The organism is Vibrio hepatarius (assembly GCF_018860525.1).
Lineage (GTDB): Bacteria > Pseudomonadota > Gammaproteobacteria > Enterobacterales > Vibrionaceae > Vibrio > Vibrio hepatarius_B.
The window spans coordinates 1-57,671 of the sequence record NZ_JAHKPM010000061.1 but is presented as its reverse complement, the minus strand read 5'-3'; the positions used below and the strand labels follow the sequence as shown (position 1 = coordinate 57,671).

46 protein-coding genes and 1 pseudogene are annotated in these 57,671 nt (G+C 41.7%); 31 read left to right on the top strand and 16 right to left on the bottom strand.

Features of this window, described 5'->3' with window-relative positions:
* Nucleotides 1-11: 11 nt before the first annotated feature.
* Both chrA and KO511_RS17840 read right to left on the bottom strand, forming a co-directional pair.
* Entirely contained in the window at nt 12-1,148 is a 1,137-nt protein-coding gene (chrA, locus tag KO511_RS17845) for a chromate efflux transporter (protein ID WP_215988758.1), read from the bottom strand.
* 116 nt (nt 1,149-1,264) lie between these two features.
* Nucleotides 1,265-2,347 carry a phosphatase PAP2 family protein gene (locus KO511_RS17840; RefSeq protein WP_215988757.1) on the bottom strand — a complete coding sequence of 361 codons (1,083 nt, stop codon included), beginning with the start codon at nt 2,345-2,347 and terminating at the stop codon, nt 1,265-1,267.
* A 247-nt stretch (nt 2,348-2,594) separates the two neighbouring features.
* Between KO511_RS17840 and KO511_RS17835 the strand changes: the two genes are divergently transcribed.
* The gene (locus KO511_RS17835; RefSeq protein WP_215988756.1) at nt 2,595-3,200 is read left to right on the top strand and encodes an outer membrane protein; all 606 of its coding nucleotides are present in this window, start codon (nt 2,595-2,597) and stop codon (nt 3,198-3,200) included.
* A 366-nt stretch (nt 3,201-3,566) separates the two neighbouring features.
* A complete protein-coding gene (locus tag KO511_RS17830) occupies nt 3,567-4,175 on the top strand; it encodes an outer membrane beta-barrel protein (RefSeq protein WP_215988755.1) in 609 nt (202 codons plus the stop codon).
* A gap of 31 nt (nt 4,176-4,206) precedes the next feature.
* Here the strand turns inward: KO511_RS17830 and KO511_RS17825 are convergent, their stop codons facing one another.
* The gene (locus KO511_RS17825) at nt 4,207-4,761 is read right to left on the bottom strand and encodes a gamma-glutamylcyclotransferase family protein (RefSeq protein ID WP_215988754.1); all 555 of its coding nucleotides are present in this window, start codon (nt 4,759-4,761) and stop codon (nt 4,207-4,209) included.
* Nucleotides 4,762-5,025: 264 nt separating this feature from the next.
* On the opposite strand from KO511_RS17825, the gene KO511_RS17820 reads away from it, so the two are divergent.
* Nucleotides 5,026-6,210 (top strand): NnrS family protein, encoded by a 1,185-nt coding sequence (locus KO511_RS17820; protein ID WP_215988753.1) that lies wholly within the window; start codon nt 5,026-5,028, stop codon nt 6,208-6,210.
* 86 nt (nt 6,211-6,296) lie between these two features.
* Here KO511_RS17820 and dapD read toward each other — a convergent pair whose 3' ends face one another.
* A complete protein-coding gene (dapD, locus tag KO511_RS17815; protein WP_215988752.1) occupies nt 6,297-7,328 on the bottom strand; it encodes a 2,3,4,5-tetrahydropyridine-2,6-dicarboxylate N-succinyltransferase in 1,032 nt (343 codons plus the stop codon).
* 297 nt (nt 7,329-7,625) lie between these two features.
* On the bottom strand, nt 7,626-8,234 hold the full coding sequence (locus KO511_RS17810; RefSeq protein WP_215988751.1) for a peroxiredoxin: 609 nt from the start codon (nt 8,232-8,234) through the stop codon (nt 7,626-7,628).
* Nucleotides 8,235-8,432: 198 nt separating this feature from the next.
* On the opposite strand from KO511_RS17810, the gene KO511_RS17805 reads away from it, so the two are divergent.
* The 3 genes from KO511_RS17805 to aceA all read left to right on the top strand — a co-directional run bounded on the left by KO511_RS17805 (nt 8,433) and on the right by aceA (nt 13,029).
* Complete coding sequence (locus tag KO511_RS17805; RefSeq protein ID WP_215988750.1) at nt 8,433-9,338, top strand: hydrogen peroxide-inducible genes activator; 906 nt, start codon at nt 8,433-8,435, stop codon at nt 9,336-9,338.
* A gap of 621 nt (nt 9,339-9,959) precedes the next feature.
* Nucleotides 9,960-11,606, top strand: coding sequence for a malate synthase A (gene aceB, locus KO511_RS17800; protein ID WP_215988749.1), 1,647 nt, complete (start codon nt 9,960-9,962; stop codon nt 11,604-11,606).
* Between the two features lie 112 nt (nt 11,607-11,718).
* A complete protein-coding gene (aceA, locus tag KO511_RS17795) occupies nt 11,719-13,029 on the top strand; it encodes an isocitrate lyase (protein ID WP_215988748.1) in 1,311 nt (436 codons plus the stop codon).
* A gap of 85 nt (nt 13,030-13,114) precedes the next feature.
* Here aceA and KO511_RS17790 read toward each other — a convergent pair whose 3' ends face one another.
* Nucleotides 13,115-13,555 carry a CBS domain-containing protein gene (locus KO511_RS17790; RefSeq protein ID WP_215988747.1) on the bottom strand — a complete coding sequence of 147 codons (441 nt, stop codon included), beginning with the start codon at nt 13,553-13,555 and terminating at the stop codon, nt 13,115-13,117.
* A 303-nt stretch (nt 13,556-13,858) separates the two neighbouring features.
* On the opposite strand from KO511_RS17790, the gene queA reads away from it, so the two are divergent.
* The 7 genes from queA (at nt 13,859) to mepA (ending at nt 20,892) form a co-directional block, all read left to right on the top strand.
* Nucleotides 13,859-14,911, top strand: coding sequence for a tRNA preQ1(34) S-adenosylmethionine ribosyltransferase-isomerase QueA (gene queA / locus KO511_RS17785; RefSeq protein ID WP_215988746.1), 1,053 nt, complete (start codon nt 13,859-13,861; stop codon nt 14,909-14,911).
* A gap of 141 nt (nt 14,912-15,052) precedes the next feature.
* Nucleotides 15,053-16,189, top strand: coding sequence for a tRNA guanosine(34) transglycosylase Tgt (tgt, locus tag KO511_RS17780; RefSeq protein ID WP_215988745.1), 1,137 nt, complete (start codon nt 15,053-15,055; stop codon nt 16,187-16,189).
* A gap of 163 nt (nt 16,190-16,352) precedes the next feature.
* Nucleotides 16,353-16,679, top strand: coding sequence for a preprotein translocase subunit YajC (yajC, locus tag KO511_RS17775; RefSeq protein ID WP_215988744.1), 327 nt, complete (start codon nt 16,353-16,355; stop codon nt 16,677-16,679).
* Nucleotides 16,680-16,699: 20 nt separating this feature from the next.
* Nucleotides 16,700-18,556, top strand: a complete 1,857-nt coding sequence (gene secD / locus KO511_RS17770; RefSeq protein ID WP_125320054.1) for a protein translocase subunit SecD — start codon at nt 16,700-16,702, stop codon at nt 18,554-18,556.
* A gap of 14 nt (nt 18,557-18,570) precedes the next feature.
* Nucleotides 18,571-19,521, top strand: a complete 951-nt coding sequence (gene secF / locus KO511_RS17765) for a protein translocase subunit SecF (RefSeq protein WP_215988743.1) — start codon at nt 18,571-18,573, stop codon at nt 19,519-19,521.
* A 126-nt stretch (nt 19,522-19,647) separates the two neighbouring features.
* On the top strand, nt 19,648-19,980 hold the full coding sequence (locus tag KO511_RS17760) for a DUF1904 domain-containing protein (protein WP_215988742.1): 333 nt from the start codon (nt 19,648-19,650) through the stop codon (nt 19,978-19,980).
* Nucleotides 19,981-20,055: 75 nt separating this feature from the next.
* On the top strand, nt 20,056-20,892 hold the full coding sequence (gene mepA / locus KO511_RS17755; protein ID WP_215988741.1) for a penicillin-insensitive murein endopeptidase: 837 nt from the start codon (nt 20,056-20,058) through the stop codon (nt 20,890-20,892).
* Nucleotides 20,893-20,943: 51 nt separating this feature from the next.
* Here the strand turns inward: mepA and KO511_RS17750 are convergent, their stop codons facing one another.
* From KO511_RS17750 to rdgC, 3 genes are all read right to left on the bottom strand, one after another.
* Entirely contained in the window at nt 20,944-21,198 is a 255-nt protein-coding gene (locus KO511_RS17750) for a YfhL family 4Fe-4S dicluster ferredoxin (RefSeq protein WP_215988740.1), read from the bottom strand.
* 2 nt (nt 21,199-21,200) lie between these two features.
* Entirely contained in the window at nt 21,201-22,601 is a 1,401-nt protein-coding gene (gene trhP, locus KO511_RS17745; protein WP_215988739.1) for a prephenate-dependent tRNA uridine(34) hydroxylase TrhP, read from the bottom strand.
* A gap of 167 nt (nt 22,602-22,768) precedes the next feature.
* A complete protein-coding gene (gene rdgC / locus KO511_RS17740) occupies nt 22,769-23,683 on the bottom strand; it encodes a recombination-associated protein RdgC (protein ID WP_215988738.1) in 915 nt (304 codons plus the stop codon).
* 211 nt (nt 23,684-23,894) lie between these two features.
* On the opposite strand from rdgC, the gene phoB reads away from it, so the two are divergent.
* Genes phoB through KO511_RS17725 form a run of 3 tightly spaced genes read left to right on the top strand, consistent with a single transcriptional unit; the run spans nt 23,895 to nt 26,874 of the window.
* On the top strand, nt 23,895-24,584 hold the full coding sequence (gene phoB, locus KO511_RS17735) for a phosphate regulon transcriptional regulator PhoB (protein WP_215988737.1): 690 nt from the start codon (nt 23,895-23,897) through the stop codon (nt 24,582-24,584).
* Between the two features lie 26 nt (nt 24,585-24,610).
* Nucleotides 24,611-25,909, top strand: a complete 1,299-nt coding sequence (gene phoR, locus KO511_RS17730; protein WP_215988736.1) for a phosphate regulon sensor histidine kinase PhoR — start codon at nt 24,611-24,613, stop codon at nt 25,907-25,909.
* On the top strand, nt 25,909-26,874 hold the full coding sequence (locus KO511_RS17725; protein WP_215988735.1) for a PstS family phosphate ABC transporter substrate-binding protein: 966 nt from the start codon (nt 25,909-25,911) through the stop codon (nt 26,872-26,874). Before phoR ends, KO511_RS17725 begins: the two co-directional genes overlap by 1 nt.
* 25 nt (nt 26,875-26,899) lie before the next feature.
* Here KO511_RS17725 and ppx read toward each other — a convergent pair whose 3' ends face one another.
* Entirely contained in the window at nt 26,900-28,399 is a 1,500-nt protein-coding gene (ppx, locus tag KO511_RS17720) for an exopolyphosphatase (protein ID WP_215988734.1), read from the bottom strand.
* Nucleotides 28,374-30,485 (bottom strand): polyphosphate kinase 1, encoded by a 2,112-nt coding sequence (ppk1, locus tag KO511_RS17715; RefSeq protein WP_215988733.1) that lies wholly within the window; start codon nt 30,483-30,485, stop codon nt 28,374-28,376. Before ppk1 ends, ppx begins: the two co-directional genes overlap by 26 nt.
* Nucleotides 30,486-30,677: 192 nt before the next feature.
* Between ppk1 and KO511_RS17710 the strand changes: the two genes are divergently transcribed.
* The 4 genes from KO511_RS17710 to phoU are packed head-to-tail and all read left to right on the top strand — an operon-like array spanning nt 30,678 to nt 36,081.
* The gene (locus KO511_RS17710; protein ID WP_215988732.1) at nt 30,678-32,867 is read left to right on the top strand and encodes an ABC transporter permease subunit; all 2,190 of its coding nucleotides are present in this window, start codon (nt 30,678-30,680) and stop codon (nt 32,865-32,867) included.
* Between the two features lie 23 nt (nt 32,868-32,890).
* Nucleotides 32,891-34,540: a phosphate ABC transporter permease PstA gene (gene pstA / locus KO511_RS17705; protein ID WP_215988731.1), complete on the top strand. Its 1,650-nt coding sequence runs from the start codon at nt 32,891-32,893 to the stop codon at nt 34,538-34,540.
* Nucleotides 34,541-34,542: 2 nt separating this feature from the next.
* The gene (gene pstB, locus KO511_RS17700; protein WP_215988730.1) at nt 34,543-35,361 is read left to right on the top strand and encodes a phosphate ABC transporter ATP-binding protein PstB; all 819 of its coding nucleotides are present in this window, start codon (nt 34,543-34,545) and stop codon (nt 35,359-35,361) included.
* A gap of 21 nt (nt 35,362-35,382) precedes the next feature.
* Nucleotides 35,383-36,081, top strand: coding sequence for a phosphate signaling complex protein PhoU (gene phoU / locus KO511_RS17695; RefSeq protein ID WP_215988729.1), 699 nt, complete (start codon nt 35,383-35,385; stop codon nt 36,079-36,081).
* A 27-nt stretch (nt 36,082-36,108) separates the two neighbouring features.
* Here the strand turns inward: phoU and ppk2 are convergent, their stop codons facing one another.
* From ppk2 to KO511_RS17675, 4 genes are all read right to left on the bottom strand, one after another.
* The gene (ppk2, locus tag KO511_RS17690; protein ID WP_215988728.1) at nt 36,109-36,891 is read right to left on the bottom strand and encodes a polyphosphate kinase 2; all 783 of its coding nucleotides are present in this window, start codon (nt 36,889-36,891) and stop codon (nt 36,109-36,111) included.
* A gap of 57 nt (nt 36,892-36,948) precedes the next feature.
* Nucleotides 36,949-37,695 (bottom strand): copper homeostasis protein CutC, encoded by a 747-nt coding sequence (locus tag KO511_RS17685; protein ID WP_215988727.1) that lies wholly within the window; start codon nt 37,693-37,695, stop codon nt 36,949-36,951.
* Nucleotides 37,696-37,879: 184 nt separating this feature from the next.
* Complete coding sequence (locus KO511_RS17680; protein WP_215988726.1) at nt 37,880-38,185, bottom strand: YebG family protein; 306 nt, start codon at nt 38,183-38,185, stop codon at nt 37,880-37,882.
* A gap of 102 nt (nt 38,186-38,287) precedes the next feature.
* Nucleotides 38,288-39,184, bottom strand: coding sequence for a LysR family transcriptional regulator (locus tag KO511_RS17675; protein WP_215988725.1), 897 nt, complete (start codon nt 39,182-39,184; stop codon nt 38,288-38,290).
* Between the two features lie 111 nt (nt 39,185-39,295).
* Between KO511_RS17675 and KO511_RS17670 the strand changes: the two genes are divergently transcribed.
* The 4 genes from KO511_RS17670 (at nt 39,296) to recD (ending at nt 49,653) form a co-directional block, all read left to right on the top strand.
* On the top strand, nt 39,296-40,264 hold the full coding sequence (locus KO511_RS17670) for a TDT family transporter (RefSeq protein WP_215988786.1): 969 nt from the start codon (nt 39,296-39,298) through the stop codon (nt 40,262-40,264).
* A gap of 94 nt (nt 40,265-40,358) precedes the next feature.
* Nucleotides 40,359-43,829, top strand: coding sequence for an exodeoxyribonuclease V subunit gamma (recC, locus tag KO511_RS17665; protein WP_215988724.1), 3,471 nt, complete (start codon nt 40,359-40,361; stop codon nt 43,827-43,829).
* Between the two features lie 123 nt (nt 43,830-43,952).
* Entirely contained in the window at nt 43,953-47,537 is a 3,585-nt protein-coding gene (recB, locus tag KO511_RS17660) for an exodeoxyribonuclease V subunit beta (RefSeq protein ID WP_252724437.1), read from the top strand.
* A 10-nt stretch (nt 47,538-47,547) separates the two neighbouring features.
* Entirely contained in the window at nt 47,548-49,653 is a 2,106-nt protein-coding gene (gene recD, locus KO511_RS17655) for an exodeoxyribonuclease V subunit alpha (protein WP_215988723.1), read from the top strand.
* Between the two features lie 31 nt (nt 49,654-49,684).
* Here the strand turns inward: recD and argA are convergent, their stop codons facing one another.
* The gene (argA, locus tag KO511_RS17650; protein ID WP_215988722.1) at nt 49,685-51,010 is read right to left on the bottom strand and encodes an amino-acid N-acetyltransferase; all 1,326 of its coding nucleotides are present in this window, start codon (nt 51,008-51,010) and stop codon (nt 49,685-49,687) included.
* A gap of 201 nt (nt 51,011-51,211) precedes the next feature.
* Between argA and mltA the strand changes: the two genes are divergently transcribed.
* The 7 genes and pseudogenes from mltA to KO511_RS17615 all read left to right on the top strand — a co-directional run.
* Nucleotides 51,212-52,312: a murein transglycosylase A gene (mltA, locus tag KO511_RS17645; RefSeq protein ID WP_215988721.1), complete on the top strand. Its 1,101-nt coding sequence runs from the start codon at nt 51,212-51,214 to the stop codon at nt 52,310-52,312.
* A gap of 86 nt (nt 52,313-52,398) precedes the next feature.
* Nucleotides 52,399-53,205, top strand: coding sequence for a tRNA cyclic N6-threonylcarbamoyladenosine(37) synthase TcdA (gene tcdA / locus KO511_RS17640; protein ID WP_215988720.1), 807 nt, complete (start codon nt 52,399-52,401; stop codon nt 53,203-53,205).
* A 23-nt stretch (nt 53,206-53,228) separates the two neighbouring features.
* Nucleotides 53,229-53,663, top strand: a complete 435-nt coding sequence (csdE, locus tag KO511_RS17635; RefSeq protein ID WP_215988719.1) for a cysteine desulfurase sulfur acceptor subunit CsdE — start codon at nt 53,229-53,231, stop codon at nt 53,661-53,663.
* A gap of 167 nt (nt 53,664-53,830) precedes the next feature.
* On the top strand, nt 53,831-54,955 hold the full coding sequence (locus tag KO511_RS17630; protein ID WP_215988718.1) for a bifunctional tRNA (adenosine(37)-C2)-methyltransferase TrmG/ribosomal RNA large subunit methyltransferase RlmN: 1,125 nt from the start codon (nt 53,831-53,833) through the stop codon (nt 54,953-54,955).
* Between the two features lie 321 nt (nt 54,956-55,276).
* Nucleotides 55,277-56,305: a cytoskeleton protein RodZ gene (gene rodZ, locus KO511_RS17625; RefSeq protein WP_215988717.1), complete on the top strand. Its 1,029-nt coding sequence runs from the start codon at nt 55,277-55,279 to the stop codon at nt 56,303-56,305.
* A gap of 8 nt (nt 56,306-56,313) precedes the next feature.
* Complete coding sequence (ispG, locus tag KO511_RS17620) at nt 56,314-57,432, top strand: flavodoxin-dependent (E)-4-hydroxy-3-methylbut-2-enyl-diphosphate synthase (protein WP_215988716.1); 1,119 nt, start codon at nt 56,314-56,316, stop codon at nt 57,430-57,432.
* 31 nt (nt 57,433-57,463) lie between these two features.
* Nucleotides 57,464-57,671, top strand: a pseudogene (locus tag KO511_RS17615) (ATP phosphoribosyltransferase regulatory subunit); the annotation flags it as partial.

Here is a 57,671-nt window from a genome sequence, read left to right as displayed (position 1 = left end):
GTGGCTCATTGTTAGACTCTAAGTATACCGATGAAAATAAAGCTACTGACTATCCATATGATAGGCAATTTTAATTCTTTGAGCAGATAGAAACCAATAAGAACAAATACTAAGTCGGAAGAGTTAATTACGGCACTAGTAAAAACGGGTTGATAGAGTGCCGCTAAAAGCAATCCGACGACGGCGGCATTAACTCCATTCAAAGCCCCAGACACTTTCGGAGTTTTGGCAAGGCATTGCCACTGTTTTAAAACACCAAGCAATAGCAGAAATCCGGGCAGAAAAACACCTAATGTCGCTACCAAGGCGCCAATAATAGGTGATTGTGGCATTAGCTGATAGCCAATGTAGGTTGCAAAAGTAAACATAGGTCCAGGCACAGCTTGCGCGGCGGCGTAGCCAGTAAGAAAAGCATCCTGAGATATCTGTTCCCCAACTATGCTCTGTAGTAACGGTAGCACTACATGCCCGCCACCAAAGACTAAACTCCCAGCTTGAAAAAAGTCAGTAAACAAGTTGAAAAGAGGAATGTCTGATGTCAGCAATGGTAGAGCGATGAGTAAAAAACAGAAGGTGGCTATAGGCCAAGCAGCCGGTTTAAAGTTATTACCTGAGCTTAATTCATTTGAACGCAAGTATTTGGCGCCAATAATCGCAGCAAGAATCAATACTATCACTTGCGCGAAAATACTTGGCACTATCAGTAGCGTCGCAGCGGTCACTAAGCATAAACTCACCGTTAGCCTCTGTTTACAGAAGCTTTTATACATTCCCCATGTGGCATCGGCAACCACGACGACGGCTAAAAGTTTCAAGCCATGCACAATACTCTGAAATAAAGGGCTTTGGTTCAACTGGCTGCTAAGCAGAGCAAGGCCTAGCATGAGGATTATAGAGGGTAGAGTAAAGCCTATAAACGCCATTATAGCGCCGAATAGTCCCCCTCTTTGGTATCCTATTGCAAAGCCTACTTGACTCGATCCTGGTCCAGGTAAAAACTGGCTTAATGCTACGAGCTGAGTGTATTCTTTGTCATCTAGCCAATTTAGTTTGCTAACAAAAGTATGGCGAAAATAGCCTATATGGGCAGCTGGGCCACCAAAGCTTATCCATCCGAGCCAGAAAAAGGTTTTAAAAATAGAAAACATGCTTTATTTGCCAACTTATTAATCGTTTACCTAACGCAAAAACATTACAGCAGAATGATGACAATTTAACGATCTTATCGTCATTAATAAAGATGAAATGGTGTAACTGTGAGGTATTATACCTTATTGGATTGGCCAAAGTGGTTTTGTATCCAGCCAATTCCTTTCCATAAACATACGGTAAATATGGCACTAAAATAACCGTCGACCGCATAATGCCATGCGAGGTGTACAGAGCCTATTTGAATAGTAATAGCATATAACCACATTACTAAGCCTAATCTTTTATTATAACGATAAGCAGCAAGAGCCATTAACACTGCGATGGAAACATGCATGCTCGGCATAGCTGAAATGCCTCCACCTATGGCCTGTTGTTGACTAATATGCATTTGCCATAGCGTATCTTGAACATCAAGTACCCATACTCGAAACCAGCCAAGTTGGGCTAATTCATGATTCTGTTCAATGAGTCTTTGCATCAGTGGTTGGTAGTAAATCTCACCTGAGTCGAGCAAATGTAGGTAACATGGGCCTGCTGCGGATAGAGCAATAGCGCCGAGCCCTCCAATCAATAGCCAGCTAGAAAGGAAAGTGAGCAGAAATTGAATTCTTAGCTGAATCAAATCTCGTCGGACGATAAAAAACAATATCGCCCCCCATTTTAATAAAAACCATAGATGATACAGAATGTTCAATATGCTGGTTGCTATCGCGCTACTAAAAATGTGGTGCGTAATTTGCCAGGGAAGATAGCCAAAATGTAGCCATTGATCGAGTTGGTGAAATAATCGATCATATTGAAAAGGGTTGATCTGTGGGATAAGGGGCTTAATAAAGGTGTAGCTGGAAAAGGTAAAGTTTAAAGCCAGTATTAAGAATATAAAACTCAAGGCTTTGTGTGAGGGATTGATACTACTTTTGATTGCTTTGACAAAGTGGTGTAATGGGTGAGGCGTTCTATTAAAAGCAAGAAATAGATAAAATCCTGTTGCCCAGATCAGAAAGGATATATAGCAAACTTGAATTAGCATATCAAGATAGATGAAAGGATCAAATTTTAACGACTGGTTATCGAGAACCACACTCGAAAGTAGGTACACCAGTAGGGTAGTGATCAGCACATAAACGTACAGGATACGATCCTGATAAAAGGCGATTTTAAGCTGCTGCCACTGTGACCGGTAAGGTATCTGCATTGCTGGCTGTATAACCTAATGAAATCATTGCTTCCTATAGTAATAGTAGTGTATTAAAAAAGAGAACTTTCAATATATTCAATTGGATATCATGTTCTCTAACACTAATTTGCTTATTATTCACTCAATTGATAACGCTTAATGTGATATAAATCAATGTGCACATTGTCAGTTGTTTTTTTATTCTTAATATCACTCTATTATTCATCGGTTTTTTGTGTAATGAATCAAATAATAGGTTATAAAAATGAAAAAAGCAGTCTTAGCCGCATTAGTCGCAGCGGCTTCGTTTCAAGCAGTTGGCTCAGAATATGTAAGTGATGGTTGGTATATTGGCCTTGATGTGATTGATACCGAGTTATCAGCAAAAAACTGGACAGAGGGGGCAGTTTCATCTAATTCCGTTTCAGATGTATCTTCAACTAGCCTTGCAGCTGCGGTGGGGTACGACTTTAATTTAGTTGAATATCTTTATTTAGGCGTCGAGTTAGAGTATGCGTATTACGGCTCATTCGATGTCGTGCTTGATGGGTCGATTCAATATCCAGTGCAAAAATTAGAGTTTACCGCATTAAATTTGAACTTAAAACCTAAATATTATATTGCAGATACTGCTGTATATCTGGGTGGTATATTCGGGATTGGTTTTGTTAACGGCAATAATGATTCTATGAATTCTGGAACTTATGGCTCTTCAGCTTCTGGAGATTCTGTTATCATGGGCGCTGAACTAGGCTACAATTTTACCAAGGAATTAAGCGTTAACCTTGGTTACAGAACGACAACGGCTAAATTCGATAATGTTGATTTTGATATGAAAACAATATTTGCAGGCCTTGACTACAAGTTCTAAAACCTGAATCAATCTCAGTCGTAAAGGGAGCTTAGGCTCTCTTTTGTTTTTCCATCAATCTATATGCCCACCACGCTGCACCTGTTAATTTTTGCATTGAGTCATAAATGTTTGCCTTGATGCCAATATAGCCGCCCCGTCATTCTTAACATATTTAGGCAAACGTCCTCTTGTGTAACCAATCTCTAGAATCAAAATGCACCTTAGACTAGCGTCTAATTACCTTTATTTTTGGTGATCAATTAACCATATAAATTAATAATCGTGATTTTTTGTATTTGATATTGCAACAATATGTACATTATTATTTGATTTGTTTATTATTGGCCGTTTTTTTAAAGCATAAGTCAAATAATAGGTGTAAAAATGAAAAAAGCAGTCTTAGCCGCATTTGTTGCAGCGGCTTCGTTTCAAGCAGTTGGTGTAGAGAATATAGGGGCACAACATGGCTACCTTGACGAAGGGTGGTATATTGGCGCTGATATTATTGATACTGATATGGTAACAGAAGGCGAATATTCGAAATCTAGTGAAGTATCATCAGTAAGTGCTGCTGTTTCTGTAGGGTATAACCTTAGATTATCAGACTCAGTAATACTCGGAATCGAGGGTGAGTATGCTGATTATGGTAAGTTTGATGTCGTATTTCCTGCAGAGCCAGATCTGAAAGGTAATATGGATATTCAATCATTAACTCTTTATTTAAAGCCTAAGTTATTTTTAGCAGACTCCCCCTTTTATGTGGGACCAATAGTTGGTTTTGGACGATACAAAGCTGATATTAACGTTCAATTTAGGGAAGGCTCAAAGATTGAATACAATTCAGTATCAGACAGCGAGACTGAATTTACTTATGGACTTGAAGCAGGGTATGCGTTTGACCGCCATGTATTTATTAATGCTGGCTACCGCACGGTAGATATAGATGGAACTGACCTTGATACCTTGTATGCAGGTATTGACTACAAGTTCTAATCATTAAATGTATGTTAATACTAAAGGGAGCTTAGGCTCCCTTTAGTATTTTATCTATCAAGCAATAATGATGTTGCTGCACGCCGGCTAAATGGGTATATTGTGGCGCATGGCGATCGTTGTGACGTGGACTGTGCCAACCTAAGGTATGTTCTATAAATTGCTTGGCGAAGGCCTCTGAAATATCTAAGCAGCCAGCGAGTACGGTATCCACATAGCTTTGCATAATAGGGACTTGCTCACAGGGTGGCTTGGCACCATCATTTATATATAACCAGACACTATTGTTTGCCATTATGGGTTGAGTACTGTCAACCTGAGAGAGTGGAACTTGGATGCGAGTATAACTGCGCTCGCGGGTATCAAACTCTTTTAGTTCACTTTGCTCAATTTTAATTAACACCCCATTGACCAGTCCTTGTCCTTTTTGTACTACCAAAGGCGATAGGATATAGCTTTTATCCAACTTTCCCCATGTGCGTTTAAACCCATGGATAACCGCAGGGTGCGCGAGGCCAGTTGCGCCCGTTAATTGCCTTGATGCTGAGTTAATTAAGCTGCCATAACCAAATATATAAGTCGTCACGTTCCTTCCTTTTTCTATCAACTCAGCCCTTTTCTTCTAACTTAATTTAGAGGCTATACATCAAAGATAACAGCTTTGTTTGGTGATTTTTTCTGTATTCATTATGAATCCAAAGTGTCATTATGACTTTTTTTTATTGGGTGTAAATGACATGAAAAAGTATGAATGCATAGATGAAATAAGGCTTTATAGGTTTGGAATAAATATTGCTCTGGGTACTGTTGTTAGTTGGTCTAGTAATCAGTTTTTGGAAGAGGATATGCGGTGATCAATATCAGTGATAAAAAAATAGAAGATGCCATTGTGCCCATTTTTCGTCTTGGCTTTCGGCCCTTTTTCCTCTTTGGCGCCAGCTATGCCGCGATTGCAATAACGCTGTGGGTGTGGATGTTTCAAGCAGGCCAGCCAGTCAGCTTACAGGTTCCCGCTCTTTGGTGGCATGTACACGAGATGTTGTTTGGTTTTTCTATGGCTATTGTTGTAGGATTTGTGTTGACTGCAGTGCAGAACTGGACAGGAATAAATGGTACCAAAAGTTATAGGCTGGCGCTGCTGGTCAGTTTGTGGTTTATTCCTAGAGTGTTGTTCTGGACAGAATCGCCAGTATGGCTTGTAGCAACTATAGAGACCTTATTTATAGCTCTAGCGGCTTATGAGATAGGATTTCGAGTGCTAAAAGCCAAAGGTTGGCGCAACGCATTCTTTATTCCTTTATTTGTATTGGCCCTATTGGCCAACTTGGCCAGTTATGCATCACTACAAGGCCTAGTTCCCTTCTCCTCTTCTGCTATCTGGCAGGCAATGTTGTGGTGGTTTACGATTCTGCTCTCCGTTATGGGCTCGAGAGTGATCCCATTTTTTACCGCTCGTCGGTTAAATCTTCCAAAGCCATCTTCAATCCTCTGGCTTGAGTGTTTGGCTATCTTGCCACTGCTGGTTTTGTTTAACCTTAGTTTTTTACCGACAGAGTTCGCGCATTTAGAACAAGTGATGATGTTTGTTTCTGGAGCGGCGCATGTGATTATCGTCTTGACATGGCAGCCTTGGAGAACCTACCGAGAACCTTTGTTATGGTCGCTGGATCTGGCTTACTTTTGCATTCCTATAAGTCTGATTCTGCGTGCAGGATTAAGTAATGCGTTTGCAGCGCATAATATGCTGCATTTATTTGCGATAGGTGCACTTGGTGGGTTAGTTCTCGCGATGATCACCCGTGTGACTATGGGACATACAGGGTACTCTATTTATCAAGGCCCTAATATGGGCATCGCATTTGCTATGCTGATCACGGCGGCTTTAGTGCGTAGTGTAGGAGTGACGTTTTGGCCTGAACAAATTATTTTGCTGGTCAACATCAGCGGTTTACTATGGATTTTAGCATTTACTTTATATGTACTTAAATTTGGTTTTATGTTGCTTAAGCCTAGAATTGATGGTCATCCAGGCTAATGTATTCAAGGTATGAATCGTGATCTCAAATAAAAAAGCTGATAGTTCTACATCAGCTTTTTATCGTTGTTAGCTTTAGCTAAAACTTAATTGTTGCTATGTAGCTCAGAGTTGAGCTCTACGGCCGTTTTGTTCGCCAGACACTCAATTTGCCCTGTGACTGAGTTACGGCGAAAGAGTAAATCAGAGACGCCTGCTAGCTCGCGCGCTTTAATTGTCTCTACTTCATTGCCTTGTGAATCGAGCATGAGAACTTTTGCGCCAGCGGTGACATACAAACCAGACTCGACCGTACAACGATCGCCCAGTGGGAAACCTAGGCCTGCGTTAGCACCGAGTAGTGAACTTTCGCCGATAGATACCACGACGGAACCTCCACCAGATAGCGTGCCCATAATTGAGGCGCCACCACCAATATCAGAACCATTGCCAACCACGACACCGGCAGAAATACGGCCTTCAACCATGCTCGTGCCTGTTGTGCCGGCATTGAAATTGATGAACCCTTCGTGCATAACTGTTGTGCCTTCACCCACATGTGCACCAAGACGAACGCGCGCAGTATCTGCAATACGAACACCTTCCGGTACTATGTAATCAACCATTTTGGGGAATTTATCAACACAATTAACAGACAAGTAGCGTCCTGCTAATCGAGCTTCTATTTGACGTTCAGCAAGTTCGGGAAGATCAATTGGCCCTTCATTTGTCCAAGCTATGTTGTGCAGTAGGCCAAAAATCCCATCGAGGACAGTACCATGGGGTAGTACAAGACGGTTAGAGATAAGCTGCAATTTAAGGAAGCCTTCAGCAACAGATGATGGCTTTTCGTCATTGGCAAGAATAACAAGTACCAGAGATTGGTTAGATTCAGAGGCTTTTTCTGCAAACGCTGCGTGGTTTGCATCGCCGCTATTTTCAAATGCTTTGGCAAGTTGTGCACTTTGGCTGGCAGATACTTCTATAGCTTGATTACCTTGCTGATAACCAGTGATTTCAGCCAGTGAATCAACAAGAGCATCGACGGGTGCTAGGACTGGGTGAGGAAAAAAGGCTTCAATGATTTTTCCATCACGGTTTTTTGTTGCTGTGCCAAAAGCGAGAGAAAAGTAGGCCATGTATTGAATCTCCATTGGGTCATCGTTGGTGAAGAAAAACAATCTTTCCTTCTTAAGCGGTATTGAGCTTATCATAAGGAGAGTATTTTCGACTTTAAAGTACCAAGTTAGATAAAGTCTTTAGGTCGATACTTTTTGTCTTTTTGTCGATACTATGTCTTTTTATATATACTGCTTTGCTCAACATTATTAGGGTAGAAATCATATAAAAAGAGTCCAAACAATGTTTGGACTCTTTAGGATAGTATTCTTTGCACCGATTTAGGCCATCTGTTTATATAGCCGGCATCAAACCTATTACTTGCTTAGGTCGCTAGCGTGCTCAGATAAGAATGCTGCAACACCTTTTGGCGATGCATCCATACCAGCTTTACCTTCTTCCCACTGTGCAGGGCAGACTTCACCGTGCTTTTGGTGGAAGTTTAGAGCGTCAACCATGCGAAGCATTTCGTCAATGTTACGGCCTAGCGGTAGATCGTTAACCACTTGGTGACGAACAATGCCTTCTTCGTCAATTAGGAAAGAACCACGGAATGCAACGCCTGCTTCTGGATGCTCAACATCGTAAGCTTTGCAGATTTCATGTTTAACGTCTGCAACTAGTGGGTATTTAACTTCACCGATACCACCATCTTCGATAGCAGTGTTACGCCATGCGTTATGAGAGAACTGAGAGTCGATAGAAATACCAATTACTTCAGCCCCTTTTTCTTGGAAGTCAGCTAGACGATTGTCGAATGCGATAAGCTCTGACGGGCAAACGAACGTGAAATCTAGTGGGTAGAAGAAAACAACCGCTTTCTTACCTTTAGTGAATTCTGCAAAGTTGAAGTTATCAACAATTTCACCGTTACCTAGAACAGCTGCCGCAGTAAAGTCAGGGGCTTGACGACCTACTAGTACCATTTTTTTGCTCCTAAAAAGTATGGTTAGTGCCAAACCATGCTGAGTAATGTTGGTTTGGTCCGTGTTTGTGCGAGACAAACTATAGTACAGATTGTAGTATTGAAAAAAGCGAAATAAATAGATTAAGTTAATCGATAAAAACGATAGGTTGAAATCTGTACTCAGCTCACTAGATAGAGATATTTTAAAAATAGAATTATGATTAAATGGCCTAATCTCAAACAATTACATTACCTGATCACTTTGCATGAAACTCGCCACTTTAGTGAGGCTGCGAAAAAGTGCTTTGTTAGCCAGTCAACTCTTAGCAAAGGAATTCAAAACCTTGAAGAATTAATCGGCTGCCCGCTTTATGAAAAGAAAGATAAAAAGGGGCCGCTTGTTTTTACCTTGGCTGGAGAGCAAGTGGTTAAGCAAGGTCGCGAGCTACTGGCGAAGGGGCAGGATTTGGTTGAACTCGGCCGTATTTGTCAGGGTGATGAGATGCAGGGACAATTGCGAGTAGGTTGTATACCGACCATAGCACCATTTTTGTTATGTGATTTGGTGCAAGAAGTGAATCAAAGTTTTCCTATGCTAAATTTACTTCTTCGAGAAGATACAACAAACAATTTACTTGCGGCGCTACGCCACGGGGAGTTGGATGTGTTAATCCTTGCTTTACCTGTTGATATAGGCGGGATGGAAAGTAAAATTGTGGGTAGCGATCCATTTAAAATGATTATTAGCCGTTATCAGGCCAATGTGATACGTACTCCTATTAAGTATGATGAACTGCCAGATGAATCCGTTTTTCTGCTTGAAAAAGAGCACTGTCTTACCGAGCATGCTGTATCAGCTTGTCAGCTAACAAGTAAAGAAAAGATCAATCCTTTCTCCGCAACAAGTCTACATACTCTTGTTCAAATGGTGGCTAATGGGATGGGCACTACTTTTATTCCCCAGATGGCAATCGATCATGGACTAATTGAGAATCAAAACCTCGTTGTTGTCGATCCGCCAGAGCAGCAAGCTCACCGCCATATTGGTTTAGTTTGGCGTCCCAGCTCTTCAAGAGTCAACACCTTCAATCAGCTAGCACAAGTCGTTTCTGAGCTACTTTAAGTGTAGTGATTATGATCTATTCTCTGTTGTAACCAGTTTTACTCACTGGTTTGTCTTTCTTTAATGGTTTTTTATTCTATTAGTGAACTTTGACTTGTAAAATTTCACAGCCACCTCTTGGCGAAGGTTTCATTAAATAGTGAAACTTCACAGTGTCAATTTTACAATCTCTTTCATCTTGTTTGTTTGAAGTGACTATATCCGCTGTGCTTATACATCAGAGTATAACGCCTAACTGCTTGTTGAAATAAATTAAACGCTTGTTTTAAAACTCTTCAGCTTGATTGTTTTTTGGTAATTTAATTACGAAATTAAATTTCAACAACAATGAAAAATCAATAACTTAAAGTCAAAAAGATAAAATATTGAATTTTGTTTTTTACGTTCTTAAAGCCTTTTTATTTAATCTTTGCTGTTATAGTTTAATTAGAGTTTTAGGATGACTTAATACTACCTAGTGACCAAGTGTTAGCTATGTTTGGAGTTAATCTTAGCCCAACTCAGGGTATAGATAATACCGTGGCTTTGTTGTTTTATAGTTACATATGTAATTTTTATTAACTGTCTTTGTATGAGTAAAAAATACCATACTTGGATTGTTAACCAAGGAAGGTAAAGGAAATGCTTTTGAATACTTCACCTGAAGAAAATACAGTTAAGCAAGCACAAGGAAAAGGTTTGAATAAAGGCGGCTTAGAGATAACCACTGACCTATCACTAGAGCATCAAGCGATTTTTTCTAATGAGTGTCAGAGCTTTTTGTCTCTCTTATGTGAGAAATTTGCTGGTCAAAATCAAGTATTACTGACCGCCCGTGAAGAATATCAGGCTTGCATTGATGCTGGATCTTTACCTGACTTCGATCCGGATACCCAAGAAATCAGAGACAGTGATTGGAAGGTTGGTGAAATTCCAAGCGATCTTCAGGATCGCCGTGTTGAAATAACTGGGCCAACAGATCGTAAAATGGTTATAAACGCACTTAATGCCAATGTAAAAGTGTTTATGGCGGATTTTGAAGATTCAATGTCTCCAGATTGGCAGCAGTTGCTTGATGGGCAGTTAAATTTGCGTGATGCGGTTAATGGTACTATTTCCTACACCAATCCAGAGACGGGCAAACAATACCGGTTAGCAAGTGATCCTGCGGTGCTTATTTGTCGAGTAAGAGGCATCCACCTTAAAGAAAAACATGTTACTTTTAATGGCAAACCTATCCCCGGCTCTTTATTCGACTTTGCGCTTTATTTCCATAATAACTATCAGACACTTATAAACAACAGTAGTGGCCCTTATTTCTATCTTCCTAAGCTTCAATCTTACCAAGAAGCTCAGTGGTGGAGCCAAGTCTTCCACTTTACAGAACAGTATTATGGTTTAGAAATTGGCACGATTAAAGCGACAGTTCTTATCGAAACAATTCCAGCCGTGTTTGCCATGGATGAAATTTTGTTTGCGCTTAAAGAGCATATTGTTGGCCTCAATTGTGGCCGTTGGGATTACATATTCAGTTATATCAAAACGCTAAAAAATCACCCGGATTGTGTCTTACCTGACCGGCAGAGTGTCACCATGGATCAGCCTTTTCTTAATGCTTATTCACGCCTACTTATTCGCACTTGTCACCGCCGAGGTGCATTTGCGATGGGAGGAATGGCGGCGTTTATTCCCGTAAAGGATCCTGATCAAAATCAGAAAGTGCTTGATAAAATCCAAACAGACAAATCACTTGAAGCTCGAAATGGGCATGATGGTACTTGGGTAGCTCACCCCGGATTAGCCGAAACGGCCATGAAGATTTTTAGTCATGCTTTGGGTGAGCGGAGTAATCAACTTGATGTGACTCGCGCCGGGGATGGGCCTATTTCAGCTCAAGACCTACTCAAACCTTGCCAAGGTGATAGAACTGAACAAGGAATGCGTCATAACATTCGAGTTGCATTGCAGTACATTGAAGCTTGGATTTCGGGTAATGGATGTGTGCCTATATATGGTCTGATGGAAGATGCGGCAACAGCAGAAATTTCAAGAGCATCTATTTGGCAGTGGATCAAACATGGTAAAACGTTAGATAACGGCCAAGTAGTTACTAAAGCATTGTTTGAGCGTTATTTAAGTGAAGAAATCAATGTAGTTAAATCAGAACTTGGTGATAAGCGTTATCAGTCTGGTCGTTTTTCGGAAGCGGCTGATTTAATGACAAAGCTGACGACCAGTGATGAGTTGAGTGACTTTCTCACTATACCAGGTTACGACTATCTCGATTAAATACGACCAACTTAGGTTAATCACCAACAACGTCAATATTCAGCAGTGGAAAAAAGGAAGTACCACTGAAATAACACTATTTATATTCGTTCATCAATAGAAGGAAATAACGATGACAAACTTAACTCGCCGCCAGCAAATTGAAGCACTTGAAAAAGACTGGGCAACTAATCCGCGTTGGAAAAATGTAAAGCGTCCTTATAGCGCCGAAGAAGTGGTGACTTTACGCGGCTCTATAGTTCCTGAAAATACTATCGCCCAGCGTGGTGCTGACAAACTTTGGTCTTTGGTCAATGGCGGTGCTAAGAAAGGTTATGTTAATTGTCTTGGAGCTTTGACAGGAGGCCAAGCCGTCCAGCAAGCAAAAGCAGGTATTGAAGCGATTTATTTATCCGGTTGGCAAGTGGCGGCGGATAACAATAGTGCGTCGACTATGTACCCAGATCAATCCTTATATCCGGTAGACTCAGTACCTTCGGTGGTAAAAAGGATAAACAACTCATTTCGTCGCGCAGACCAAATCCAGTGGTCAAGTGGTCAATCCTCAGTAGATGATGGTATTGATTATTTCCTACCTATTGTTGCTGATGCTGAAGCGGGTTTTGGGGGAGTGCTCAACGCTTATGAACTGATGAAATCCATGATAGATGCTGGAGCAGCCGGTGTACATTTTGAAGACCAACTTGCTTCAGTAAAAAAGTGCGGTCACATGGGGGGTAAGGTTTTGGTTCCGACTCAAGAAGCAGTTCAAAAACTGGTTGCTGCGCGCTTGGCAGCAGATGTTGCAGGAACTACGACCTTGGTTATCGCGCGTACAGACGCCAATGCGGCCGATCTTTTGACCTCAGACTGTGATCCTTATGATAAAGATTTCATTCAAGGTGAGCGAACTCAAGAAGGCTTTTATCGCGTGCGTGCTGGTATTGATCAAGCTATCTCTAGAGGCCTTGCTTATGCACCTTATGCTGATCTTATTTGGTGTGAAACGGCAAAACCTTGTTTAGAAGAAGCGCGAAAGTTTGCTAACGCTATTCATACTCAGTACCCTGAACAATTACTGGCTTATAATTGTTCTCCTTCATTTAACTGGGAAAAGAATCTCGATGCAGAGACGATTGCAAAGTTTCAGCAAGAGCTATCGGATATGGGGTACAAATACCAATTTATCACCTTAGCAGGGATTCATAATATGTGGTTTAACATGTTTGAACTCGCTCATGATTACGCCCAAGGCGAGGGAATGCGTCATTATGTTGAGAAAGTTCAGCGGCCCGAGTTTAAAGCTGCAGAAAAGGGATATACCTTTGTTGCGCATCAGCAAGAAGTTGGGACTGGCTACTTTGATAAAATGACTAACATTATTCAGGGAGGAAACTCCTCTGTGACAGCATTAACAGGCTCGACAGAAGAGGAGCAGTTTTAGCTAATGCTCCCAGCGAGCCTAGCCTGGTAGCCTTGGCTCGCTAGGGATCTTTTTATGACAGCCATATAACTGAGGTAGGTACTCCTTAGTCTACTTCTTCAGGCTCCATTTCATCTTGTAACTCCAACAAGTTGATGGCGATAGCCACAAAGTCAGTATCGGTAATGATACCAACGAGCTGGCCTTTTTCGACCACTGGAAGACAGCCCACTTTATGCTTTTGCATGTAGAGCGCGCTTTCTTTTAATCCAGCTTGAGGGGACACAGTCATTAACCCAGTTTTCATGACTTCATAGAGTGGGATATTTAGGGTAAAGGATTGATTTTCTGGTATGTTCTGTAGACTTGATTCTTGCGCGGCCAACACGTCACGATGCGATACAACTCCCAGTAGCTGTTTATGAGCATCGACAATGGGAATATGGCGAATATCTAGTGCTTCCATGGTATGTTTTGCGTCAGCAAGTTGGTGCGAACGTAACAAAGTGTGTGGGTTACGTGTCATCATATCTTCGACTTTTATCATGGTAGCCTCCTGAATTATTGTTTTACCTTCTTACTATAGTAACTTTTAGCTCTGGAGTATGAGAGCTAACAAGATTTTTGTTTTTCTCTTGGTCCTGCAAATGTGGCAAATTGTGTACAGCGGATCAGGTGAAGTTTACGGCTGTTAATTAAATCAACATAGATTACAAATATTCACACCTGAATCCTTGCTATTGAGTACGTCCAGCATATACTAGTCGGCTGCGAAAAACTCGTCGTCTGTTTGTGACAGAATCAGTTCGGCTTTAGTCACAATAAGAGAACCACGGCAAAGATTAGTAAGATGCAAGTATCCGATTTCCATTTTGATTTACCTGATGAGCTTATTGCTCGTTACCCTCAGCCAGAACGAACGGCTAGCCGCTTATTACAGTTAGATGGTAATACAGGGCTGATTTGTGATGGCATATTTACAGACGTTTTAGAACAGATTCAAGCTGGTGATTTAGTTGTATTCAATAATACGCGCGTTATACCAGCTCGTCTATTTGGCCGTAAAGAATCAGGCGGTAAGTTGGAAGTGTTGGTTGAGCGGATACTTGATGAGCAGCGAATACTCGCCCATGTTCGCTGTTCTAAATCTCCCAAGCCTGACTCGACTATTATGCTAGGCGAAAATGATGAATATTCTGCCAAGATGGTTATGCGGCACGAAGCATTGTTTGAGCTACAGTTTGAGTCGGACAAGGCGGTATTAGAGATCTTAGAGCATATTGGTCATATGCCTTTGCCACCTTATATTGACAGGCCTGATGAAGACTCGGATAAAGAGCGTTACCAAACGGTCTACAACCAAAGGCCGGGTGCTGTTGCTGCGCCAACAGCAGGGTTACATTTTGATGATGCCTTGCTGGATAAGATCCAAGCTAAAGGTGCAGAGCTAGCCTATGTCACACTTCATGTGGGCGCAGGAACCTTCCAGCCTGTTAAAGTCGATAATATTCATGATCACCATATGCATGCTGAATACGTTGAAGTTCCCCAGCAAGTGGTGGATGCTATCAATAAAACTAAGTCGCGTGGTGGTAGAATTATTGCCGTGGGGACGACCTCAGTGCGCTCATTAGAAAGTGCTGCTCAAGATGCGATGAAAAAGGATGCTGAGCTGGCTCCTTTCTTTGGTGATACGGAAATATTTATCTACCCAGGTTATGAATACCAGTTGGTCGATTGTTTGATCACTAACTTTCACCTACCAGAGTCCACTTTAATTATGTTGGTCAGTGCGTTTGCTGGTTTTGAAAATACAATGAATGCATATAGTCATGCTGTTGAGAAACAATATCGCTTTTTCTCTTATGGTGACTCTATGTTTATCAAAAAGAAAACAATGTAGCGGTAAAAAATTGAAGAGTGCTAGCGGTAAGCTAGGAAACCAACTCCAGATTGGTTTGTTGCTAACTAAAGCGACCACTCCCTAATGAGCGAAATGCTCGGCACTTTTCGTCAGGCTGTATCTCTGACAATTGGAGGCTTAGTGAAATTACAATTTGATCTGAAAAAGAAAGATGGCACAGCACGTCGAGGTCAATTGACCTTTGAGCGTGGAAGTGTTCAAACTCCTGCTTTTATGCCTGTTGGTACTTATGGCACGGTTAAAGGTATGACACCCGAAGAAGTTAAAGGCACAGGTGCTGAAATCCTACTTGGTAATACTTTCCACCTTTGGCTGCGCCCAGGTCAAGAAGTCATGAAAATGCATGGTGACCTGCATGACTTTATGAATTGGCATGGCCCTATTTTGACTGATTCAGGTGGTTTTCAGGTGTTTAGTTTGGGTGATATGCGCAAAATCACCGAACAAGGAGTGCATTTCCGTAGTCCGGTTAACGGAGATAAGGTTTTCATGGATGCTGAAAAATCAATGGAAATCCAGCAAGATCTAGGGTCTGATATTGTGATGATTTTTGATGAATGCACACCATACCCTGCTACGCATGGTGAAGCAAAGAAGTCGATGGAAATGTCTTTGCGTTGGGCCCAACGTTCACGCGATCACTTTGATAAACTAGAAAACCCCAATAGTTTATTTGGTATTGTTCAAGGTGGTGTCTACGAAGACTTACGCGATGTATCGGTGAAAGGCTTGACTGAGATTGGCTTTGATGGTTATGCCGTTGGTGGGCTAGCAGTAGGCGAGCCTAAAGAAGATATGCATCGTGTCTTAGAACACACCTGTCCACAGCTTCCAGAAGATAAACCTCGTTATCTTATGGGAGTGGGGAAACCAGAAGATTTAGTGGAAGGTGTTCGTCGTGGTATTGATATGTTTGATTGTGTTATGCCAACCCGTAACGCACGAAATGGGCACTTGTTTGTCACAGGTGGCGTGATCAAGATCCGCAATGCGAAGCATAAAACCGATACAACGCCACTCGATCCTGAATGTGACTGTTACACTTGTCAGAATTATTCGAAGGCGTATCTTCACCATTTGGATCGTTGTAATGAAATCTTAGGTGCTCGCCTAAATACAATACATAACTTACGTTATTACCAGCGTGTAATGGAAGGGATCCGCAGCGCAATCGATGAAGACAGATTTGATGAATTCGTCCAAGAATTTTATGCTCGTCGTGATCGAGAAGTACCACCATTGGCAAAAGAGCAATAAAAATTAGTGGCTTTTGGTATTTTGCCAAAGGCTTTTGTGGATTAAGTAGGCAAATTCAAGGTGATTTTGAGAGTCGGCTCGCTAATTGTCCAGTCGCCTCTTGAAACCTGAATACATAGGCCCAACTTGAATATTTAATAAAAGTGAATAGAGGACTGTTTTAATGTTTATTACTCCAGCTTACGCTGCAGATGGTGCACCCGCAGGCGGTGGCTTTGAAATGCTGATCATGCTTGGCATGTTCGCGGTTATTTTTTACTTCATGATTTACCGCCCACAATCAAAGCGCGTTAAAGAACATAAGAGTTTAATGGCATCTATGGGTAAAGGTGACGAAGTCCTCACCAGTGGCGGCTTAGTTGGTAAAATTACCAAGATTGCAGAAGATAATGACTATATTTCTGTTGAATTAAACGCCAACAACGAAATCGTTATTAAGAAAGATTTTGTGACAGCAGTGCTACCCAAAGGTACGCTTAAATCTCTATAAACAGCTAAAGGATCCTCGCTGTGCTTAACCGCTATCCATTATGGAAGTATTTGATGGTGGTGTTGACCATTGCCATTGCTGCTTTATATGCACTTCCCAATATCTATGGTGAAGATCCGGCAATTCAAATTACAGGGGCGCGAGGCGCCTCTGTTGATATGTCAACGCTGGACTCTATCACTCAAGTTCTTGATGAAAAGGGCTTATCTCAAAAATCCATTGCTTTAGAAGATGGATCCATTCTTGTTCGTTTTAATGATACTGATACTCAGCTTAGTGCTCGTGATGTTATTAACGAATCCTTGGGTAAAGACAAGATTGTTGCCTTAAACCTAGCTCCTGCGACACCTGATTGGCTTAATACTATTGGTGCTGCGCCGATGAAATTAGGTTTAGATCTCCGTGGCGGTGTTCATTTCCTGATGGAAGTGGATATGGAGGCAGCGATGGAAAAATTAGTCGGCCAACAGGAAGAAGCATTTCGTAGCGAGCTTCGTGAAGCCAAGATACGCTATCGAGCGATTCGCCCTTCAGATAAAGACTCGGTTGAGGTTTTACTTCGCAATGATGAACAGCTTGCTGATGCGAAACGTTTATTGACGCAAAACCACCCCGACATGACGTTTTTGGACTCAGATGCTGGTGGTCGTTTTACACTGACGGCGACGTTTACAGAGCCGCGTCTGGCTGAAATTCGAAACTATGCGGTGGAGCAGAACATTACCATTTTGCGCAATCGTGTCAATGAACTGGGTGTTGCTGAGCCTCTTGTTCAACGCCAGGGAGCGAGTCGGATTGTCGTTGAATTGCCGGGTGTTCAGGATACGGCTCGTGCAAAGGAAATTTTGGGGGCAACAGCTACTCTAGAATTTCGTGAAGTTGATGATAAAGCAGATTTATCGGCGGCAGCGAGTGGCAGGGCTCCAGCGGGTAGTGAAATCAAGCAAACTCGAGACGGCCGGCCTGTTGTCTTGAAGAAACGTGTAATTTTGGGCGGTTCGAGTATTACAGATGCCAGTTCAGGTGCTGATGAATACGGTCGCCCTCAGGTGAATATTTCACTTGATAGTGAGGGCGGCAGTAAGATGTCAGCGTTCTCTAAAAAGAACATTGGTAAGCTTATGGCGACCGTCTTTGCTGAATACAAAGACAGTGGTCGACGAACGCCGGAAGGCAAAGTGATTTTGAGTAAGCATGAAGAAGTCATCAACCAAGCAACGATTCAGTCTGCACTTGGACGTAATTTTCGTATCACCGGAATAGACTCTGCCGCTGAAGCTCATAATCTCGCGTTATTACTTCGAGCTGGTGCTCTTATCGCACCGATTTCTATTGTCGAGGAGCGTACTATCGGTCCATCAATGGGCCAACAGAACATCGACATGGGAGTGATGGCGTGTATCTGGGGTATGGTTGCTGTCATGCTATTTACGTTGCTTTATTATCGTAAGTTTGGCCTTATTGCCAACATGGCATTGATGGTAAACCTTGTGTTAATTATTGGTGTGATGTCGATGATACCTGGCGCAACTATGACCCTTCCGGGTATTGCTGGTATTGTACTGACTGTCGGTATGGCGGTAGATGCCAACGTTCTTATTTTTGAGCGAATACGTGAAGAACTCCGTGATGGACGTAACCCGCAGCAAGCTATTCATCAGGGCTACGCAAATGCATTTAGTACCATTGCTGATGCGAATATTACTACGCTGATCACTGCTATTATTCTCTTTGCTGTTGGTACGGGGGCGATCAAAGGTTTTGCCGTCACTCTATCTATCGGTATTTTAACCTCTATGTTTACTGCCATCATAGGAACGCGCTGCGTTGTCAATTTGATGTATGGCGGAAAGCGTATCAATAAATTGTCGATCTAAGGCTGGAGATAATTATGTTTCAGATTCTAAAAGTAGACAAAATGATCGACTTTATGCGTTGGTCTAAATTCGCTTTCTTGCTATCGCTCCTTATGATTGGTGCGTCGATATTTACCTTATCAACTCAGTGGTTGAACTGGGGGCTTGATTTTACTGGTGGTACTTTAATCGAAGTTGGCTTTGAGCAGCCTGCAGATTTAGAGGAGATCCGCAGTGCTCTTGAGACTAAAGGTTTTGGTGACGCAACGGTTCAGAACTTTGGTAGCTCACGTGATGTACTGGTTCGTTTGCGTCCACGTGAAGGCGTAGCTGGTGAGACTCTTGGTAATGAAATTCTCAGCGCGATAAAAACCGGCACAGGTGAAAGCGTTGAAATGCGCCGCATTGAGTTTGTTGGGCCAAATGTTGGTGATGAACTCACTGAAGCTGGTGGACTTGCTATTATCGCTTCTCTAATTTGTATCTTGATTTACGTATCAGTACGATTTGAGTGGCGGCTTGCTGCTGGTGCTGTGCTTGCGCTTACACACGATGTCATTATTACTCTTGGTGTCTTCTCCTTGATGCAAATCGAAGTTGACTTGACCATAGTGGCGGCACTTCTTACGGTTGTGGGGTATTCACTCAATGACACGATAGTCGTGTTTGACCGCATTCGAGAAAATTTCCGCAAGATGCGTAAAGGTGAACCCGCAGAAATTATGGATAACTCCATTACTCAAACTTTAAGTCGTACTCTTATTACTTCAGGTACTACTTTGTTTGTAGTGATAGCCTTATTTGTTCAAGGCGGTGCGATGATTCATGGTTTTGCAACCGCTCTTTTATTGGGTATTACTGTTGGTACATACTCTTCGATCTATGTTGCATCCGCATTGGCGCTTAAACTCGGTATTACCAAAGAGCATCTCATGCCACCTCAGGTGGAAAAAGAAGGTGCTGAGTTCGACGAAATACCTCAATAAAATACAAACCGCTGAACTCTCAGCGGTTTTTTATTCTGTTCTCTTTAAATCGTTCTACGAGAAATAATCGCGATATTAGTAATTAACTTGGTATTATGTCAAAAATACAATCATAGGAAGACATTGATGCCACATCTGCGCTTTCGTGCCATGGAACCACAAAGTATTCAAATCTTGTCAAAATCTTTAATTGACGATCTACTACCACACATGGATTGCCCTAGAGAAGACTTCACATTTGAGTATGTATACACAACCTTTTACCATGAAGGTCAGGTAAGCCAAGCATATCCATTTGTTGAAGTGCTGTGGTTTGATCGAGGTCAAGAAACACAGGATGCTGTAGCCACCATTATTACTAAACAAATTCGTCATATTATTGCTGAGGATGTCGATGTTGCGGTTATCTTTACGGCTCTTGATGCTACGGCCTACTATGATAATGGTGAACATTACTAACTGTCATGTGTTAAGCCTTGGGCCATAATACTCTCAAAGGTAAGCACATTTTGTGATTATCTGGGGGAGTGGAATATGAGATATAGCTGTGTACGGCGAGCATCTGTCGCATTGCTGTTGTGGTGTATCCCTTACTTAGCGCTGTCCAGTCCTTGGGAGCAGGTTAATGCTCCTTCAAAGCAGTCTTCTCAAGCAATCGGTAGTTATGCCAATGGGTGCTTGGCTGGTGCTACTGCACTGCCTCTACAGGGAGTGGGATATCAGGTGTTAAGAAGTCAACGCCAGAGATATTATGCTCATCCTAGTGCCGTCAGTTTTGTTCAGCGCTTGGGGGAACTTTCAGAGCAATACCTTAATACGCATATACTAGTCGGCGATCTCTCTTTGCCTCAGGGAGGGCGCTTTTCTTCTGGGCATACGAGCCATCAAACAGGGTTAGATATTGATATTTGGCTCAGGCTAACTCGTGAAAGGCTTCCAGATAAGCAGCTTCGTACACCAGTGCCAATCAGCGTCGTCAATATAGATCAGTATCAATTGTTAAAAGAAAATTGGGATGCTCGTCATTTTGAATTAATCAAAATGGCAGCTTATGACTCTGATGTTGAACGTATTTTTGTTCATCCTGTGATTAAAGAAAAGCTTTGTGCAGAAGAGGAACTAGGGCGGCGTGAGTGGTTAAGAAAAGTCCGGCCTTGGTGGGGACATCACTCTCACATGCATGTCAGACTTAAGTGCCCACAAAAGAGTGAGTATTGTAAGCCTCAAGCTGCGCCACCAGAGGGCGATGGTTGTGGTGCTGAATTAATAAGCTGGCGGCCTCAACCTAAGCCTCAAATATCAAGCAAAATGAACAAGAAAAAACGCAAAGTAATGCCTGTGCAATGCCAGAAAATGTTAGAAAATATTTAGACTAAGATACCGCTCTAATGAGCGATATCTTAGTGTTAAGTTCGACAGGGCCTAGGCTAAACCTTGGATGATGACAAACTTTTCTAACAGCTGTTCGTCTGTCTCGATATTATTTGGATCTATTATGATGCACTTTGTTATTGGGCATACTGACTGACATGTTGGTTTTTCATAGTGACCTTTACATTCAGTACATAGGTCAGGGTCGATCTCAAAGATAGAGTCACCCATACTAATCGCACCATTAGGACATTCTGGGTCACACATATCACAGTTAATGCATTTATCCGTGATCAACAATGCCATGGTTATTTGCCTGTAGGATTACGGGTATCCTGACCCTTATTAAGATTACGCATCAATAGACCGTATTCTAGATCCATATCTTGTGGCACAGGAATGAAAACAAAGTGACCATTGCCTTTTGCATCATCAACAGGTTGTGATTTACGGTTTTCCATGACTTCAAGCGTAAAAACAACATTTCCTCTTGGTGTCATCAGTTCAAGGCTATCACCTAACAGGAATTTATTCTTAACTTCTACTTCAACAAGATCTCCACGGCGTTTACCTGTAAATTCCCCCACAAATTGTTGAGCATCAGAGATTGAATAGCCATAGTCATAGTTCTGATAAGTATCGTGTGTGTGACGACGCAGGAAACCTTCGGTATAGCCGCGATGAGCCAAACCCTCTAAGGTTCCCATAAGATTTTGGTCAAACGGTTTTCCTGCAACGGCATCGTCAATAGCTTTACGATATACTTGAGCGGTACGAGCACAGTAGTAGAATGACTTAGTTCGCCCTTCAATTTTAAGTGAATGGACGCCCATTCTTGTTAGGCGCTCTACGTGTTGGACAGCACGTAGGTCTTTTGAATTCATGATATAGGTACCATGCTCATCTTCGAAAGCTGCCATCTTTTCTTCAGGTCGGTGGCTTTCTGAAAGTAGCACAACTTCATCTGTTGGCTGCCCAAGGCCTAGCGTGTTTTGTGGCCCTTCACTTTGCACCTCAATTGCTTGAGCTTGATTAGGATCGAATTGCTCCACGATTTGTCCTGATTCGTCTTCTTTGCCTTTTTCAACGTTATATTCCCAACGACAGGCATTAGTACAGGTTCCTTGATTAGGATCTCTCTTATTCATATAGCCAGAGAGTAAGCAACGGCCAGAATATGCCATACATAGTGCACCGTGAACGAATACTTCTAGTTCAGTTTCAGGGCAGTGTTGGCGGATTTCTTCAATTTCTTCTAAGGAGAGTTCACGTGAAACAATCACACGTTCAACGCCATTGGCTGCCCAAAACTTAACCGTCGCCCAGTTCACCGCGTTGGCCTGAACGGATAGGTGAATAGGTATTTCAGGGAAACTCTCACGAACCATCATGATTAAACCAGGATCTGACATGATGAGCGCATCTGGGCCCATTTCTACGACGGGTTTAAGATCGCGGATAAAAGTCTTTAGCTTAGAATTATGTGGCTGGATATTGCATACCACATAAAGTTTTTTGCCTAATGTGTGTGCTTCATCAATACCAATTTTTAGGTTTTCGTGATTGAATTCGTTGTTGCGCACACGCAGGCTATAACGAGGTTGGCCTGCATATACTGCGTCTGCGCCGTAGGCAAAGGCGTAACGCATGTTTTTTAAACTGCCCGCTGGTGACAGTAGCTCAGGTCTAAATGCTTTCTCAGTCGTCATGTCTAGTTCTCTTAGTCTGATCTCAAGTCAGGTCAATTCCACCTAATGGAATTGGGGCGAAAATTCTACGCTAAAACGTGAGATGTGACTAGGGGAAAGTCCATATTATAGTTACGGGAATTGTTGAGAGATTAGGTACTCGCAGATATCGAGTACCTAGATAGAGATTAGGCATTTGCTTGAGGTAAACCACCAAGAGATTCGTACAAGTTGGGTAGAAAAGCACTTAGTTCACTACACATTAGCGAGAAATCCGCATCGAAGCGTGCTGCTTGCTCTTCTCTTGGGATATCATCGTTGTGATCTTTTAATTCATCTGAAAATTTAAGGCGTTTGATACTCCCATCTTCAGCTAGAAGAAACTCGATACGCTCTTGCCACCATAAGGCAAGTTTAGTCACTACTTTATCTGCTTCAATATGGCTGAGGATTTCATCTGCCGTTAATTCTTGTTTTTTACAGCGAATGACGCCGCCCTCTTCAAGAACGGATTTAAGTTCGGCTTCATCAAGCATCTCCATACCTAAGGGGGTATCGCCAGTTTTGACCCATTCGGTCAACGTCGTCTCCACAGCTTTTTCTGGTATGGCAGGAACAACGGGTAAACTGCCCATGGTTTTGCGCAGAAGTGCTAATACATCTTCAGCTTTTTTATAGCTGCTAGCATCGATTAGAATGAAGCCTTCTTTGGGCAAAATCAGCACAAAAGTATGATTACTACGGCTAAAAGCTCGTGGCAGCAAGTCCATGACAATATCTTCTTTGAGATTGTCTTTTTCTTTTTTCTTGAGAGGCCTACCTTCCTGTGCTTCCAGCACATCGATTTTGGCACTGAGTGAGTCTTTGATCACAGATGCAGGCAACATTTTTTCTTCTTTTTTCGCGCAGATTAAGATGCGATCTTCGGAAACATGGGTCATCATATCTCCGTGTCTTCCCATCGCTGTTACCCAGCCAAATTTTTGCTTGTCCTGACTACCACAGGGCGTAAAACGAAATTCAGCAAGCTGTTTCTCCAGCTCGTCCGCTTGGAATTTGATATCTCGATTAAAACGGTAAACTAGACAGTTTTTAAACCACATATAATTTCTCTATAACTAGGGTCTGTTGATCTTAAGCTTTGGTTACCAATCATAAAGATTTTTACTCAGCTTGTCCCATTGCAATTGCTCATCATTGAGATGAAACTTATATTAAAATTTGTTTTCAATGGTCACAAAAGTGTCATAATTGATAGTGATAATGCCTTGGTCAATGCCCGATTAAATTAACTTACTTAAAGGTTATTCAATTATGTCGAGAAGGATTCTTGTTGTTGAAGATGAAGCCCCAATTCGCGAAATGCTATGCTTTGTCCTTGAACAGAAAGGTTATCATGCGGTTGAAGCAGAAGATTATGACAGTGCAGTAACCAAACTTTCTGAACCTTTTCCAGATTTAGTTCTCCTTGACTGGATGCTACCTGGCGGTAGTGGTATTAACTTTATCAAACATATGAAACGCGAAGAGCTGACTCGAAATATACCAGTGGTCATGCTGACAGCACGCGGAGAAGAGGAAGATAAGGTACGCGGTTTAGAAGTTGGGGCAGATGACTATATAACGAAACCCTTCTCTCCCAAAGAGCTTGTCGCACGCCTTAAAGCTGTTATTCGTCGTGTGACACCGACGGCTTTAGAAGATGTAATTGATGTCCAAGGACTTAAACTGGATCCTGTTTCTCATCGAGTTATAGCAAATGATCAGCCGCTAGAGATGGGACCTACAGAATTCAAAATGCTTCACTTTTTTATGACTCATCAAGAGCGAGTATATAGCCGTGAACAATTATTAAATAATGTTTGGGGCACCAATGTTTACGTCGAAGATAGAACAGTTGATGTGCATATTCGCCGTTTGAGGAAAGCGCTTGAAGGAGCTGGGCACGATAGGTTGGTTCAGACGGTCCGTGGTGCAGGCTATCGCTTTTCAACTAAAGCCTGATTTTACTTTGTCACTAGGAGAGGTAAGTGGTTGAACGGTTAACATGGCAAAAGCTAGCTCGAGAGCTGGTTTTTTTTTACACCCCTTGGGTGATCGTTGGATGGATTTTTGGTTATATGCCGTGGCTGCTTTTAGCCGCAACGGCATTACAGCTCGTATGGCATTTACACAATCAAATGCGCCTTTCTGCGTGGTTATGGGATGAAAAGCGGTTAACTCCGCCTTCTGGTAGTGGCCATTGGGAGTCATTATTTAATGGTATTTATCGTCTGCAGCAGCGACATCGTAGTAAAAGAAAAGAACTGAGTAGTTTGATCCGCCGTTTTCGTAATGGTGCAGAATCGCTACCTGATGCGGTGGTTGTTTTTCGCGGTGAGGGTAACATTGTATGGTGTAATAAATTAGCTCAGCACCTACTTGGGTTTCGCTGGCCAGATGATTCAGGTCAACCTATTTCTAATTTACTTCGAACCCCAGACTTTATTAAATACCTCAGTAAAAACGACTTTTCTCAGCCTTTAGAAATGTGTTCGCCACTCAATGTTGAACGTATGCTCGAGCTTCGTATAGTACCCTACACAGAAGGTGAACACTTGATGGTGGTTCGTGATGTCTCTCAGCTTAAGCAACTAGAGGGAATGAGGCGGAACTTTTTTGCTAATGTCTCTCATGAGCTTCGTACTCCAATGACAGTGTTACAGGGATACCTTGAAATGACAGAGGACCCAGATATGGTCGTTGGGCCTATGTGGACTAAGGCCCACGGCGTAATGACTGAGCAGCTTAATCGTATGAATGGCTTAGTTAATCAGCTATTGACTCTATCAAAAATTGAAGCTGCACCGATGCATGAGTTAGAAGAAGTGGTTAATGTACCTGCGATGCTTGAGGTGTTAGAAAAAGAAGCACAGAGTTTGAGTGGGGAGTTACAACATAAGCTTAACTTTGAGGTAGAAAGCGGGTTATTGGTGTTAGGCGATGAAGATCAGCTGCGAAGCGCTATTTCCAATCTTGTTTATAATGCAGTTAAGTACACACCTGCTGGAGCTGATGTCAAGGTTCGCTGGTATTTGACAGGGCAGGGTGCCTGCTTGGAGGTCGAGGACGGTGGTGAAGGTATTGAACCTCAGCATCTTCATCGATTGACAGAACGTTTTTATCGAGTTGATAAAGCCCGGTCAAGAGATACTGGAGGTAGCGGCCTTGGGCTTGCCATTGTTAAACATGCTCTAACACACCATGATTCTCATTTGGATATTCACTCTGAAGTGAGCGTAGGAAGTAAGTTTTCGTTTGTTTTACCGCCTCGTTTGGTGGTGAATTGATGAGGCTAATAATTACTTTTTTTCTTGTTCTGGTCTGTTTTGTTACGCATGGAAAAGAGTTGACGGAAGTTAATCTTGATGATTATAAAAAGGTTGCGAATCTAAGTGGAAGTTTATCTACGGTAGGATCGGATACTTTAGCTGGAGTGACGACTCTATGGGTGGAAGCGTTTAAATATTTGTACCCGAACGTTAACGGTGAAGTGCAAGCATCTGGTTCTTCAACCGCTCCGCCAGCTCTAACCGAAGGTACTGCTCAGTTCGGCCCTATGAGTCGTCCAATGCGCCAACGTGAAATAGAAGCTTTTGAACGTGAACATGGTTACAAACCCACAGAACTTCGTATCGCAATTGATGCGGTTGGGGTTTTTGTCCATAGAGACAATCCAATAGCTGGCCTTAGTTTTGAGCAGTTGGATCGTATTTTTTCTGCTACCTTACGCTGCGGAGGAACTAAGTCAGTATCAACTTGGGTGGACTTGGGGCTTGATTATCAATGGGCTAAACGCAGTATACAGCTTTTTGGTCGAAACTCTGTTTCTGGTACTTATGGCTACTTTAAGAAAAGCGCGCTTTGTGGTGGCGATTTTAAAAATAACGTCAACGAGCAGCCTGGCTCTGCCTCAGTCGTTCAGGCGGTTTCTTCCTCTATTAATACAGTTGGCTATTCTGGGGTAGGCTACCAGGTTTCCGGTGCTAAATTGATTCCAATCGCCAGACAAGGCCAAAACTATATTTATCCAAGTAAGGAAAATATTTTATCAGGTCAATACCCTCTATCTCGTTATCTTTATTTATATGTTAATAAAAACCCTTCACAGCCGTTACCACCCATAATGAGAGAGTTCATTCTATTTATATACTCTCAGCAAGGGCAGAACCTAGTTGAAAAAGGAGGTTATGTACCTGTGTCTATTGAAATAGCCCAACATGAATTGAATAAAGTTGGTGTGGTGAGACGTTAATTTAGGGTGAGTATGAAAATCAGCTTTAAAAGTGCAAATCCCAGCTAGCTTTACGCCAATATTTTTGCTCTCTGGTGAGGTCGGCGTTTAAGAGTTTGTTAGTCTCTAACCAAGTTTTGTCTTCTGAAATGAGGCTCCATTGAGGCCCATCGATAGAGAGTGTTAATGAGGGTAGTGAGTCATGGTTGCGTTGGCCGTGGAGTAAGATGGCAAGGCGTAAAATGCGGATCAAACTGATAACGTGCTTCTTTTTAAAAAGTGTTAGCTCTTCCATCTCGTGTAACTTGAGTGATTTACGTTGAAAACGCACTAGTGTGGCTAACACAGTTTGTTGTTCGCGGTTAAAACCTGGCATATATGTATGGCGAAGGATGTAGGCGGAATGACGATGAAACCCTTGTAGACTGATACTCAAGCCGACCTCATGCAGTAGTGCCCCCCACTCGAGTAAGTCGAAGAGTTCCGAGCGCTTTTTAATTCCGAGATTTTTATGTACTTGTTGTAAAAAATCAGAGGCTTGTTTTTTTATTTTATCGGCATGTTCTAAATCTACCGCGTGCTTACTGGCGAGGTTTTCCGTGGTCCTCATACGAATATCAGAGCGCTGGAAGCTATCTTCCATTTGAAATAGAAGACCTTCTCGCAGAGCGCCTTCAGAGACGTGCATTTCATCAACTCTAAGACTGGCTAAGATCGCAGTTAAGATGGCAACACCAGCTGGAAAAACGGATTGGCGTTCAGAGGTTAATCCAGTAAGGGAAATCTCTTTTATGTGATTCCACTGGCAAAGCGTATGGATCAATTTGTCGAGTCGCTTAGAGGTAATCAATCCATCTTCAAAACCCATTCCAATCAAAACATCTCGGATAGCTTTAATGGTACCTGAAGAGCCAAAAGCAATGTCCCAACTTTTTTTCTTATAATGGTAGGCGATAGACTCCATTTTCTGCTCAGCAGCGAGGATAGCTCTAGCAAAGTTTTTTGGTGACAGTTTCCCCTTAGTGAAATATTGCTGTGTATAGCTGACGCAACCCATTTGCTTACTGTTCACGAGTTTAGGTTCAAACCCTCGCCCTATGATTATTTCCGTGCTTCCGCCGCCTATATCTACCACAAGTTTCGAATCTGACTCTGGTTGGGTGTGTGCAACGCCAAGGTAAATTAGCCTGGCTTCTTCGACGCCAGGAATAATCTCAATAGGAAATGGTAGAACTTCTCTGGCACGAAGTAGAAATATATGAGCATTGCTTGCTTGACGTAATGTGTGCGTTGCTGCGATACGAACACTATCTTCTTCAAAGCCTTGTAGGCGTTCAGCGAACATAACAAGACAATCCATCCCTCTTTCGATAGCGTCATCATCAAGGTATTTTTGCCCTTTTAAGCCCGCACCCAATCTCACTCTTTGTCTATGGCGACTAATCAGTTGTAGACCTTGATCAACAACACGAGCGACCACCATATGGAAGCTATTAGAACCGAGGTCGATAGCGGCAATGTCACGAATTGGCGAAGACTTCGTCATGAATATTAGGTCGCTCTTTGCGTTTTTTAGTCTGTTTTTCTACTTCTTTAAGATAGTCGTATATCGCAATCTGTGAACGAATTTTCTTACGATTACCTCGTGGTACATATTTATTACTCATTTCTTTGTCTATTAAGCGTGCTTTTACAGTATCAGTAAAGTGGATATTGATGATATCAATAATTCTTCGCTTGAGTCGTGGGTCACGCACAGGAGTGGCAACTTCAATTCTATAATCTATATTTCGAGTCATCCAATCAGCAGAAGAAATATAGACTTTTGGTGAGCCATTATTATGGAAAATAAGCACCCTAGGGTGCTCAAGAAAGCGGTCTACGATACTAATAATACGGATATTCTCACTCACTCCTTTTATACCAGGGACGAGAGAGCACATCCCTCGAATAACCATTTTAATTTTGACACCAGCGTTACTCGCCTCATACAGCTTATTTATGAGGGGTTTATCAACTAGGTTGTTGATTTTCAATGTAATGGCTGCTCTTTTACCTGATTTTGCATTGGCAATTTCTTCATCAATGTTTAGATAAAGTTTTATTCGTGAGTTCCGAGGGGAAACAATCAAATGCTCAAATTTAACAGGACGATAAGGATTTTCGATGTAAGCAAATACATTTTGCACTTCATAGGTAATTTCTGGATCAGCGGTTAATAGTGAAAAATCTGTGTATATACGAGCGGTTTTTTCGTGGAAGTTGCCTGTCCCTATATGTGCATAACGGACAATGCGATTGTTTTCTCTGCGGCTGATAAGCAATAATTTAGAGTGGATTTTTAAGCCGGGTGTACCAAAAATGACTTGCACTCCTGCTTCAGTTAAAACTTTAGACCACTCAATGTTGGCCTCTTCGTCAAAACGGGCCTGAAGTTCGACTACCACGGTGACTTGTTTGCCATTATGAACCGCGTCGATAAGTGAATTCATCAAGCGAGAATTTTTCGCCACTCGGTAGACATTGATTTTTACGCTTAAGACTTTTGGATCGAAGGAAGCTTGACGTACGAGTTCAGTAATATGCTCGAATGTGTGGTAAGGGTAGTAAAGTAAGATGTCTTGATGTTTGATGGCATCAAACTTGTTTGCATATCCATCAAAATCGGAACATTGTAGAGGAGGTAATGGCTTATTTTCTAAGTAATCTCTGCCTACGTTAGGAAAATCCATAAAGTCTTTAAAGTTATGGTATCGACCACCTGAAATGAGACTATCGTAATTGGATATTCGGAGTTTATCGCACAAGAATTCGAGCATTGCTTGCGGCATGCCTATTTCATAAATAAAACGAACTGGCATGGCGGTTAGACGTTGGCTTACTCCCTCCGACATCTGCTCTAGCAAACTATGTTCAACCTCATGGCTTAAATCATACTCAGCATCTCGAGTCATTTTCATCGCATAGCCTTTTAGTTCGTCATAGTCGAAGAAACCATTAAATAACTCGTCGAGGCAGTATCTGATGATGTTATCTAAAAGGATTATGGTTTTACGGCCTCGAGCTTTATGCTCGGGGATCATAACAAATCGTGGTAAGTGACCAGTGGGGATTTCGATCAATGCGTATTGGCTATAGTTGGCTTTTTTGAGATCGACAGTGAGGTAAGTGTATTCGTCTTTTAGAAATTCGAGGACATCGATGTCGTCTCTTAATAGCAGCGGTGTAATATGGGGTTGTACTTGTTTACGAAAGTAATCTCGTACCCATTTTTTCTGGCACTCGTTGAGCTGAGTCTCTTTAACAAGGAATATTTGTCGGCGTGCCATTTCACGAATCAGTTCTGAATACAATTCACTAAATCGGTCATTCAGTTTTAGAGCCTTATTTTGCATCTTGGTTAGCAAGTGCTTGGAATTATCATTGCCCCCCCGCTCTTGGTTGATTAAAATGCGCCTCTTTACATCGGCAAAGCGCACTTTGTAAAACTCGTCTAAGTTATTGGAAAAGATACCAAGAAATCGTATGCGTTCGATTAAAGGCACTTTCTTGTCTCCGGCTTCCTGTAAAACACGTTCATTGAAAGAAAGCCAACTGAGTTCCTTTTCAATATACAGCTTTTCTGTGCTCATTATTTTTCCTATTAACCTGGCTGACGAAGTTGAGTAATGGAGTCATACTCAGAGAGAGTGCAATTTAAGGCGTTATGGAAACAATCTTAATTGAGTTAATACATTGTTTTTAGTTGTTTAATCCGCTATGTAATATAATTGTCACCCAATCGAAATATTATACATGTGGGTAGTTGTAGGTAAGTGAGTGAAATGGCCAAAGCTGAATTTTCATTGCGAGAACGTGATCGCAAGCGACTAATTAAAGATCGTTTAGCTCGGTGGTTAGTATCAGCGGGCGGAGTCGCTGTACTGGCAGCTCTTGTGCTTATATTCGTTTATCTCGCACTTTCAGTGCTCCCACTTTTCTCTGATGCGAAATTGACGCCAAATGTATCGATAAAGTCAATAAATACTGAAAAACCAGTCCTAATTGGGATTGACGATTACGGAGATAATGCTTACGTAGTGTCAAAGTTAGGTTATGTTGATTTTTGGTCTTTAAGGCTTAATTCTGTAGAACCAGAGCAAAGAGTTGAACTAGCAAAGGGTTATAGCCTAAATAATTCGAGTCGTTCAGCAGATGGGTGGCTAGGTATGGCAAGCCCAGTCGGAGAGGTTTTACTATATAAGCCCAGTATGTTTAATGCTGTTAAAGGTGAGAAACGCGTATTTTCACCACAAGTTAACCGCATGTCCCTACCTTTTGATCTTAAAAATGATTCAAACGCCCGCTTAATTTCTTTCGCTTACGCAGTAAACCCTAATACCACCTTGGCTGGTTATTATGATGATCACCGAGTGCGTCTACGTTGGCAAGACATTGACCAAAATGTGCAGTCATTTGAGTTTTTACAACCTTTTCGTGACCTAGACCAGATACTCGTGACGCCTGATGGTAATACATTGTATTTACGCACTGGTTCAGAGTTAATTATCGCCAAAAAAAGAACAAAAGATTTTAAGGTTAGAGAAGTTGTTAGTCTGAATGTTGGTAACAAACAGCATATGGTTACAGGTGTTAGCTTGTTATCTGGTGGCCACTCTTTAATCGTCATGCATCAAGATGGCATGGTTTCACAGTGGTTTGATGTATTAAGCGATGGCTATAGAACCTTGAACCATATTCGAAACTTTCAATTGGCTCCTCAACTAGAGTTCTTATTGCCAGACACATATCGCAAAGGGTTTTATAGCTTTTACACTAATGGCACAGTACAAAGTCACTATACGACCAGTGAAAAATTAGCCATCTTTCAACGAATATACGACAAAGCGCCTCAACTTGTGGCCATGTCCAATAATGAAAACTATTTAGTGGCTCTTTCTGGCACTAAGTTAAACGTTGCGCATGTTGATAACCCGTATCCTGAAGTCTCTTGGTCGTCTCTTTGGCAAAAAGTCTGGTATGAAAGTTATCCAGAGCCAGAGTATGTCTGGCAAACATCGTCTGCATCTGATGAATTTGAACCGAAATTTAGTTTAGTGCCTATTGCTTTTGGTACACTCAAAGCCGCAGCATTTGCAATGATGTTTGCTGTACCGATTGCTGTATTAGGTGCTATTTATACCGCATATTTCATGACTCCTAATATGCGTCGAATCGTCAAGCCTTCTATTGAATTAATGGAAGTTTTACCTACAGTCATTATTGGTTTTATTGCTGGATTATGGTTCGCCCCCATTGTAGAAAATCATTTAGCCTCGGTTGTTTCACTCATAATCTTGCTACCAGCTTCGACCATCATTATTGGAGGGATCTGGAACTGTCTTCCTCGTGATTGGATTGGAAGAATTCCCAATGGCCTGCATGTACTTATTCTTATGCCGTTAATGCTTGTTCTTACCGCTTTCATTTGGGGGCAGAGTGATAATATCGAGTGGTGGTTATTTAGTGGTGATGTACGTGTTTACCTGTCAGAGCAAGGTATTGGTTTTGATCAGCGTAATGCGCTGGTGGTTGGTTTTGCCATGGGTTTTGCTGTTATTCCGACTATTTTCACTATCGCGGAAGATGCCATTTTCTCTGTACCCAAGCATTTGTCTGATGGCTCTTTGGCATTAGGTGCGACGCCATGGCAAACACTGGTTCACGTCGTGTTGCTAACAGCCAGCCCAGGAATATTTTCTGCAGTTATGATGGGACTGGGAAGAGCAGTTGGGGAAACAATGATAGTTCTGATGGCGACTGGAAATACTCCGATCATGGATTGGAATATTCTTGAAGGTATGCGCACCTTATCGGCCACTATCGCGGTTGAAATGCCTGAGTCTGATGTCGGTAGTTCGCACTTTAGAATTCTTTTTCTAGCAGCTTTGATTTTGTTAGTTTTTACCTTCGTTGTTAATTCATTAGCTGAGTGGGTTCGTCAAAGATTGAGAGATAAATACCGTGCACTATGAATGGCTTCTATTAGGGGCATTTGATGGGATATAAGTGGTTTAAATCAGGTTCTCCATGGATCTGGCTAACAGGTGGGGCGGTCAGTATCAGTTTATTATCTGTACTTGGCTTGCTACTGCTCATCGGCTGGAAAGGTTTATCCTATTTTTGGCCTTCACCGCTTTATCAGTGGACTAATCAGAAAGGTGAAGTCATTGTTGGCCAGCTTTATGCGCAGGAAGAGGTATCGATTCGCCACCTACAACAAATGGAAGTGGCTTTATCTTCTGAAATTGAAACTAAAGGGGTCGTCGAACGATTGGATATTAAAATTGCCAATCGTGATATTTATCCAGCTGATTTTATTTCCATCTTAGCTCAAGATTTACTTGAACCAGCTGAACCAAAGGGATGGGCTGTCATTGAACGCACTCAAGGTGGTGACTTTTATGGTCGGCCGAAAGGTTACTTTGCTCAAGGGAAACAGACCGATACCGACTTAGAAGAAAAAATCAGCCAAGCCCTGATTTTTGCTAGTGCTCAACGGATAAAAATAGATCGTCTAGTTGAAAAACAAATTCGAGTAATAAGCGCTCAATCCAATCGACTCAATCTTGAAAAAAAGAAGCGTGAAATAAACGGGCGGCTTGATTCTGATTTTCTCAAACGTTACGTTAATCAATCGCGCATATTTCGTCAGCAACTGACTGACATGGAAGCAAAACTGGATTCACTTCGGTTAGAGTTAGCAAGGCAAGGCATAGTCGTTGAAGATATGAGAGGTGATACTTACAGAATCACACTTAATGAGATTCTAGATGTGTGGTATCCAAATCAGATGTCTGCGTGGGATAAGACCTATCATTGGCTAAAACAAGTAGGGAAGTTTGTCACGAGTGAGCCAAGAGAGTCCAACTCTGAAGGCGGTGTATTTCCTGCAATATTTGGCACTGTGCTATTGGTTTTAATCATGTCTATTATCGTGATGCCTCTTGGAGTTGTGGCGGCTATTTATCTACATGAATATGCTCAAAGTAATACCCTGACTCGTTTGATTCGTGTTGCTGTTATCAATCTTGCTGGGGTACCGTCAATTGTATATGGGGTATTTGGCTTGGGTTTTTTTGTTTATACTGTTGGCGGCTCTGTTGATGATTTGTTTTATTCTGAGCAGTTGCCTGCTCCTACGTTTGGCACTCCAGGTTTATTATGGTCAGCATTGACTCTAGCTGTTCTGACACTTCCAGTAGTTATTGTTGCTACAGAAGAAGGTCTTACTAGGATTCCCAACTCAGTTCGCCATGGCTCTCTTGCCTTGGGCGCAACTCAGTTTGAAACTATGTGGCGAATTGTTCTTCCTATGGCGAGTCCGGCCATTATTACAGGGCTGATTTTAGCGGTCGCACGCGCTGCCGGTGAAGTCGCGCCTTTGATGTTGGTCGGGGTAGTTAAATTAGCGTCGAGTTTGCCTCTTGATAGCCAATTTCCATTTTTACACTTAGATAGAAAGTTCATGCATCTAGGCTTTCAGATCTATGATGTTGGCTTCCAAACGACTAATATTGAAAGTGCTAGGCCTTTAGTTTATGCGACGTCGTTCTTGTTGGTATGTGTTATCGTTGGATTAAATTTAACCGCGATTAGTATTCGAAATAACCTTCGTGAGAAATACCGAACTTTGGGGCAAGATTAGAGATGTTTTCAGTTGATCAGGCATTGGGCTATCAGATTCCGCTAGATGTGAATAATCTCACCGAAGAGCAGACTGCTATTACCATTGAAAAATTGAATCTGTTTTATCATAACACTCAGGCTCTTATGGATATTTCAATGCAAATTCCTAAAGGGCAGGTTACTGCATTTATTGGCCCTTCAGGGTGTGGTAAATCAACGTTACTACGCTGTATCAATCGAATGAATGATCTAGTTGAAGGCTGCCGTGTTGAAGGTAAAGTGAAGCTATATAGTAACAATATTTATCATCCTAAAGTGGATGTTGCTACCTTACGTCGGCGAGTTGGAATGGTGTTTCAACGCCCTAACCCTTTTCCTAAATCTATTTATGAAAATGTTGTTTATGGCATACGTTTGCAAGGTGTTAGTAATAGCCGCACTTTAGATGATGCAGCTGAAAGCTCTCTTCGTGCTGCAGCACTTTGGGATGAGGTGAAAGATCGTTTACATGAAAATGCTTTTGGTTTATCTGGTGGTCAGCAACAGCGTTTGGTGATTGCGAGGGCGATTGCAATTGAACCGGAAGTATTACTTCTTGATGAGCCTACATCTGCATTGGATCCTATATCGACGTTGACAATTGAAGAGCTGATCAATGATCTCAAAACAAAATATACGGTTGTGATTGTTACTCATAACATGCAGCAGGCTGCAAGAGTGAGTGATCATACTGCCTTTATCCATATGGGTAAGCTTATCGAGTACTCAGATACAGATTCAATTTTTACTTCGCCTTGTCAAAAGCAAACGGAAGATTATATTACCGGTCGTTATGGCTAATATTTGAGTGAGCATGTTTTTATGAACTTTGGACGTCACATATCAGGTCAATTCAATGTCGAGTTAGAATCGATCCGTACTCATGTTCTCACTATGGGTGGATTGGTGGAGCAGCAACTGTCTTTTGCAATGCAAGCGTTACATAAAGAAGACATAGAATTAGCACGTAAGGTGGTGCGTGATGATCATAAAGTTAACGCTATGGAAGTCTCTATTGACGAAGCATGTACTCGTATTATCGCCAAGCGACAACCAACGGCTAAAGATTTGCGTTTGATTTTAGCCATCATAAAAACCATTACCGATCTAGAACGCATAGGTGATGTAGCGACTCGTATGGCCTATGTTGCGATTGAAAGCCCCTCGTCGAAAGAGTGTCAGTTTCAAGTATCACTCGAGCCACTCTGTCGTCAGGCGATTGGTATGCTACATCAAGTTTTGGATGCTTTTGCACGTATGGATGTAGAATCGGCTGCCGAAGTTCATAAGCTGGATGATAAAATTGATGCTGAGTATGAAGCAGTGATTCGTCAGCTGATGACCTATATGATGGAGGATCCTAGGAATATTCCCCATATACTGCAAGTGATGTGGTCTGCTCGAGCGATTGAACGAGTGGGCGATCGTTGCCAAAATATCTGTGAATACATCATTTATTTTGTTAGGGGTAAAGATGTACGTCATTTAGGTGATCAAAGCATTGATGATGCTCTACGATAAGTGATATCCCTCGCTATTTAAGTGTTGCTAGTATTTTTCTGGGACAAAAGATTGTGCCTCGATAGGGGGGCGTTCATAACCTTGTTTGTTTAGTTCAGGCAATTTGATCTCTTGATAATGTATGTCTTGGTAATCTATCTGCTCAAGTAGATGATTAATGCAGTTTAGCCTAGCTTGTTTTTTATCGTCAGATGGGACAACCCACCAAGGACAGTTCTCAGTATCGGTTTGGTTAAACATCTTATCTTTGGCTTGCGAATACTCCACCCATCGCTGACGAGATTTGAGATCCATTGGGCTAAATTTCCACCGCTTAATTGGAGTGTTAATCCTTTCAAGAAAACGCTTTTCTTGCTCTTCATCGGAGACAGAGAACCAATATTTTATCAAGATAATTCCAGAACGCTGCAACATATATTCAAACTCAGGGCAAGATCGAAGAAATTCGTCATATTGCTCTTCAGTACAAAAATTCATAACGCGTTCGACGCCAGCTCGATTATACCAACTACGGTCAAACAGCACGATTTCTCCCCCAGAAGGTAAATGCGCCACGTAACGCTGGAAGTACCACTGAGTTTTTTCCTTTTCCGTTGGAGTTGGTAAGGCTGCAATTCTACAGACTCGAGGATTAAGTTTTTCTGTAATACGCTTTATTACTCCTCCTTTACCCGCTGCGTCGCGGCCTTCAAAAATAACAACGACTTTCAATCTTTCTTGTTTCACCCATTCTTGAAGTTTTACTAATTCTATTTGTAGCCTTGAGAGCTCTTTTTCATAGAATTTTTTATTCAGTTTACTTTTTCCCATGACGTCCCCTTTTTTACACAGGCTATCACTTTGATTATGGTAAGAAGAGCTTGAATACTAAGAATTGAGAGTTTTTACCACCTTTTGAATTGCTATTGGGTTGGTGACAGGGATGATAAAATCATCCAAGTCTTGGGACCCCATTTTTGCTTGGTTTGAGAAACGTTGCATTTTACTTGTGCGAGTCGATTTTCCAGATAGGTGGACTTCTGTTATCTGTGCTTTATCGACGATTGTGTAGACATTATCTGCATTTAGACCTGAACCTGCGATAATATTAAACCTTCCATTAGCTAGCTTTACCATTTCTCTTAAAGTATCTATGCCTTGCTCAGCATTGACACTTAAACCTGACGTTAGTAACCTTTCGCAACCAAGTTCAGCAATATCTTCAATGGATTGACGAAAGTCGATACATTGGTCGATGGCTCGATGAAAGGTAACTTCCAATGTGTGTTGTTTTGCTTTGTTAACTAGGCGACGAGCATGCGGCATATCGATTTGGCCCTTTGAGTTGAGTACGCCTAGAACGACACCATTGAGCCCTGCATGTGCTGCTATCTCTATATCCATTAACATACTTTCAATGTCATCATTGTCATAAAGAAAGTCTCCTTGGCGGGGGCGAATCATGGCAAAAACAGGTATGGTTGATAATTGAGCAGCTTGTTTCATCATACCAAAGCTGGGGGTTAAGCCTCCTAGCGTAAGTGAAGAACATAGTTCAATTCGTGTGGCACCACCTTCTATTGCTCGGTGGAGCGACTCAAGGTTATCGATGCAAACTTCAACAACATATTTCATGGTGACTGATTTGAGTATAGTGAGAAAGGAACTATGGTATCCCAAGTAAAGAAAATTTATTAGGGTAAAGGTAGGTAACGGCTTTTTATCATAATAAAAAACCGAAAGGACGCGTTCAATTATGGGCAATCAATTGCGCATTGATTTCAGCACGGCCTGTGGTTTATTTGGAGTTTGGCGAAACTTAAGCTGCGTCGTCCTGAGTTGGCGTCTCTGTGACCTCTTCAATTGGCTCGACTACTTTTTTCTTAGCAGCGGGTTTGCGTTTTGCTCCTAGAGCGAATAGTAGTTCTTCCTTATTTTGCGCCAAGAACATCGCCAAGTCTTCTTGTTTAGCTTCACTTTCTAGGAGTTCACTTTTACCCAATAGCTCAAACAGTTCATCAGCCATATCGAGCATTTTGTCATAGGCATCAGCTTCCACTTTAGAGGTAAAAGTCATTTTTTCTTCTCCGTTACGTTCTACCACGTACTTGACGATTACAGCCATGGTTGGTCCTCTAGCTCAAAAAATTAATTGGATTATTCACTGTCTTTTTATACAGCTTTTGTTGAGTTAAGTCTAGATTCGTTATGGTGATATCGGGTAAATCTAGACATTTTTTTGCCATAAATGGCAAAAATTAATGAAAGATTGTAGTAGAGGGCTCTGATATTTTTCTTTATGGACCAACAACCAGAAATACCTTTTCATATCCAGAGGTAGCTTTAATTCTACGACTCTACCATCGTGTATGGCCGGGCCTGCAGAAAGTCGAGATAAGCAGCTTAGGCCAAGCTGTGCAGAAACACTATTTATCAGCGCTTCTGTCGTGTTAAGTTGAAAGCTTTCCTGCCATTGTTCCAGTCTAGGTGCTATAGCTTGAAGAAAAAACTCCCGAGAACCAGAGCCTGGTTCACGTAGTACCCACTCACTTTGTTCTAGATCACCTAAAGAGATTTGTTCCTTCTGTGCTAGGACATAGTTAGGGGCACAGATTACACACATTTCATCTTCGCTAAATTGATTCGAAATAAGTTGAGGGTGGAGAGTTTTTCCTTCGATCAATGCCAGATCCAGCTCATAGTCAAGCAACTTTTCACAAATCAATGCAGAGTTGGAAATAAATAAACTCTGAGATTGGTGTCTGGTGTGTTGGCGAAAATCACGTAATAAATAGGGTGCGACTTGATTCCCAACCGTATCACTTGCTCCTATTCTCAATTGGCCAGTTAATGTTTTATCACTGTCGAAGAGTTGGTTGATATCTTGTGCGCGATGTAACAATTCGTCCGCTAAAGGTAATAGTTTTTGTCCTTCTTGATTAAGGATTAATCGATTGTTGACTCGATCAAACAGGGAATGTCCAATCTGTTTTTCTAGTTCTGATAAAGCCATACTTACGGCGGCCTTTGACAAAAATAATGCATCAGAGGCGGCTGTTAGGGTGTCGTGCTGAGTTATTAAGGTAAATACTTTCAGCTGTTTTAGAGAAATATTGGCGGCCATGACATTACCGTTAATTTATTTTGAACGTGTGTTTTAAATAATTATATATATATGAACGAATATCAAGCGTATTATTATTGTTGAGGAACAAAGAAAGATTGTGAGGCGATGATGATTAAAGCGACAAAAGCAAAAGTAATGGGAGCACCTACACCAATGGCTGGGTTAGCGCTCGGGATTGCCAGTTTAGGATGGTGCTGGGAGAACTTTGCTCCTTTGAATGGCTTTGGCCAGCTAGCAGGAGCCCTTATTGCGAGTGTATTGTTGGTAATACTCGCAGTGAAATTTCTTTGTCACGGTCACTTACTTCGTCAAGATCTTGCTCACCCTGTTGTTGGAAGCGTAGTCCCTACATTTGCAATGGCTACTATGGTGGTATCCAATTCCATAGGGCATTTTTACCCTATGCTTGGTGATATGATCTGGCTTGCCGCTGTAGGTCTGCACATTATCTTTCTCGTCAGTTTTGTGTATCACAGAGCAAAAGAGTTTGAATTGCATCATATGGTGCCAAGCTGGTTTGTTCCTCCTGTAGGTATTATCGTTGCCGATGTTGCTTTTTCTGGCAATCCAGATTTATTAGCTATTGCGAATGGTACTTTAATCTTTGGTATGCTGGTTTATGCTGTCATGTTGCCTATGATGATTTACCGTTTTATGTTCACTCATGAAGTACCAGATGCAGCGAAACCTACACTAGCTATTATGGCAGCTCCTGCTAGTCTATCACTAGCTGGATACCTTACTGTTGCCGCCCAACCATCCCCTGTGATTGTTGGATTATTGTTTGGTATTGGTGTTTTAATGACAGCTATTATATATCTCGCTTTCTTTAGATTATTAAGATTACCATTTAGCCCAGGTTATGCCGCTTTTACTTTTCCAATGGCCATTGGTGCTACTGCTTTATTTAAACTGGCGAGCTGGATGCAAGTATCAGGAGTGGATAGCCAATATGTACAGCAGGTGCATACTCTAGCTGGAGTTGAATTAATTATTGCTACCGCGGTTATTTCTTATGTTGCATTGAGATATTTTAACTTCTATCAACCCCATAAAGTGATAGTGCGTAATGCTTAGCCTTTTAAAGCATTAATCGGAGCTTAATACTCAAGAAACTAATACACTTATGCTAATCTGGACGCAATTGCGGCAATGATAGTGTGAGTGTATTTTGTTTACTGTCTACCATTCCAACCAAGTCGACGTTTTAAAATCCTTACTGGTCGAGTTGATTCGGCTTAATCCTTTAGATAACCCTTTTGATCAGGAACAGATTTTGGTCCAGAGCCCTGGGATGTCTCAGTGGCTAAAAATAGAGTTAGCTAAAGAGTTTGGTGTTGCAGCGAACATGATCTTTCCGCTTCCTGCGACGTTTATTTGGAATATGTTTACGCAAGTTCTTGCCGATGTGCCGCAACGAAGTGCGTTTAACAAAGAGGCGATGACTTGGAAATTGATGCAAATCCTACCAAGTTTGTTGGAAAAAGAGGAATTTTCCGCGTTAAAGCATTATCTGCAAAATGATCAAGATCAGAGTAAGTTATATCAACTAGCTGAAAAAATCGCCGACATATTTGATGGTTACCTCGTTTATCGACCTGAATGGATTGCCCGTTGGGAAATGGGTCAAGAAGTAACTGAAATACAAGGTGAGCATAACTGGCAGCCTATTTTGTGGCGAGCACTATACGATCATACGCTTTACCTTGCTCAATCCCCTTACCATAGAGCTAATCTTTACCAAAATTTTATTGATAGGCTAGCCAATGATTCTGGTCGTTGTGAACAATGGCCTAAACGCCTTTTTGTCTTTGGTATCACGTCTTTGCCCCCACGTTATATTGATGCGCTTAAAGCTATTGGTGAACATATTGATGTTCATTTAATGTTTACTAATCCTTGTCGCTATTATTGGGGTGAGGTGCGAGATCGCAAATACCTTGCGCGTCTGGCTGCTCGGCATCGCCAGCATTTGGTGTGGAAAGACGATCATTCTGAACGAGAAGGTGAATCGTGTCAGTTGAAAGGGGGTATTGAACAGAATTTGGATGATGGGTTGCATACCCATGCTGTTGGAAATAGTTTACTTGCTTCCATGGGAAAGCTAGGCAGAGATAATATGTTTTTGCTGTCACAAATAGACTCACATGAAATTGAAGCTTTTGTTGCTATCGATAGAGACTCTTTATTACATCATATTCAGGCTGACATTTTTAATCTCGAAGAGCAGCAGAATGATAATATTATCGATTCAAGCCAGCATAAACATATCATTGAACCTCAAGATTTTTCTATTAGTTTGCATGTTTGCCATAGCGCGATGCGGGAAGTTGAGGTTCTACATGATCAGTTATTGGCGATGTTTAATCTAGAATCGAGTCTAAAACCACGTGATATCATTGTTATGGTGGCGGATATCAATGCCTATAGCCCCGCTATTCAAGCGGTATTTGGTAATGCACCTGGCGAGCGTTTCATTCCTTATTCTATTTCGGATCGAACCGCTGATCAGGAAAGCCCTATTTTACATTCGTTTATGCAGATTGTGAATTTACCCAGTACCCGCTGTCTTGCTTCAGAGTTGCTCGAACTATTGGAAACACCTTCTATCTTATCTCGGTTTGGATTGAGTGAAGAAGAGTTTTTTCAAGCAAAACTTTGGGTTGAGGAGTCTGGTATTCGATGGGGTCTCAGCCTTCATAGCGGAGAAGAATTTGATTTACCTGAAACGAGACAAAACACATGGCAATTTGGTATTCAGCGTATGCTGCTTGGCTATGCAATGTCTGATTCAGCTGGACTACTAGAAACAGAGAATGGTCTACTTTCGCCTTACAATCAGGTGCAAGGGGTAGGCGCTGAGTTGGCAGGTAAATTAGCTCACTTTATTGAAACAGTTAGTGATTATCGCACTAAGCTAGCTTTAACCCAATCAATTGAAAACTGGCGTGAAATATTGACCTTGGCTTTAGATGACTTTTTTAAGGTCGATTTAGAAGGTGAAGCGGTACTTAAGTCAATTCGCGATACATTATCCGGATTGAATGAGCAAATTAAAGAGGCAGCATATCAACAAGAATTGACGCCCAATATTGTCTCTCAATACCTTAAAAATAAACTTTCTACAACACGAGTGAGCCAACGTTTTCTTGCAGGGCAGGTTAATTTTTGTACCTTAATGCCGATGCGTTCAATTCCGTTTCGAACTGTATGCCTGTTGGGAATGAATGATGGAGTCTACCCGCGTAGTGTGCCACCAGAAAGTTTTGACCTTATGAATGGTCGTTCTAGGCCCGGTGACCGTTCACGTCGTGATGATGATCGTTATCTTTTTCTAGAAGCTTTATTATCTGCTCAGCATAAGCTTTATATCAGTTATATAGGCCGCTCGATTCAAGATAATACCGAGCGAGTCCCCTCAGTATTGGTCTCTGAATTGATGGAGTATTGTCAGCAGAACTTCTGTTTGAAAGGCGATGAGACGCTAAGTGTTGATCAGTCTGGAAAGCGCTTACTTGCCGCTATTCGAAGTCTGCATTCTATGGTTCCATTTAGTCCTAGTGCCTTTTCTGCGCACAATACTAGCTATGCCAAAGAATGGTTACCTGCTGCTAACCGCCAAGGTCTAGTTGGTGGGCAATTCAACTGTCAGTTAAGTGAATACTTACTTGATGCTGTTTTCCCTCAGGAGCTGGATTTAGTGGAACTACAGCGCTTTTGGCGAATGCCGGTTCAATACTTTTTTAACCGTCGTTTAAAAGTGGAATTTGAACCACCACTATCTGTCATTGAAGATGATGAGCCTTTTGTATTAAATGGGCTGGAAAGCTATCAAATGCGAGATGGTTTACTCGAAATGCTGCTTGAAGCTCAGCTCAAAGGTAATGCAGATCAGCAAGTCATCATTGAAGAATTTATTGCTCAGCAGCGGGCTCAGGGTAAGTTACCTGTTGGGGCTTTTGGTGATATTGAGTTTGAAACGAATCGTGTTCAAGCGCAGGAATTAGTTGAAAAACTGCTTTGGCTTTGCAGCTGTGAAATAGAAGATCGAGAAGTTAAATTATCTTTTGATATTTTGGGAGAGGGTAAGCCAATTGAACTTACAGGATGGCTGACTCAGAACTACCGCTCAGGTTTAGTACGTTTTCGTAGTGGCCGGATAAGGGCTCAGGATTATTTATCGACTTGGATAGATCATCTGGCAATGAATGCAATGGGGCATAACCAGTGTACCCATATGGTGGGATATGATCGTAAAGAGGGGATTATTCACCTGACTTTTCCTGCAATAGTGGATCCGAGTCGTGCTAAGTCTAATCTTGGTGAGTTGATTTGCCTCTATTATCAAGGGATGACGACTCCTTTGGCTTACTTCCCATCAACGGTTTTAGCGTGTGTTGAAGCTGGATTCAGTCGAGGAAGCTGGTCTGAGAATGAAGAAAAATCTTTGAAGAAAATGGCTGAGAAATTTAACGATGGCTACCAAATGGTTGGGAGAAAAAAACTAGGTGAAGGTTCCAATGCTTATATTTCCAGAATTTGGCCAAAGTGGAGTGATGAGCTTGCATTACAAGTAAGAGATTTAGCGACTTTGGTTATGCAAGCTCCAAGGTTAGCGGTGCAAGATAATTGTAGTGAATAACCTCGTTATGTTATGAGCGAATTGGTTGTTATTTAATATCGTTTAATTTACGTGTCTTTATTGGAATAAATGAAGGGTTAAAAAATTGTGACATCTGCTTCAATAGCCATATCGCTCAATACCATGACTTTCCCATTGCACGGTGCTCGTTTAATTGAGGCCTCTGCCGGAACAGGTAAAACCTTCACTATTGCAGGGTTGTACCTGAGGTTACTACTTGGACACGGCAGTACAAAGGCAAAGCACCAGCAGCCACTGACAGTAGATCAGATATTAGTGGTAACCTTTACCGAGGCCGCTACCGCTGAGTTGCGCGATCGTATTCGAACGCGTATTCATGACGCGAGAATTGCATTTTCTCGTGGCGACAGTACGGATCCCGTTATTGAACCCCTATTACATCAGATTGACGATCACCAACAAGCTGCCGAGATTCTTTTGCAGGCAGAAAGGCAGATGGATGAAGCGGCGGTTTATACGATTCATGGTTTTTGCCAGCGTATGCTTACCCAAAATGCATTTGAATCTGGTAGCCGGTTTAATAACGAATTTATTACCGATGAAAGTCGCCTTAAGGCTCAAGTAGTGGCTGATTATTGGCGACGTAACTTTTATCCATTACCACTTAATTTAGCAGGAGAAGTTCGCCGTATTTGGCACTCACCTGTTGAGTTGCTAAGAAAAATAAGCCCTTATTTGACAGGGTCGCCGCTGCGAACTTCAGTACCTGCGATGCAAGGAAGCTTAATTGAACTTCACACTGAAAATCTTAGAAAAATTGACCAGCTAAAAGCGCTTTGGCGTTCAGGCCAACAGGACTATCTCACTTTAATTAGTGGATCAGATATTAATAAGCGCAGCTACAGTAAAAAGTCTTTGCCTACTTGGCTTGAAGCTATTGATTTCTGGGCATCGACAGAAACGACAGGCTATGACTACCCAGACAAGTTGGAAAAGTTTGCCCAGAGTGTGCTCGATGAGAAAACCCTTAAAGGTGATGGGCCGAGCCATCCGGTATTTGCTGCAATTGATGAGTTTATTCTAAGCCCTATAAACTTAGAAGCCCCCATACTGGCACACGCGATAGAAAAGTGCCGAGAAATGTTATCTAAAGCTAAGCAACAGAAACAATGGCTATCGTTTGATGATTTACTCACCCAGCTTTCGGCTGCCATAGATGATGACGCGACAGATCAACTTACTGAGCGTATACGTTTGCTATATCCGGTTGCGATGATCGATGAGTTTCAAGATACCGATCCGCTTCAATACAGTATTTTCAGTCGTATCTACCTTAACTCACCACAGTGTGGCTTATTTATGATAGGCGATCCTAAACAGGCCATTTATGGATTTCGTGGTGCCGATATTTTTACTTACATCAAGGCTCGTAATCAGGTTTCTTCCCATTTTACCCTTGGGACTAATTGGCGATCGAGTGAAGATATGGTTTGTGCGGTTAATCAGTTGTTTGTTACTCCGAAGCATCCATTTATATACGATGATGACATTCCCTTTTTACCAGTAAATGCAAGTCCAGATGCTGATAAACGCCGCTGGCTACTGCATGGCCAGCCTCAACCTGCTTTGACTTTCTGGCTACAAGAGACGGAGGATAAACCCATCTCTAAAGGCGAATATCAGCATGCAATGGCACAGGCATGTGCACAAGAAATTCATGATATTTTATCGGCAGCGCAGCAAAATAGTGCGGTATTTGATGATGGGAAATCTCGACATAGCATTCAAGCTGGAGACATAGCAGTATTGGTAAGGACGGGTAGTGAAGGCCATATTATCAAGCAAGCTTTGGCAACTAAGGGCGTTGCTAGTGTCTATCTTTCTAACCGTGATAATGTGTTTACCTCAGTAGTGGCAGAAGATATACAACGCTTGCTTCAAGCTGTGTTGACACCAGAAAATGAGCGATCCCTTAGAGCGAGTATCGCTTCTGAAATATTTGCCTTGGATGCCGCTTCATTAGACAAGCTCAATAATGATGAAATTGAGTGGGAAAATATCATTAATGAGTTTAAACAATACCGACGTTTGTGGATACAGCGTGGTATTTTGCCCATGTTACGAAGCGTTATGAGTAAAAGGCACATTGCTGAACGTTTATTGGAAGAAGATAATGGTGAACGCTCGCTTACGGATTTTATGCATATCGGAGAACTACTCCAACAAGCGAGTTTGGAACTAGATAGCGACCACGGCCTTTTGCGTTGGTTAGCCCAATCAATATCAGATGCGCATACTGGGTTTGGTGCTAGTGAAGAGCAGATTAAGCGCTTGGAGTCAGAACGAAACTTAGTGCAAATTGTCACTATCCACAAATCTAAGGGGCTTGAATATGATCTGGTTTTTTTGCCATTTGTGTTGAATTATCGTCAAGCTAGCGAAGCAAAATACTACGATAGTCGATTGGATCAAACCATTCTCGATATTACAGCGCAAGAAGTATCACTCCAGCAGGCTGACAAAGAAAGATTAGCGGAAGATTTGCGACTAATCTATGTTGCACTTACGCGAGCTATTTATGGATGTTTTATTGGTATGGCACCGATTCGAAATGGTCGTTCTACGAAGGAGCCAACAGGGGTACACCATAGCGCTATGGGTTATTTGATCCAAAATGGCCAGCAGGGAGGCGTTACTGAATTGACTACTGCACTTGAGCAGCAAGCGAATAAATTACCCAGTGTACAGCTGATGTCCTTGCCCGAAAGTAGTGATGTAAAGCTTGTGATGAGCTCACCAGAGAATGTTCAATTAAGTGCGAGTGAGCTGCAAACTGATATTGATCGCAACTGGCGTATCACTAGTTATTCAGGGTTAGTTAAGCAAGGTTATAGTCATCATTTTGATGATGCTCCGACCGATATACTGATTTTAGATGTTGATTCCTCTGATGATCAACAAGGTGAAGAATTATTTGAGCCAGAAAAGAGTATCTTCACTTTTCCTAAAGGAGCGAGGCCTGGTACTTTCCTCCACACTTTGTTTGAAGAAGTAGAATTTACTGAGCCTGCCACAAGTCAAGCCAATACAGAGATTATGGCTGATTTGATGGAGAGTGAGCAGCTAGATCCTGCTTGGCTGCCTGTATTGCAGACTTTAGTTGATACAGTTTTAGATACCCCCTTAGATGGTAAACAACTCAAACTTAATCAAAAGCAAGTATCTCAACGTCTTGTTGAAATGGAGTTTTTGTTACCGATTGAAATACTTACCGCACCTGCACTAAATCGGGTTATTCAACGGCATGATCCTTTATCTGCTAAAGCTGGCGATCTAGGATTTCATTCTACACAAGGTATGCTTAAAGGATTTATTGATTTGGTATTTGAGCATCAAGGCAAATATTTCATACTCGATTGGAAATCCAATTTCCTTGGTAATAACCTAAGTGATTATCATGGGGATGCTCTAAAGGACGCAATGGCTGAGCATCGCTATGACCTGCAATACCAAATCTACGCTTTAGCATTACATCGTTTTTTACGTTCCCGTTTGCCTAGCTATGATTACCACTCTCATTTTGGTGGTGTTTATTATTTATTTTTGCGCGGTATGGATGGGGAAAGTGAACACGGAATCTTTTATGCTCGACCTACATTGGAGTTTCTACAAGATTTAGATAGTTTGATAGAAGGGCGATCCATAGAGCCAAAGCAAACTAGCTCAGGGCAGATTGAGTTAATATAGGATCCTAACCATGCAAAATCTGTTTTTATCTCTTAAATCTTTGGTTGAAAAGGGAATGATACGACAAATTGATTATCAATTTTCCCGATTTATTCGCCAACAAGGCCAAGACGACAATGTGGCTTTTATTGCCGCTATTCTGAGCTGTGAATTGGGCAAAGGCCATATTTGTTTACCTTTGTTAGACCGCTATGGCCAGCCGTCTGATTTGGTCGCTAAACTGGGTATATATGGCGACCTGGCTCATCAGCTCAATCAAGTGTTGCAAAAGATAGATTGGCTGAAAGTATTGGACAATGCCACGTTAGTTGGGGAGCCGGAACAGACTTCACCTATGATTTTTGATGGTGAAAGGCTTTACCTTCACCGTTATTGGCATTATGAAATGATGTTAGCAAAGCGTTTGAATAGCTTTGGGTTACCTATGAACCTAAAGACTACTAATGTTAAAGTGCTCACTCAGTTACTGAATCATTTATTTGCCAGAAATTATCGCTATCTCTTTAATTCTTTAGTTTCGGCTCAATCTGATGGTAGTTCAACGCAGGTGATTAGACAGCAACTTGTTTGCGATCATCTTGATATTGTTAGCGGTGAGTTACTTGATTGGCTCACCATAGACCAAAAGCTTCTCAGTGTATCTAAAATAGAGCAGCTTAACGTCCTAGATGATTTGGTGCCCTTGTCTGTTTGTGTTAATTGGCAAAAGGTTGCAGCTGCTGTTGCCTTGACGCGTCGCTTTACTGTTATTTCTGGTGGCCCTGGAACGGGCAAAACGACTACCGTTACTAAATTACTTGCTGCATTGAGTGTACAGGCTCAGCAGGTAAATGAAGTGCCGGTTATTAAACTGGTTGCCCCTACGGGTAAAGCGGCGGCACGTTTGACTGAATCTATAGGTAAAGCGGTGGCTGAGCTTCCGGTTGAACCGAGCTTGAAAAGCCTTATACCTACTGGCGCGAGTACTTTACACCGTTTGTTAGGCTCTGTACCAAATAGTGCCGATTTTCGACATAATCAACAAAATCCTCTGCACCTAGATATTTTGGTTGTCGATGAGGCCTCTATGGTTGATTTACCCATGATGTATAAGCTGGTAGATGCCTTACCCAAGCATGCACGTTTAATACTTCTGGGTGATAAAGATCAGCTCGCATCTGTAGAAGCCGGGGCAGTATTAGGTGATATTTGTTTATTTCACCAACACGGATACAGTTCTGAACAAGCTAAAATAATAAGTCAATTAACGGGCTATGAATCCCTTATTAATACATCTGATAGAGCAGTCACAATTGCAGACAGTTTGTGCATGTTACAAAAAAGCTACCGCTTTGATGCTCGTTCTGGGATTGGTCAATTTGCTAAGGCAATCAATTCAGGATCAATGACAAAAGTTGACTTAGTTTTGCAAAAGGATTTTGATGATATCGCTAAATTTCCTGTCGATAGCCATCATTATAGTCAGATGATTCAAACCTTGGTCCATGAGTATAGTCACTACTTAAATCGTGTCGAACAGGTAGCCGAAAATGTTGTTCTTGATAAAGTAGGTACTATTCACGATACAGCAAAAGAAGCACTACAACTTTTTTCTAAGTGCCGCTTACTTTGCGCTGTGCGCGAGGGAGACTTTGGCATTGTCGGGCTAAATCAGCGTATAGAGCGCGGATTAAAAATTCGTAAATTGATTAAGACACAAGATGAGCTTTGGTACCATGGTCGTCCTGTTATGGTTGTGCGTAATGACCACGCTTTAGGTCTATACAATGGTGATATTGGATTGTGTTTGCTCGATAACTCAGAGGGAGTAGAAAGACTAAAAGTATTTTTTGAATTGCCTGATGGTTCAATCAAAGCGGTATTGCCAAGTCGAGTGCCAGAACATGAGACGGCTTATGCAATGACCATTCATAAGTCTCAAGGAAGTGAGTTTGAACATACTATCGTGGTATTGCCACCTGAATATACCCCGCTTTTGACGCGTGAACTTATCTACACAGGGGTGACGCGTGCTAAGCATCGCCTGAGCTTATTTGTTGATGATAGGGTTATGGCTCGAGGAATTAAAATTCGCACTCAAAGAGCCAGTGGCATAGTTAAGCGTCTTTCATTATGATGCTTTTAAGTTATTGATTTTAATTTTTAAATCAAAGTTCAATCGCTAATATTTTCGATTTTCGTTGATAGTTGTAGAGGTTTTTTTTATGTGAGGGTAAAAACTCGACCGACATTTCCTGAAAACCCTGCTCGCGAAACCAATGAATGCTGCGAGTAGTAAGGACAAAAATATGTTTTATACCTTGAGCTTTGGATTGTAACTTGATGTGTTTAAGTAATAGAACACCACGGTTACCTTCCCTGTATTCTGGATGAATGGCGACACAGGCCATTTCTGCCATTTTTTCATCCGCGTACGGATAAAGCGCGGCACATCCGATAATTAATCCGTCTTTTTCAATGATAGTGAATTGGTGTATCTCTTGTTCTAATTGTTCTCTTGAGCGTCTGACCAGTACACCTTGTTGTTCAAGGGGGTGAATTAAATCCAAAATACCACCAATATCATCAATGTGGGCTTGGCGGACTTGTTCTGTACTTGCTTTAGAGATTTGAGTGCCTATTCCATCGATAGAAAAGAGCTCTTGAATCAGCGCCCCATCAACTTTGTAACTAATTAAGTGGCTACGAGGTACCCCTGAATTACAAGCAGTTGTTGCCGCTTTTAAAAAACGCGTTGTTCCGGAGGAGTTCTGATCTTCTTGCTCTAGTTTGAGAAGAAATTGTTCGGCATCGCGCGGAAACAGCTCAGCTACAGCTCTGCCTTCACAGTCTATAACGCCTTGTTCAGAGCAGAAGCAAATCAGTTTATCTGCATTAAGCTTGATGGCAACTTGAGTCGCCACCTCTTCGGAAAGTAGATTGAATGATTCCCCCGTTACGGAACCTACTATTGGCCCTAGAAGAACGATAGAGCCCTGATCTAAGGCTCGATTAATACCTTGTGTATCTATTCTCCGAATACGGCCACTATGATAGTAATCAATGCCATCATCTATACCCAGTGGTTGAGCAGTGACAAAATTACCACTGACAACGTTGAGTTGAGTACCAGCCATTGGCGTGTTGCTAAGGCTCATTGAAAGCTGAGCGGTAATCGCTAATTGGAGCTGACCGGCGGCCTGCATGACAACATTCAAAGTTTGTTGATCTGTTACGCGAATCCCTTTGTAGTATGGGCTCTTATGATTAGCCTGTTCAAGTAATTGATTTATCTGTGGTCTGGCGCCATGTACGACCACAATATTGACACCTAAACTATGGAGTAGGGCAATATCATTGATGATATTTGAAAAATTCTCGTCTGCTACGACTTCGCCACCAAGCATAATAACCATGGTTTTGCCTCGGTGTGCGTTCACATAAGGAGCTGATTGACGAAACCCTTTGACTAATGCGGTATTACGAATTTTCATAACTGTTATTTGTTTGAATTACTATGTTTTAATAATGCATTTTTATTCTTTTTCTATCAAGGTTTTTGTGACTAAAAATATGATAATCTTTTAGGTAGGTTTGTCAGGAATTATTAAAAATGGCTTTGGTAGCAATATCCTTGATTGCGCTAATCGCTTGAGTTTGTCATCCTATTTGCAGTTCAATAAGGAATCATTCTCGTGCTTAAAAAATATCTTCCTCTTGTTGCCGCCAGTGTTTTGTTAGGTTGCGCACAGCCCAAGGATCGTGCTCAGCAATATGTTGATGGTGAATTTGTCTCCATACTTAATAAAAGTACTATTATCGAATCGAATAAACCGAAGGATTTTACAAAGTTTGCAAAGCAATCAGAACAAGTGACTGAAAACTCACCATCGATGACCAGTCTATATCAACCGCTGTACGAAAAATTAAATGAATGGGTTTTACAAAGTGGTGACCCTGCTCAATTGGCCAATTTTGGTGTTCAAGCTGCCCAGTTAGGTGGCGGAGATAAAAAGGGTAATGTTTTATTTACGGGATATTTCTCACCAGTAATGGAATTACGTCATGAGCCAAATGAGACATATCGATATCCCGTTTACGCAAAACCAAATTGTGAGGTTGATTGTCCAACACGTACGCAGATTTATGATGGCGCCTTAGAAGGTCTGGGACTTGAATTGGGTTATTCAGCCAATATGATTGATCCATTTATGATGGAAGTCCAAGGAAGCGGCTTTGTCCACTTTGAAGATGATACATTAGAATACTTTGCTTACGGCGGCAAAAACAACAAAGCCTATGTCAGTATTGGTAAGGTGCTGATTGAAAGGGGCTTAGTATCTCGTGAAAAAATGTCACTTAAAGCGATAAAAGAGTGGGTGCTAGCTAATGATGACCAAACTGTACGTGAGTTGTTGGAGCAAAATCCATCTTATGTGTTCTTTGAACCTAGAGCCGATGCGCCAGTGACGGGGACTGCTGGTATCCCATTGTTACCTATGGCTTCTGTCGCGGGTGACCCAGCAGTTTTTCCAATGGGAACGCCAATTCTTGCGGAAGTCCCATTATTAAATGCAGATGGTAGCTGGAGTGGAGCACATCAATTGCGTTTACTTATTGTTCTAGATACTGGTGGTGCAGTAAAGCAAAACCATTTAGATCTATACCATGGAATGGGCCCTAGAGCCGGTACAGAGGCAGGGCATTACAAGCACTTTGGTCGTGTGTGGAAGTTAGGATTAGAAAACTCAGCAACTCAGGCTCCTTGGGCTTTACCACCTGAAAAATTAGAATAGTCTGCGTTGGCTAGACTTTTTATCAAAGAGTGCGTATAAAACGCACTCTTTGTATTTTAACCCCTAATCTAGCGGAGGAGAGCACCATGCGTGAACTTGATACACCTGCTTCAGACAGTTATGACCAACGGTTTGGTGGAACTCGGCGTCTTTATGGCGATTCACAAGTCGAAATTCTTCGCGCTGCGCATGTATGTGTGATAGGTATTGGGGGAGTCGGATCGTGGGCTGTTGAGGCATTGGCACGCACAGGGGTTGGTCAATTAACATTGATCGATATGGACGATGTTTGTGTCACCAACATAAATCGACAAATCCATGCAATGAATGGCAATATTGGTCAGAGTAAAATTGAAGTGATGGCTGAAAGAGTCAAGCTTATTAATCCTGACTGTCAGGTTAATTTGATCGATGATTTTATTACGCCAGACAACCAGCATGAATATCTAACTAAAGACTTTGATTATGTCCTTGATGCTATCGATAGTGTTAGGGCGAAAGCTTCATTGCTTGCTTATTGCCGAAGCAATAAGATTAAAGTAATTACAATAGGAGGTGCTGGGGGGCAAGTCGACCCAACTCAGATTCAAGTTGCGGATCTGACCAAAACAATCCAAGATCCGTTGGCAAAAAAAATGAAAGATACCTTGCGGCGTCATCATAACTTCCCTCAAAACCCACAACGTAAATTTGGCATTGAGTGTGTGTTTTCAACAGAGCAGTTGAAGTACCCACAGCCGGATGGAACAGTATGCAATACGAAATCAACAGCTGAGGGGCCTAAGCGTATGGATTGTGCGAGTGGTTTTGGAGCAGCAACGGTTGTGACTGCTACTTTTGGTTTTGTCGCCGTTGCACGTATTGTGGAAAAGCTGATCCAAAAGTTCAGCTAATCATCTTTTAGTTTGGAGGCCCTATGTCACCTTTTCCTTACTCGCCTTTTGGTACAGAGATTCTCATACACGATATTGTTTCAACCATGCAGGGATTGAAAGGATGGGAAGAACGATATCGCCAAGTGATTCTTTGGGGAAAATGTCTGCCTGAAATGCCTAATGAGCTAAAGTCTGAGCAAGTTAAAGTCACTGGCTGTGAAAGTCTAGTTTGGTTAGTTAGTACCAATATTAATGGTTTTTGGTATTTTTGTGCGGATTCAGATGCTCGTATTGTAAGAGGACTGATTGCACTGGTATTAACCCCTTTTGATGGTAAAACATCACAGCAAATTCAAATGTTTGATATTGACGGATTCTTTAAAGAATTAGGCCTTGTCTCTCATCTCAGTCCATCGCGTGGAAACGGATTGAAAGCTATCGTAGAACAGATAAAACAGATCACATTTGAAAAGTAGCAAGCAACTTTTAATCAGAAACTTTTCAATAATGGAAATAGTATAAAATTTAATCAAAGTAATATTAATGATTTATATAATACAGGGTGTTAGAGCCCTTGTTGTTGTTGAGTAAAGGCTGTACAATTCGCGCCCTTAATTAATGTTACGTTGTTTCGTGAGGCTCCATGAACACTGAAAAAATCAATCTACTTGACTTTGACCGTAAAGGGATGCGTAAACTGTTTGCTGAAGAACTTGGTGAAAAAGCATTTCGTGCCGATCAAATAATGAAGTGGATTTACCATTTTGGTGTCGATGACTTCGAAAATATGAGCAACATTAATAAAAAATTGCGTGAAAAGCTCATGCACCGTTGTGAAATTAAAGCGCCGATTGTAGCCGAAGCTCAGCACTCGTCAGATGGTACGATAAAATGGGCAATGAAAGTCGGCGATCAAGATGTAGAAACGGTTTATATCCCAGAAGACGATAGGGCAACCTTATGTGTATCCTCTCAAGTGGGATGTGCGCTCGAATGTAAATTTTGTTCTACAGCACAACAAGGCTTCAACCGTAATCTAAAGGTATCTGAAATTATTGGTCAAGTTTGGCGTGCTGCGCGTGAAGTTGGCTTAGAAAAAGATACAGGCCGACGCCCAATTACTAACGTTGTTATGATGGGAATGGGAGAGCCTCTACTTAATATGAAAAACCTCATCCCAGCACTCGAGCTCATGCTTGATGATCTTGGCTTTGGTTTATCTAAACGTCGAGTAACGGTATCTACTTCTGGTGTTGTCTCTGGCCTTGATAAGATGACTGGGCAAATAGATGTTGCACTAGCGATTTCACTTCATGCTCCGAATGACAAGTTGCGTAGTGAAATTATGCCGATTAATGATCGTTGGGATATTGAGGACTTTCTAGCATCAGTTCGCCGTTACATCGCTTCATCTAACGCTAATCGTGGTAAAGTGACAGTTGAGTATGTTTTGCTTGACCATGTTAATGATGACATGGAACATGCCCGTGAACTTGCTGAGTTACTTAAAGACACACCATGTAAAATCAATCTTATTCCATTTAATCCTTATCCTGGTTCACCTTACAAGAAACCAAGTAACTCAAGGATAGACCGTTTCCAAAAAACGCTAATGCAATATGATAATACTGTAACTGTACGTAAAACCCGTGGTGATGACATCGATGCGGCTTGTGGCCAGTTAGTGGGTGATGTTATCGATCGTACTAAGCGTACCGCGACTATTCGTGCCGCAAAAGGTGAAACGATAGCCGTTAAGGCCGTTTAAAAAAGATTGCTTTGGATACGAAGCCAGAGCTTTGCTCTGGTTTTTTTTAAACTGATTGAGCTAAATAATGTCAAAATATAGAAAAACCTTGAGCTAGTTGTGAATTATACGTGTTTTCTATGTTGTTTCATCTCTGATATCTATTAGAATTAAACTTTAGTGCTTTAGGAATAATATCCCTAAGATTTATGTGAAGTACTTTATACATTTTGGTGAGGGCTTTTCCTCAAAATATAAGATTCTCGTTCAAGGCTGTACAACTAACGATAAATAACGAATGTGCATTTGGAATAGAATCCTTCAAAAAGAGACGTTTATAAAATGAGTGCTGAACAAACACCCCTGATAGACGAAGAGAAAAAAGTTGAAGCGGGTACGATTTTAAAGCAAAGACGTGAAGAACTGGGTCTGACATTGGAGCAGGTCGCTAGTCGGCTGCGTCTTCGACGTGCAATTATCGAAAATATCGAATCAAATCAGTTTGAAAGTGAGCAAGTTGCTACTTTCACACGCGGTTATCTGCGTTCGTACGCACGTGTCGTTGGTGTAGAAGAATCTGTTGTTTTGTGCGCTCTGGATGACAATGGAGAAGCTCAACATCAAGAGCATGAAATGCAAAGTTTTTCCCAAAAAACTAATCAAGAGAGACATGATAATCGAATAATGGTCCTGACATGGGGTATTTGTGCTGTTATTGTCAGTATTTCTTGTGTTTGGTGGTGGCAGAATCAAGAAAAAACAGCGGTTGAGTTAACTTCCGTAACTGAGCAAGAAAAGAAAATAGAACAAGAATTAGCAGAGAACAATAAGTTGGACTTTGCAGCAGTTGAACCTGAGCCCTTGTCTAATGCTAAGCAAGAAGAGTCAGACATTGTAGAAACACCACTAGAAGATGTAACTACTCAAGTTGCGAATTCTGCTGTAGAGCCTATTCAAGTGGCTGAAAATATTGAACCATTTGAAGAGCCGACAATAGTTCAGCCAGTACCCTCGAATAACCCTGCTACACCAGACTCAACACCTACAAGCAACGTTTCTGAGACGGCAGACAATCTCTTGAAGGTAGACTCAGAAGTATCGTCTAAGCCAGAGAAGCCGACCACTTCCATAGTGGCTAACTTACTTGAAATGTCTTTTCGCGATGATTGTTGGATTCAAGTTAAAGATGCTACTGGTAAAACGCTTGCGACTGGTATCAAGAAAGCTGGTCAAGGTATACAGCTAACAGGTAACCCTCCTTACAAGGTTATTTTAGGGGCGCCGGAAAATGTATCTATAACATTATCAAGTGAACCTGTTGACCTTTCTGGGTATACTTCTGGTAAAGTAGCAAGATTCACCTTACCTTAGAAATCATTATGCAATACCAATCTCCTATAAAACGTCGTCCATCTACTCGTATTTATGTGGGTGATGTACCCATCGGCGACGGAGCTCCAATAGCTGTACAGTCGATGACTAATACAAGAACAACAGATGTTGAAGCAACTGTTGCGCAAATTAAATCATTGGAAAATGTTGGTGCTGATATTGTACGAGTATCCGTGCCGACTATGGATGCTGCGGAAGCTTTTAAACTCATAAAGCAACAGGTATCTGTACCATTAGTTGCCGATATTCACTTCGATTACCGTATTGCTCTGCAAGTTGCAGAATATGGAGTGGATTGTTTACGCATTAACCCCGGAAATATTGGTAAGGAAGATCGTATTCGGGCGGTTGTTGATTGTGCGCGTGATAAAAATATCCCAATTCGAATCGGTGTCAATGGCGGTTCATTAGAAAAAGATATTCAAATGAAATATGGTGAGCCAACGCCTGAAGCTTTGGTGGAATCAGCCATGAGGCATGTGGATATCCTAGATCGCCTTAATTTCGATCAGTTTAAGATCAGCGTGAAGGCATCTGATGTTTTTCTCGCCGTAGATTCATACCGTTTGCTTGCAAAAAAAATTGATCAACCTCTTCATCTAGGGATTACAGAAGCGGGCGGAGCACGTGCAGGGGCTGTGAAGTCTTCTGTTGGTCTTGGGATGCTGTTAGCTGAAGGAATCGGCGATACTTTGCGTATCTCTCTGGCCGCAGATCCAGTTGAAGAAATTAAAGTAGGTTTTGATATTCTTAAGTCATTGCGTATTCGCTCGCGAGGAATAAACTTCATTGCTTGTCCGAGTTGCTCTCGACAGGAGTTTGATGTCATTAACACGGTTAATGCATTAGAGGAACGCCTTGAGGATATTATCACGCCAATGGATGTTTCGATTATTGGCTGTGTGGTTAATGGACCGGGTGAGGCTGAGGTATCCCATCTCGGTCTTGCCGGTAGCAATAAAAAAAGTGCTTTTTATGAAGATGGTAAGCGCCAGAAAGAGCGTTTTGATAACGACGATCTTGTTAACCAATTAGAAGCAAAAATTCGGGCTAAAGCTTCTGTCATAGATGTTCAAAATCGCATTGATGTTAAAGTCGAAGATTAAGCTCAAGGTCACCTAAATTACGGTAAATATTGTGGTAAAAAAAATTCAAGCAATTCGAGGCATGAATGATTGTCTTCCAACTCAGTCAGCATTGTGGCAAAAGTTAGAAAATTCAGTAAAGAAAGTGATCAGTGCATATGGTTATACTGAAATGCGTATGCCAATTGTTGAGATGACACATTTATTTAGTCGAGCAATCGGTGAAGTTACCGATGTGGTTGAAAAGGAAATGTACACTT

What these genes read in the sequence shown, in the direction of transcription:
- KO511_RS17725 (WP_215988735.1), top strand. Translation starts at nt 25,909, where the DNA reads ATGAGGCTAATAATTACTTTTTTTCTTGTTCTGGTCTGTTTTGTTACG.
- recD (WP_215988723.1), top strand. Translation starts at nt 47,548, where the DNA reads ATGCAAAATCTGTTTTTATCTCTTAAATCTTTGGTTGAAAAGGGAATG.
- KO511_RS17675 (WP_215988725.1), bottom strand. Translation starts at nt 39,184, where the DNA reads ATGGCCGCCAATATTTCTCTAAAACAGCTGAAAGTATTTACCTTAATA.
- KO511_RS17790 (WP_215988747.1), bottom strand. Translation starts at nt 13,555, where the DNA reads ATGATAAAAGTCGAAGATATGATGACACGTAACCCACACACTTTGTTA.
- phoU (WP_215988729.1), top strand. Translation starts at nt 35,383, where the DNA reads ATGAACTTTGGACGTCACATATCAGGTCAATTCAATGTCGAGTTAGAA.
- aceA (WP_215988748.1), top strand. Translation starts at nt 11,719, where the DNA reads ATGACAAACTTAACTCGCCGCCAGCAAATTGAAGCACTTGAAAAAGAC.
- tcdA (WP_215988720.1), top strand. Translation starts at nt 52,399, where the DNA reads ATGCGTGAACTTGATACACCTGCTTCAGACAGTTATGACCAACGGTTT.
- phoB (WP_215988737.1), top strand. Translation starts at nt 23,895, where the DNA reads ATGTCGAGAAGGATTCTTGTTGTTGAAGATGAAGCCCCAATTCGCGAA.
- dapD (WP_215988752.1), bottom strand. Translation starts at nt 7,328, where the DNA reads ATGGCCTACTTTTCTCTCGCTTTTGGCACAGCAACAAAAAACCGTGAT.
- chrA (WP_215988758.1), bottom strand. Translation starts at nt 1,148, where the DNA reads ATGTTTTCTATTTTTAAAACCTTTTTCTGGCTCGGATGGATAAGCTTT.
- aceB (WP_215988749.1), top strand. Translation starts at nt 9,960, where the DNA reads ATGCTTTTGAATACTTCACCTGAAGAAAATACAGTTAAGCAAGCACAA.
- pstB (WP_215988730.1), top strand. Translation starts at nt 34,543, where the DNA reads ATGTTTTCAGTTGATCAGGCATTGGGCTATCAGATTCCGCTAGATGTG.
- queA (WP_215988746.1), top strand. Translation starts at nt 13,859, where the DNA reads ATGCAAGTATCCGATTTCCATTTTGATTTACCTGATGAGCTTATTGCT.
- trhP (WP_215988739.1), bottom strand. Translation starts at nt 22,601, where the DNA reads ATGACGACTGAGAAAGCATTTAGACCTGAGCTACTGTCACCAGCGGGC.
- rodZ (WP_215988717.1), top strand. Translation starts at nt 55,277, where the DNA reads ATGAGTGCTGAACAAACACCCCTGATAGACGAAGAGAAAAAAGTTGAA.
- recB (WP_252724437.1), top strand. Translation starts at nt 43,953, where the DNA reads ATGACTTTCCCATTGCACGGTGCTCGTTTAATTGAGGCCTCTGCCGGA.
- ppx (WP_215988734.1), bottom strand. Translation starts at nt 28,399, where the DNA reads ATGACGAAGTCTTCGCCAATTCGTGACATTGCCGCTATCGACCTCGGT.
- ppk1 (WP_215988733.1), bottom strand. Translation starts at nt 30,485, where the DNA reads ATGAGCACAGAAAAGCTGTATATTGAAAAGGAACTCAGTTGGCTTTCT.
- secF (WP_215988743.1), top strand. Translation starts at nt 18,571, where the DNA reads ATGTTTCAGATTCTAAAAGTAGACAAAATGATCGACTTTATGCGTTGG.
- KO511_RS17835 (WP_215988756.1), top strand. Translation starts at nt 2,595, where the DNA reads ATGAAAAAAGCAGTCTTAGCCGCATTAGTCGCAGCGGCTTCGTTTCAA.
- yajC (WP_215988744.1), top strand. Translation starts at nt 16,353, where the DNA reads ATGTTTATTACTCCAGCTTACGCTGCAGATGGTGCACCCGCAGGCGGT.
- KO511_RS17670 (WP_215988786.1), top strand. Translation starts at nt 39,296, where the DNA reads ATGATTAAAGCGACAAAAGCAAAAGTAATGGGAGCACCTACACCAATG.
- KO511_RS17810 (WP_215988751.1), bottom strand. Translation starts at nt 8,234, where the DNA reads ATGGTACTAGTAGGTCGTCAAGCCCCTGACTTTACTGCGGCAGCTGTT.
- KO511_RS17750 (WP_215988740.1), bottom strand. Translation starts at nt 21,198, where the DNA reads ATGGCATTGTTGATCACGGATAAATGCATTAACTGTGATATGTGTGAC.
- KO511_RS17830 (WP_215988755.1), top strand. Translation starts at nt 3,567, where the DNA reads ATGAAAAAAGCAGTCTTAGCCGCATTTGTTGCAGCGGCTTCGTTTCAA.
- pstA (WP_215988731.1), top strand. Translation starts at nt 32,891, where the DNA reads ATGGGATATAAGTGGTTTAAATCAGGTTCTCCATGGATCTGGCTAACA.
- KO511_RS17805 (WP_215988750.1), top strand. Translation starts at nt 8,433, where the DNA reads ATGATTAAATGGCCTAATCTCAAACAATTACATTACCTGATCACTTTG.
- KO511_RS17840 (WP_215988757.1), bottom strand. Translation starts at nt 2,347, where the DNA reads ATGCAGATACCTTACCGGTCACAGTGGCAGCAGCTTAAAATCGCCTTT.
- argA (WP_215988722.1), bottom strand. Translation starts at nt 51,010, where the DNA reads ATGAAAATTCGTAATACCGCATTAGTCAAAGGGTTTCGTCAATCAGCT.
- csdE (WP_215988719.1), top strand. Translation starts at nt 53,229, where the DNA reads ATGTCACCTTTTCCTTACTCGCCTTTTGGTACAGAGATTCTCATACAC.
- mepA (WP_215988741.1), top strand. Translation starts at nt 20,056, where the DNA reads ATGAGATATAGCTGTGTACGGCGAGCATCTGTCGCATTGCTGTTGTGG.
- KO511_RS17710 (WP_215988732.1), top strand. Translation starts at nt 30,678, where the DNA reads ATGGCCAAAGCTGAATTTTCATTGCGAGAACGTGATCGCAAGCGACTA.
- rdgC (WP_215988738.1), bottom strand. Translation starts at nt 23,683, where the DNA reads ATGTGGTTTAAAAACTGTCTAGTTTACCGTTTTAATCGAGATATCAAA.
- KO511_RS17680 (WP_215988726.1), bottom strand. Translation starts at nt 38,185, where the DNA reads ATGGCTGTAATCGTCAAGTACGTGGTAGAACGTAACGGAGAAGAAAAA.
- ppk2 (WP_215988728.1), bottom strand. Translation starts at nt 36,891, where the DNA reads ATGGGAAAAAGTAAACTGAATAAAAAATTCTATGAAAAAGAGCTCTCA.
- KO511_RS17760 (WP_215988742.1), top strand. Translation starts at nt 19,648, where the DNA reads ATGCCACATCTGCGCTTTCGTGCCATGGAACCACAAAGTATTCAAATC.
- ispG (WP_215988716.1), top strand. Translation starts at nt 56,314, where the DNA reads ATGCAATACCAATCTCCTATAAAACGTCGTCCATCTACTCGTATTTAT.
- KO511_RS17685 (WP_215988727.1), bottom strand. Translation starts at nt 37,695, where the DNA reads ATGAAATATGTTGTTGAAGTTTGCATCGATAACCTTGAGTCGCTCCAC.
- KO511_RS17630 (WP_215988718.1), top strand. Translation starts at nt 53,831, where the DNA reads ATGAACACTGAAAAAATCAATCTACTTGACTTTGACCGTAAAGGGATG.